A 55,565-nucleotide genomic window follows, 5' to 3' on the forward strand; every position below is an offset into this window, starting at 1 on the left:
TCTTCGGAATTGGATGACGCGCGTCAGGGCCGGAGACGCCTCCCCAGGCCTCCGGTCGCGCGAAAGGGACGGGCTAAGATAGCACAGCGCCCGCCCCGGCACAGCGGGCGGCTCGACAGGGAGGTTGCATGAGCATTCGTCACTGGCCCGCGGCAGAACGCCCGCGGGAAAAACTCCTCGAGCGCGGCGCGGCGAGCCTCAGCGACGCCGAGCTGCTGGCCATCTTCCTGCGCACCGGCGTGGTCGGCTGCAGCGCGGTGGAGCTGGCGCGGCGTCTGCTCCATGAGTTCGGCAGCCTGCGCGCGCTGCTGGAGGCGGACCAGGCCAGCTTCAGCAGCCACCTGGGCCTGGGCCGCGCCAAGTACGCCCAGCTGCAGGCGGTGCTGGAGATGGCCCGCCGCCACCTGGCCGAGCAGCTGCGCCGCGATTCCGCCCTGGAGAGCCCGCAGGCGGTGCGCGACTTCCTCAAGGCGCGGCTGCGCCACGAGGCCCACGAGGTGTTCGCCTGCCTGTTCCTCGACGGCCGCCACCGTGTCCTGGCCTTCGAGGTGCTGTTCCACGGCTCCATCGACAGCGCCAGCGTCTACCCGCGCCAGGTGGTCAAGCGCGCCCTGGCGCACAACGCCGCGGCGCTGATCCTCAGTCACAACCATCCCTCGGGCATCACCGAGCCGAGCCAGGCCGACCGCAGGCTGACGCAGCGCCTGAAGGACGCCCTGGCGCTGGTGGACGTGCGCGTGCTCGACCACTTCATCGTCGGCGACGGCGAGCCGCTGTCGATGGCGGAGATGGGTTGGGTGTGAGGCTCGCCGTGGGGCCGGTATCGCGCCGGCCCCACGTTGAACGGCGCCTCAGAGGCTGACCTTGGAGAAATCCTGGCGGCCGAACGGGTTCACGGCGTAGCCCTTGACCTCCTTGCGCAGCAGCACCGAGGCCGTGGGGTGCGCCAGCGGCAGCCACAGGGCCTGGTCGTGGATCAGCTGCTGGGCGTCGTGGTAGAGCGCGCTGCGCTTGTCCTGCTCGCTCAGCGCCTTGCCCTGGCTGATCAGGCCGTCCAGCTTCGGGTCGCAGAAGCGCGCGAAGTTCAGCCCGGACTTCACGCTGGCGCAGGAGAATTGCGGGGTAAGGAAGTTGTCCGGGTCGCCGTTGTCGCCGGCCCAGCCCATGAACAGCAGGTCGTGCTCGCCGGCCTTGGCGCGGCGGATCAGTTCGCCCCACTCGATCACGCGGATCCCGGCCTGGATGCCGACCTTGGCCAGGTCGGCCTGCAGCAGCTGCGCGCCCAGGCTCGGGTTGGGGTTGAGCAGGCTGCCGCTGGGGCGCGTCCAGATGGTGGTCTTGAAGCCGTCCTTCAGGCCGGCCTTTTCCAGCAGTGCCTTGGCCTGGGCGGGGTCGTGGGGGTAGCCGGGGATGTCCTTGGCATAGCTCCAGGTGTTCGGCGGGTAGACGCCCTCGGCGGCAGTGGCGCTGCCTTCGAACACCGACTTCAGGTAGGTCTGGCGGTCGAAGGCGAGGTTGATCGCCTGGCGCACCTCGGGCTTGTCCAGCGGCGGGTGCTGGCTGTTCAGGGCGACGAAGGCGGTCATGAACGCCGGCGTCTGCTCGATGCGCAGGGCCGGGTCCCTGGCCGCGGCCTCGATGTCCAGCGGCTTGGGCGACAGGGCGATCTGGCATTCGCCGCGCTTGAGGCGCTGCAGGCGCACGTTGGCGTCTGGGGTGATGGCGAACAGCAGGTTGTCCACCGCCGGCTTGCCGGCGAAGTAGTCCGGGTTGGCGGTGTAGCGGATCTGCGCGTCCTTCTGGAAGCGCTTGAAGACGAAGGGGCCGCTGCCGATGGGCTGGGCGTTGAGCTTCTCCGGGGTGCCGGCCTTCATCAGCTGGTCGGCGTACTCGGCGGAATAGATGGAGGCGAAGCCCATGCTGAGCATGGGCAGGAAGGTGGCGTCGGGGTGGCTCAGGGTGAAGCGCACCTGGTGCTCGTCGACCTTCTCCACGGCTTTTATCAGGGCCGGCAGCTGCAGCGACTGGGCGTGGGGGAAGCCGCTCTGCGCCACCTTGTGCCAGGGGTTGGCGGGGTCGAGCATGCGCCGGAAGCTGAACAGCACGTCGTCGGCGCCCAGTTCGCGGCTGGGGCTGAAATAGTCGGTGTGGTGGAACTTCACCCCGCCGCGCAGCTTGAAGTCGTAGGTCAGGCCGTCGGCGGAGACCGTCCAGCTCTCGGCCAGGCTCGGCACCACCTTGCCCTGCGCCGCGTCGAACTCCACCAGGCGGTTCATCAGCACGTCAGCCGAGGCGTTGGTGGTGGTCAGGGCATTGAACTGCACGACGTCGAAGCCGTCGGGGCTGGCCTCGGTGCAGACACTGAGGGTGCTGGCGCCGGCCAGGGCGGGGGCCAGCAGCAGGGCGAGTGGAAGCAGACGCATGACGGACTCCGGAAATGGTGGGAAAATGCCCGTCCCGTGGGCTGGGCGCAGTCATGCAAGGCCGTTGTCGGCCTTGAACCGGCTACCCTAGACCAAGCCGCGGCGGGCGACAACGGTGAAAGTCGACGAACGGCAAGGGCGCCGGGCCGCGGCCGCGCTGCGCCGGCATGTGGATAAGCCGCTTGCTCCCTTGCGGCACTAAGCGGCTTTCTGATATAAAGCTGCGCTCTTTTCTGGGGCCCTGCCCCGTCGACTCGGAATCGAGTGGCGGTCGGGCAGGTAAGACCCGGGTGGAAACCAAGTATCAACGAGTTCAAGCAGCCAACCCATGCCGGGTTTGGCATGTGGTTTATAGAGGGCTGAGCCATGTCGAGAGTTTGCCAAGTGACCGGTAAGGGTCCGGTTACCGGGAACAACATTTCCCACGCACACAACAAAACCCGCCGCCGTTTCCTGCCGAACCTGCAGCACCACCGTTTCTGGGTTGAGTCCGAGAAGCGCTTCGTACGCCTGCGCGTTTCCGCCAAGGGCATGCGTATCATCGACAAGCGTGGCATCGAGGCCGTCCTGAACGACCTGCGCGCCCGCGGCGAAAAATTCTAAGGAGCTGCAATCATGCGTGAACTGATCCGTCTGGTGTCCAGCGCCGGTACCGGCCACTTCTACACTACCGACAAGAACAAGCGCACCAAGCCTGAGAAGATCGAGATCAAGAAGTTCGATCCGGTCGTTCGCAAGCACGTGATCTACAAGGAAGCCAAGATCAAGTAATTGATCCCGGCCCTTGCGAAGAAACCCGCCGATTGGCGGGTTTTTTCATGTCTGCGCGGCGGGGCTGGTGGGGCCGTTCGTGCCACCGGGGCGTCCGGCGTGGCCGGCGAATCCCATCGCGGACGAAGCCCGCCTACCGCATGAGCGAGCGTGGCTTTTCGTAGGATGGCGTTGAGCGGAGCGATACCCATCAGCGCAACCGCATGGGTTTCGCAAGCTCAACCCATCCTACGAAAAACGCCTCGGCGCAGACAGTTGCTCCTACGCCCGTGCAACGCCATTGGCGTTATCCGCCCTGCAATGACAGGGCAGCCCCCAACAAAACAAAAACGCCGCTTTGGAGAAAGCGGCGTTTTTTCGTCAAACAGCTATCAAGCCTTCTGTTCGAAGATCACATAGACCTTGCGGCAAGGCTCCAGCACCTCCCAGGTGCCCTTGAAGCCGGCCGGGATGACGAAGCGGTCGCCGGTGCGCACGGTCTTGGCGCCGCCGTCGGCGTCGCGGATCACCGACACGCCCTGGAGGATCTCGCAGTATTCGTGCTCGGTGTAGTTGATGGTCCAGTGGCCGACCGCGCCTTCCCAGATGCCGACGTTGAACTGGCCGCAGGGGCTGGCGTAGTGGTTGCGCACGCTTTGCTCGGGATCGCCCTTGAGGACCTTCTCCGGCGCCGGGCGGTAGTGCTCGGCGGCGGTGCCGGCCTGGGCGAAGTCGACGATCTGCTCGATGTTCATGCTGACTCTCGTTTTATTGTGGGTTGTACGAGTGCTCCGCCACTGCGGGGGGGCCCGGACGGAGGCGGAATCGATCGAGTCTATGTTTAATAAAACGAACGTGACAAGGCGTTTTGGCGCCAAAGTGTCAAAAATATTGAAAATTCGCCCATCCCGGTTTAGGGTGGCGGACAGCGTGGCCCTCGCGCCGCCTTGCAGAATTTCTGACAGCGCGCCCATCCCCGGGGCGCCGGGACTTCGATAAGTAATTCAATAAGAGGACAAGTTGTCATGAGTACCCTCACTCGCGCCGACTGGGAAGCTCGCGCCCAGAACCTGAAGATCGAAGGCCGCGCCTTCGTCGACGGCCAGTACGTCGATGCCGCCGACGGCGCCACCTTCGACTGCATCAGCCCGGTGGATGGCCGCTTCCTGGCCAAGGTCGCCAGCTGCGACGCCGCCGACGCCGAGCGCGCCGTGCAGGTTGCCCGTGCCGCCTTCGAGTCCGGCGTGTGGTCGCGCCAGGCGCCGGCCAAGCGCAAGAAGGTCATGATCCGCTTCGCCGAGCTGATGATGCAGCACGCCGAAGAACTGGCACTGCTGGAAACCCTGGACATGGGCAAGCCGATCAGCGACGCGCTGAACATCGACGTCGCCAGCGCCGCCAACAGCATCCGCTGGAATGCCGAAGCCATCGACAAGGTCTACGACGAAGTCGCCGCCACCCCGCATGATCAGCTGGGCCTGGTCACCCGCGAAGCCGTGGGCGTGGTCGCCGCCATCGTGCCATGGAACTTCCCCCTGCTGATGTCCTGCTGGAAGCTCGGCCCGGCCCTGGCCACCGGCAACTCGGTGATCCTCAAACCGTCCGAGAAGTCGCCGCTGACCGCCATCCGCGTCGCCCAGCTGGCCGTCGAGGCCGGCATCCCGAAAGGCGTGCTGAACATCCTGCCGGGCTTCGGCCACACCGTGGGCAAGGCCCTGGCCCTGCACATGGACGTCGACACCCTGGTGTTCACCGGCTCGACCAAGATCGCCAAGCAGCTGATGGTCTACGCCGGCGAGTCGAACATGAAGCGCGTATGGCTGGAAGCCGGCGGCAAGAGCCCGAACATCGTCTTCGCCGACGCGCCTGACCTGAAGGCCGCCGCCGAATCCGCCGCCAGCGCCATCGCCTTCAACCAGGGCGAAGTGTGCACCGCCGGTTCCCGCCTGCTGGTGGAGAAATCCATCAAGGCCGAGTTCCTGCCGCTGGTGGTCGAAGCGCTGAAGGCCTGGAAGCCGGGCAACCCGCTGGACCCGGAAACCAACGTCGGCGCGCTGGTCGACACCACCCAGATGAACAACGTGCTGAGCTACATCCAGGCCGGCCACGACGACGGCGCCAAGCTGGTGGCCGGCGGCAAGCGCACCCTGGAAGAGACCGGCGGCACCTACGTCGAGCCGACCATCTTCGACGGCGTGACCAACGCCATGCGCATCGCCCGCGAGGAAATCTTCGGGCCGGTGCTGTCGGTGATCGAGTTCGAGGACGCCGAGGAAGCCGTGCGCATCGCCAACGACACCCCGTACGGCCTGGCCGCCGCGGTCTGGACCAGCAACCTGTCCAAGGCCCACCTGATCGGCAGGGCCCTGCGCGCCGGCAGCGTGTGGATCAACCAGTACGACGGCGGCGACATGACCGCGCCCTTCGGTGGCTTCAAGCAGTCGGGCAACGGCCGCGACAAGTCGCTGCACGCCTTCGACAAGTACACCGAGCTGAAGGCTACCTGGATCAAGCTGTAACAACGTTCGGCGGGGCTGCGCGTCGGCCATGCTGCGTTGTGATCGGATTCGGCCTGCTCATTTACTGGCGTAAACTGCGCGTCCGAATCCGATCACGCCTTGCCTGGCTCTAGCTCGCGCCCTCCGTGGCGAAGTCCAGAGTCAAAAGGCTTGCTAGGTCGGCCCCCTCGCCGGGGCGGCTCTGACAAAGAGCCATACCCGCGGCCGGGTTTCCCTTGGGGAGCCCGGCCGCTTTGCATTGCGCGCCGGGCTCGGCCTCTGGCTCGGAGTGCGCTCCGGATGGAACGGGAGAACGACAATGCGTTGGGGTGCCTATTTCGCTGTCTGCCTGTCGGTCATCAGCATCGGCCTGGCCCTCGGCCTGACCATGCCCCTGGTGTCCTTGCGCCTGGAAAGTTGGGGCTACGGCAGCTTCGCCATCGGCGTGATGGCCGCCACGCCGGCTGCCGGCGTGCTGCTCGGCGCGCTCATCTCCGGGCGCCTGGCCGCCCGCCTGGGCACGCCGCGGCTGATGCGCTGGTGCCTGCTCAGCGGGGCCTTTTCCGTCGGCCTGCTGGCGCTGCTGCAGAACTACCCGGTGTGGCTGGTGCTGCGCCTGCTGATCGGCGTGCAACTGACCGTGGTGTTCATCCTCGGCGAGAGCTGGATCAACCAGCTGGCCGTGGAGAAATGGCGCGGCCGCCTGGTGGCCCTGTACGGCACCGGCTATGCGCTGAGCCAACTGTCCGGCCCGGTGCTGCTGACCTTCATCGGCACCGCCGACGACCGCGGCTTCTGGCTGGGCGTCGGCCTGCTGGTGTGCGGTTCGCTGCTGCTCGTCGGTCGCGGCGGCGCGCCCAGGGTGGACCCGCACAGCGCCTCGGGGCGCGGCCTGTTCGCCTTCTGCGCCAAGCTGCCGGCCATCGCCTGGGCGGTGGTGCTGTTCGCCGGTTTCGAGGCGATGATCCTCACCCTGCTGCCGGTCTACGGCGTGCGCCAAGGCTTCACCCAGGCGGTGGCGCTGACCATGGTCACGGTGGTGGTGGTGGGCGACGCGCTGCTGCAGCTGCCCATCGGCTGGCTGGCCGACCGGGTGTCGCGGCAGACGCTGTTCAAGGGCTGCGGCATCGTCCTGCTGCTGAGCAGCCTGGGCATCCCGCCGCTGCTGCACGGGCCGGCGATCTGGCCGGTGCTGGTGCTGTTCGGCGCGAGCGCCGGGGGGCTCTTTACCCTGTCGCTGATCCTCATCGGCGAGCGCTACCGCGACGATGCGCTGGTCCGCGCCAACGCGCACATCGCCCAGCTGTGGGGCATCGGCTGCCTGATCGGACCGCTGACCACCGGCGCGGTCAGCCAGTGGGTGAGCGGCCATGCGCTGCCGCTGATGATGGCCCTGGGCGCCTTCGGTTTCGTCGTGCTGGTATGGCGCAAGGGCTTGCCGCCGGTGGAACTGGAGGGCGATGAGCTGCCGGAAGCGAGCGGGCGCTGAGGCCTGCTGCTCTTCGTAGGATGGGTTGAGCTTGCGATACCCATGCGGCCGCGGTGATGGGTATCGCTGCGCTCAACGCCATCCTACGGGGCGACTCCTGCCACGTAGCGGGACTCCGTCCGCGATGGGCCGAGCCCACGCACGGTGATCGCGGATAACGCCTATAACATTCTCTCCAGCCCGATGGCGCCGGCTATCCAGGCGTTGAAGCGGCGCCACAGGCTGCCCGGCTCGTGGTGCAGCACGTGCGGATGGCCGTCGCGCTCGTCGACCCAGGTCAGCCGCGGGCGGCTGCCGCTGCGGTCGATGCGCACCTGGTAGCTGACGCTGGGCGACATCCCGGCCAGCGCCAGCTTGCGCGTCTGCTCCGCCAGTTCCGGGCTGTCGACGATGATGCCGACCTCGGTATTCCAGATGATCGAGCGCGGGTCGAAGTTGAAGGAGCCGATGAACACCTGGCGCCGGTCGAAGACGATCGCCTTGCTGTGCAGGCTGGCGCTGCTGGAGCCGCGCACCGTCCAGGGCGCGCCGGCCAGGCGCTGGTCCGGCTGGGCGCGCAGTTCGTGGAGCTGCACGCCGTGCTCCAGCAGGGCCATGCGGTAGGGCGCATAGCCGGCGTGCACGGCGGGCACGTCGGTGGCTTCCAGGGAGTTGGTCAGCAGGCGCACGCTGACGCCGTTGTCGGCGCGGCCGGTGAGGTAGGTGACGCCGCTGTCGGTGGGCACGAAGTAGGCCGAGACCAGGATCAGTTCCTTCGACACCTGGCGGAACAGCGGTTCGAGCTGGGTGCTCAGCTGTTGCTGCGGGCGGCTCTGGCCGCCGTCCAGGACCTTCAGCGGGTCGTCCCAGATGGCGCGGCCCGGGGCCCAGACCAGGTCGTCGAGCCAGCTGTCCAGGTTCGACGAGGCGCCGCGCAGGTGCAGGCGCTGCAGGTAGGCGGAGTGGCGCACCCGGCTCTTCTCCAGGTAGCTGTCCAGGCCGCGCCGGGCGCGTTCGAGGTCGGCGCGCTCGGGCTTGCCCCACAGGTAGTCCTCGATGGGGCGGCTGATGGCGCTGTTCCAGTACTGGTCGAAGCTCTGTCCCAGCTCCTTGGCCACCGGGCCGACGCCGAGCAGGTCGAGGTCGCTGAAGTTCATTTCCGCCTTGGCGCCGAAGTACTCGTCGCCCAGGTTGCGCCCGCCGACGATGGCCACGCTGTTGTCGGCCAGCCACAGCTTGTTGTGCATGCGCCGGTGCTGCTCGGCGAGGTTGAACAGGCGCCCGAGGTTGCGCGTGATGCCGGTGCTGCGGCCCAGGTGCAGCGGGTTGAACAGGCGCACCTGGATGTTCGGGTGGGCGGCCAGCACGCCGATCTCGTAATCCCAGCCGTCGCTGCTGGTGTCGTCGATCAGCACGCGCACGCGCACGCCGCGGTCGGCGGCCTTGAGCAGCTCGTGGATGAGCGCGCGGGTGGTGAGGCCGTCGTGGACTATGTAGTACTGGATGTCCAGGCTGCGCTGGGCGGCGCGGATCAGCTCGGCGCGGGCGAGGAAGGCGTCGCTGCTGGAGGCCAGCAGGCGGAAGCCGGAGGCGCCGGGGTGCGCCGCCGCGCGCTGCTGCACGGCGTCGCCGAGGGCCGTGCCGCCCGGCGACAGGGCGTGCGAGGGCGTGGGCAGGGGAACGCTGGCGCAGCCGCCGAGCAGCAGCAGCGCCAGCCACAGGAAGCGTGGTAGCAAGCGGGAATCTCCAGGCCGCCCGCCGTAGCGGGACTGCGGAGATTCTAGCCGCTCAGCGCCTCCTTGAAGCGATACCAGGCCATGCCCAGCGCCAGCAGCGGCGAGCGCAGCAGCTTGCCGCCGGGGAAGGTGATGTGCGGGACCTTGGCGAACAGCTCGAAACCGCTGCCCTGCTGCCCGGCGATGGCCTCGGCGAGCAGCTTGCCGGCCAGGTGGGTGGCGTTCACCCCGTGGCCGGAATAGGCCTGGGCGAAGTACACGTTGGGCTGGCCGGGCAGGCGGCCGATCTGCGGCAGGCGGTTGGCGCCGATGCCGATCATGCCGCCCCACTGGTAGTCGATGCGCACGTCGGCCAGGTGCGGGAACACCTTGAGCATCTTCGGCCGCATGTAGGCGGCGATGTCCGCCGGGTCGCGCCCGGAATAGTGGCAGGCGCCGCCGAACAGCAGGCGGTTGTCGGCGGAGAGGCGGTAGTAGTCCAGGGCCACGCGCTGGTCGCACACCGCCATGTTCTGCGGCAGCAGCTCGTGGGCGAGGTCCGCCGGCAGCGGCTCGGTGGCGATGACGTAGCTGCCGGCCGGCAGCACCTTGCCGTCGAGGTAGTTGTTCAGGCCGTTCTGGTAGGCGTTGCAGCCGATCACCAGTGTCTTGGCGCGCACGCTGCCCTTGGCGGTGCGCACCCGCACTTCGGCGCCGTAGTCGATGTGGGTGACCTGCGAATCCTCGAACAGGCGCACGCCCAGGGACTGCGCCGCAGCCGCCTCGCCCAGGGCCAGGTTGAGCGGGTGCAGGTGGCCCGAGCCCATGTCCACCATGCCGCCGACGTAGCAGTCGGCGCCGACGATGCTGCGCATTTCCGCCTGCGGGACCAGGCGCAGCTCGTGGGTGTAGCCCAGGCTCTTGAGCTCCTCGTAGTCCTCGCGGAAGCCCTCGACGTCCGAGGCCTTGTTGGCCAGGTCGCAGTAGCCCCAGGTCAGGTCGCAGTCGATGCCGTACTTCTCCACGCGCTGGCGCACGATCTGCACGGCCTCAAGGCCCATCAGCTTGAGCTGGCGCACGCCGTCCTTGCCGATCACCGGCTCGAACTGCTCGACGCCATGGCCGACGCCGCGGATCAGTTGGCCGCCGTTGCGCCCGCTGGCGCCCCAGCCGATCTTGCGGGCCTCCAGCAGGACCACCGAGAAGCCGCGCTCGGCCAGTTCTATCGCGGTGTTCAGCCCGGAGAAGCCGCCGCCGATGATGCACACGTCGGCCACTTCCTCGCCGGCCAGGGGAGGGCACTGGATGCGACGGTTGAGGGTCGCGGCGTAGTAGGAAGGGGCGTGCTGGTCGGTGTGCACCGGGAGGCGAACGCGGGCGTTCATGTGCGATATCCTGATTATTGTGTTGTTAAAATTTTACGCAGGATAAACGCCGGCTTCCCGCCACGCCAAGGGGGGAAGCCGTAAAAACTCGACAAGCTGTTGCGATCAGTCGGGAATCGGCAGGGTCAGGCTCTCCTTGACCTCTTCCATCACGATGTAGCTCTTCGACTCGCGCACGTGGGGCAGCTTCAGCAGGATGTCGCCCAGCAGCTTGCGGTAGGAGGCCATTTCCGAGATGCGCGCCTTCACCAGGTAGTCGAAGTGGCCGGACACCAGGTGGCACTCCAGCACGTGGGGCAGCTTGAGCACGGCGCGGCGGAAGTCCTCGAAGGTGTCGCCGGACTTGTAGTCCAGGCTGATCTCGACGAACACCAGCAGGCTGGCCTTGAGGTACTGCGGGTTCAGCCGGGCGTTGTAGCCCATGATGATGCCTTCGCGCTCCAGGCGCCGCACCCGCTCGGTGCAGGGGGTGGTGGAGAGGCCGACGCGCTCGCCCAGCTCGGTGAAGGAAATGCGCCCTTCTTCCTGGAGGATGCGCAGGATGTTGCGGTCGATCTTGTCCAGTTCGCGGCGGCTTTGGTGCTGGGTTCTCATGGAGGCTGCTCGGGGGCGGTGCTTATGGTTGGTGATTGTCGCCAAATATAGACGTTAAGCCAGTGGATATCACTGCCCCTTGATCTTCTGCGGGCACGCCGCCAGCCTGTTCCCAGGTCCGCGCCGGATGCGCGGGCCTTCCACTTCGCCGCCGGAGCCTGGCATGCGCTCGACCCGTACCCGAATCCTGCTGTTGCTGGCGTTGCTCATCGCGCTGCTCGCCGTCTGGGCGGGGCAGGCCTGGCAGCGGCTGCTCGCGGAGCAGGGCATCGCCGGCCTGAACTGGCAGGGGCCGGGCATTTCATTGGACGGTCTGACACTGCAACGGCTGGCCGTAACGCGGGAAAAGTCCGCTTCGCGCCTGGAAATCCAGGCCGATCAGCTGCGCCTGGGCTGGCCGCGGCGCATCGACGGGCGCTGGCGCCTGGGTGGCCTGGAGCTACAGCGCTTACGCGTGGGTTCCTGGCCCGCCGCCGCGACGACGGAAGAAGAGGCGGGGGAGTGGCCGACGCCCGACCAGGTGGGCCTGTGGCTCGGCCTGCTGCCGCAGCGGGCCGTCCTGCAGCGCGCCGAGTTCGAACTGCCCTGCGCCGGGCAGCAGCGCTGCACCCTGGTCGGCAGCCTGCACTGGCAGCAGCTGCCCGGCAACGCCGCGTCCCTGGCCGCCGAACTGCAGCAGGGCGCTCAGCGCCTGGCCCTCGACGGCACCCTGCACCCGGAACAGGACGCCTGGCGGCTGGCATTGAAGGCCGATCTGGATGGCGAACGCCTGGCCGACCTCGACGCCAGCTGGGCGCCAGCCGAGCGCCACTGGCGCGGCAGCCTGGCCAGCCCTGGAGTGCCACCGCTGGACGCCGTGCGCGCCTGGCTGGCGCCCTGGTTGCCGACGCCGACCCTGCCGGTCTCCCTACCCGAGGCCGGGCGCCTGCGCCTGAGCTGGGACAGCACCCTCGGCGGCGATGGCCCCTGGCCGGACTGGCCCGCACTGCGCGACAGCCAGGGCGAACTGGAGCTGGCCATGCAATTGCCGCAGCCCTGGCCGCTACCGGGCCTGGGCACCTTGCAGGGCGACCTGCAACTGCAGGCGGCCGCGACCGCGCCGGGGCAGTGGCGGCCGCGGGTGTTGGACGGCGACCTCTACCTGGCCGACCTTTACGGCGACTGGCTGCAGGCGCTACCGGTGGGCCTGCGCCCGGCCAACCTGCGCCTGGGCCTGCAACCCGACGACAGCGCCCCCGGCGCGGTACGCCTGGACCTGCGCGGCAAGGGCGCCAGCGACCTGCGCCTGCAAGGTGTGCTGGCGCTGGTGGAGGGCGAAGCCTTGTCGCTGGCCCTGAGTCAGGCCCGCTTGCAAGCCCAGGTAGCGGACCTGCAACTGCCCGGCCTGCGCCTGGGCAAGGCGGCGCTCGACCTGCCGCTGGACGGCGAGATTGGCCAGGCCGCGGCCAGCCTGCGCCTGGGCAAGGGCGCCAAGCTGAACCTGGGCAGCCTGGCCGGGCCCCAGGGGCTGAAGGCCGCCAAGCTCGGCGCGACGGCGGACAAGGCCAGCCTGGCGCTGGGCTACGCCGCCGGCCAGCCCTTCAGCCTGGGCTTCGACGGCGCCGTGCAACTGTCGGCCGGCGAGCTGCGCCAGGCGCACCTCAAGCCGCTCGCCTGGAGCTACCAGGGCCAGCTCGGCGCCGGCCTGGCGCAGCAGCAGCTCAAGGGCCGGCTGCAGAATAGCGGTGGCCTGGCCGCCGACGTCGAGTTGCGCCACCAGGCCGACGGCAGCCTGGAGCTGACGGCGCAACTGCCGGAATTCTTCCTGCGCAGCGGCAACCCGCTGGCGGCCAGCCTGGCCGACTGGCCGGCGCTGCTCAGCCTGAACAACGGCCGCCTGCAGGCCCGCGCGCAGTGGCGCCTGCCACCGGGGCAGGGCGCCCAGCAGCTGGACCTGACGCTGAACGGCCGGGGCCTGGAAGGCGTCTACGACCGCAGCGAGATCCACGGCCTGGACGGCGAGGCGAAGCTGCAACTGCGCGGCTCGCAACTGACGCTGCAGTTGCCCGGCCTGCGCGTGGAACAGCTCAACCCCGGCGTGCTGCTCGGGCCCCTGCAGTTCCAGGGTGGCTACAGCGCCGGCCTGGACCAGCCGCTGGCCGGCCGCCTGGACTGGCGCCAGGCCGAGCTGAAGCTGTTCGGCGGCCGCGCCTGGCTGGACGCCGGCACGCTGCAACTGGCCCGCGAAAACCCCGCGCAGAGCCTGCACCTGCAAGGCGTGCTGCTGGAGGAAATCCTCAAGGCCTATCCCGCCGAGGGCCTGGCCGGCAACGGCATTCTCGACGGTGAGCTGCCGCTGCTGCTCGGCCCGGGCGGGCTGCGCATCCAGGGCGGCCAGGTCGCCGCGCGGCAGCCGGGCACCCTGCAGTTCCGCTCGGAGAAGATCCGCGCCCTCGGCCAGAGCAACCCGGCCATGCAGCTGGTGGCGACCATGCTCGACGACTTCCGCTACGAGCGCCTGGCCAGCCGCGTGGATTATGCTGAGGGCGGCCGCCTGCTCCTGGCCCTGGCCATCAGCGGCCGCAACCCGGCGCTGGAGCAGGGGCGGCCGGTGAACCTCAACGTCAACCTGGAGGAGAACATCCCGGACCTGCTGACCAGCCTGCAGCTGAGCGACCGGGTCAGCGACACCATCCGCAAGCGCGTGCAGGAACGCCTGCGCAACCAGCCACCTGCCGCGCCCTGATCGCAAGGAGAACACCGCATGCGCCCATGCGCACTCATCGCCGTCCTGGCCCTGCTCGGGCTCAGCCAGGGCTGTACGCCGACGGTACAGCTGGCGGCGCCCAAGGAGCCGATCAACATCAACCTCAACGTGAAGATCGAGCACGAGATCTACATCAAGGTCGACAAGGCCCTGGATGGCATCATCAACGAGAACAGCGGTCTGTTCTGAGGAGCTTCTAGATGACACTGCGCAGCAAACTCGGCGTCGCCCTGCTGGCCCTTTGCGTCAGCCTGCCGGCCCTGGCCATGAGCCTGGAGCAGGCCATGTCGGCCCTGGGCGGGGCCAAGGCCCAGGGCCTGGTCGGCGAGCAGCCCGACGGCTACCTCGGGGTGGTCAGCAACAGCGGCCAGGCGGCGGACATCGCCGCCCAGATCAACGCCGCGCGCCGCGCCGAGTACCAGAAGGTGGCCGGCCAGAGCGGCGCCAAGCTCGGCGACGTGGAAGCCCTGGCCGGCAAGAAGGCCATGGACCGCACCCCGTCCGGGCAATACATCCAGCTCAATGGCAAGTGGGTGCGCAAGTAAGGGGATTTCCCTGGCGCCGCCTGTCGGGCGGCGCCTGCGACCTGCCGTCGCGGCAGCGCTTATTCCTGTCGGCCCCGGCTCTGGCGGGAGTAAATCCCGCGTTCGCCGAAGCGCGCCGAATTAGTTGCTGAAAACCGCGATCCGACATGCTTGCATGGCTATGGATTTTTCAGGTGTTTTTGCTGGTTATCTGGTGGATGCGCCTCCGTGAAAGGCGTTTTCACCAAGAATTTCCTTCAATTACCGTCTGTTAAATAGTGATTATTTCTGTGGTCGAATTCCTATACTGCGCGCAACTGACGTTCAAAATAAGAAACGTCGCGTGCCCCACGCGACGTGGGAGGCAGCGATGCGCGTTCTGGTTCTCGGCAGCGGTGTGATCGGCACCGCCAGTGCTTACTATCTGGCCCGTTCCGGTTTCGAAGTGGTGGTGGTCGACCGCCAGCCCGGCCCGGCCCTGGAAACCAGCTTCGCCAACGCCGGCCAGGTTTCCCCCGGCTACGCCTCGCCCTGGGCCGCCCCGGGCATCCCGCTGAAGGCCATGAAGTGGCTGCTGGAGAAGCACGCGCCGCTGGCCATCAAGCTCACCGGCGACCCCAGCCAGTACGCCTGGATGTGGCAGATGCTGCGCAACTGCAACGCCGCCAGCTACGCGGTGAACAAGGAGCGCATGGTGCGCCTGTCCGAGTACAGCCGCGACTGCCTCGACGAACTGCGCGCCGAAACCGGCATCGCCTACGAAGGCCGCACCCTGGGCACCACCCAGCTGTTCCGCACCCAGGCCCAGCTCGACTCCGCCGCCAAGGACATCGCCGTGCTGGAAAGCTCCGGCGTGCCCTATGAAGTCCTCGACCGCGCCGGCATCGCCCGCGTCGAGCCGGCCCTGGCCAAGGTGGCCGACAAGCTGGTCGGCGCCCTGCGTCTGCCCAACGACCAGACCGGCGACTGCCAGATGTTCACCACCAAGCTGGCCGAACTGGCCCAGGGCCTGGGCGTGGAGTTCCGCTTCAACCAGAACATCCAGCGCCTGGACTTCGCCGGCGACCGCATTAATGGCGTGTGGATCGACGGCCAACTGGTCACCGCCGACCACTACGTGCTGGCCCTGGGCAGCTACTCGCCGCAGATGCTCAAGCCGCTGGGCATCAACGCCCCGGTCTACCCGCTCAAGGGCTACTCGCTGACCGTGCCGATCACCAACCCGGACATGGCGCCGACCTCGACCATCCTCGACGAGACCTACAAGGTCGCCATCACCCGCTTCGACCAGCGCATCCGCGTCGGCGGCATGGCCGAGATCGCCGGTTTCGACCTGTCGCTGAACCCGCGCCGCCGCGAAACCCTGGAAATGATCACCACCGACCTTTACCCCGAGGGCGGCGACGTCAGCCAGGCGACCTTCTGGACCGGCCTGCGCCCGGCCACCCCGGACGGCACCCCGATCGTCGGCGGCACCCGCTACCGCAACCTGTACCTGAACACCGGCCACGGTACCCTGGGCTGGACCATGGCCTGCGGCTCGGGCCGCTACCTGGCCGACCTGATGGCGAAGAAGCGCCCGCAGATCAGCACCGACGGCCTGGACATTTCCCGCTACAGCAACGCCTCGGAGGCTCAGAATGGCCATCCAGCGCCTGCACACTAATGGCCGCATGAGCCAGATCGTCGTCCACAACGGCACCGTCTACCTGGCGGGCCAGGTGGGCGACGACATGGCCGCCGGCGTCGAACAGCAGACCCGCGAAGTCCTGGCCAGCATCGAGCGCCTGCTCGAAGAGGCCGGCACCGACAAGACGCGCATCCTCTCGGTGACCATCTACCTGAAGGACATCGACGCGCACTTCGCCGGCATGAACGCCGTCTGGGACCAGTGGTTGCCGCAAGGCACCGCCCCGGCCCGCGCCACCGTGGAAGCCAGGCTCTGCGAGCCGGAGATCCTGGTGGAGATGTCGGTGGTCGCGGCCCTGCCGTAAACCCTTTGCGTGGGGCCTGGTCGGATTGCCAGGCCTTTTTTTGCTTCACGGCCTTCGTCGGCGCGGGTTCGCCCGTGGCTGCGCCGTACCCGAATAACAGAGAGTTCCCGCCATGCGTCCAGCCCGTGCCCTGATCGACCTCCAGGCCCTGCGCCACAACTACCGCCTGGCCCGCGAAGTCAGCGGCGCGCGTGCGCTGGCGGTAGTCAAGGCCGATGCCTACGGCCACGGCGCGGTGCGCTGCGCCAAGGCCCTGGAGGCGGAAGCCGACGGCTTCGCCGTGGCCTGCATCGAAGAGGCTCTGGAGCTGCGCGAAGCCGGCATCCGCGCGCCCATCCTGCTGCTGGAAGGCTTCTTCGAGGCCAGCGAGCTGGAGCTGATCGAGCGCCATGACTTCTGGTGCGTGGTGCACTCGGCCTGGCAACTGGAGGCCATCGAGCGCGCCCGCCCGGCCAAGCCGCTGACGCTGTGGCTGAAGATGGACTCGGGCATGCACCGCGTCGGCTTCTTCCCGCAGGACTACGCCGCCGCCCTGGCGCGCCTGCAGGCCCTGCCGCACGTGGCCAAGGTGGTGCTGATGAGCCACTTCGCCCGCGCCGACGAGCTGGACTGCGCACGCACCGAGGAGCAGGTCGCCGCCTTCGAGGCCGTGCGCGCCGGCCTGGGCCAGCCCTACGAGGTCAGCCTGCGCAACTCCCCCGGCATCCTCGGCTGGCCGAGCGTGCCCAGCGACTGGGTGCGCCCGGGCATCATGCTCTACGGCGCCACCCCCTTCGAACAGGCCCAGCCGCTGGCCGACCAGTTGCGCCCGGTGATGACCCTGGAGTCGAAGATCATCGGCGTGCGCGAACTGCCGGCCGGCGAGCCGGTAGGCTACGGCGCGCGCTACGTCGCCGAGCGCCCGGTGCGCGTCGGCGTGGTCGCCATGGGTTACGCCGACGGCTACCCGCGCCACGCGCCGGACGGCACCCCGGTGTTCATCGACGGCCAGGCCAGCCGCATCATCGGCCGGGTGTCCATGGACATGCTCACCGTCGACCTCACCGACCTGCCCGGCGCCGGCCTGGGCAGCCGCGTCGAGCTGTGGGGGCCGAACGTCCCGGCCAGCCAGCTCGCCAGCCTGTGCGGCAGCATCCCCTATCAATTGTTCTGCAACCTCAAGCGCGTACCGCGGGTCTACAGCGGCGACTGAGCGACGAACTGCGTAAAGTTTGCGCAGTATCCGAGGCCGATCTGTTGTAAATACTGAACGGTGTTGCCATGATACGGGCACTTCGGAACCCGCTCGCCGCAAGGCGCAGGCGGGTTCCGCCCGTTAGAGCCTGGCAGAACAAGAAATAAGATAAGGAGGACCCCACCCTTGGACGTTGGCGCTCGCCTGCAAGCCATCCGTAAACTCAAAGGGCTGTCCCAGCGTGAACTCGCCAAGCGCGCGGGCGTCACCAACAGCACCATCTCGATGATCGAGAAGAACAGCGTGAGTCCGTCGATCAGCTCCCTGAAGAAGGTGCTGGGCGGCATCCCCATGTCCCTGGTGGAGTTCTTCTCCCTGGACATCGAGCAGGACAGCAACACCCAGGTGGTCTACAAGGCAGACGAACTCAGCGACCTGTCCGACGGCGACATCATCATGAAGCTGATCGGCAAGGCCTATCCCAGCCGCGCCATCACGCTGCTCGACGAGACCTACCCGCCAGGCGCCGACACCGGCGACGACATGTACTCCCACGAAGGCGAGGAGACCGGCGTGCTGGTCGAAGGCCGCCTGGAGCTGACCGTCGGCGACGAGGTGTACGTCCTCGAAAGCGGCGACAGCTACTATTTCGACAGCACCCGCCCGCATCGCTTCCGCAACCCCTTCGATGCGCCGGCGAGGCTCATAAGCGCGACGACTCCGGCAAATTTTTAGAGGCGGCGGAGCCGCCTGCGACCGTATGACGCAAGGCCCTCGCGGGCCCTGCAATTGTTTCAGACGCGCGCTCTTCCGTTATACTTGCGGCCGCCCGCGCTACCTAGACTGCGATGGAAACCGTGCCCGGGCGTACAAGCCACGATGAGGGTAAAAGGGTGAACCTGATAAAGAAAATCCTGGTGGCCCAGGCCGCCGTATTGGCCCTGATGGCCGCTGGCGCCCAAGCCACGACCAATGACGACATCGCCAAGCGCCTGGAACCGGTGGGCAAGGTCTGCGTCCAGGGCAAGGAGTGCGAAGGCGTCGGCGCTGTCGCTTCCGCCGGAGGTGGCGGTGCGCCGCGTTCGGGCGAAGAGATCGTCGGCAAGGTCTGCACCACCTGCCACGGCACCGGCCTGCTGGGCGCGCCCAAGGTTGGCGACAAGGGCGAGTGGGGTAAGCGCGCCAAGGAGCAGGGCGGCCTCGATGGCCTGCTGGCCAAGGCCATTTCCGGCATCAATGCCATGCCGCCGAAAGGTACCTGCGCCGATTGCTCGGACGACGAGCTGAAGGCAGCCATCAAGCACATGTCCGGCCTCTGAGCCACGGGCTGGCAGGAAAAGCCGATTACGGGCCGATGCTGTCCGCTCAAGAAAGAATGCCGTTTCTCTGGTTGGGGAAACGGCATTTTTCATAGGGGGGTGGGGCTGGGGCTTGGCTTGCAGAGTGGGGCCTTGGCTCCGCGCGTCGATCCCCATCCCTCATGCTCGCGAACAGACTCCGCTGCGGGGCTCATTCGCTAGCAAGCTCGCTCCTACGCCACCCCACCCACGCCATTCCCCTGTAGGAGCGCGCCCTGCGCGCGAATCGCGGGCAGGGCCCGCTACGGTTCCAGGAAGCACGGCTTTTCGTAGGATGGCGTTGAGCGAAGCGATACCCATCAGCGCAACCGCATGGGTTTCGCAAGCTCAACCCATCCTACGAAAAGCACCTCGACGCAAACAGTTGCTCCTACGGTTCCAGGAAGCACGGCTTATCGTAGGATGGTGTTGAGCGCAGCGATACCCATCAGCGCAACCGCATGGGTTTCGCAAGCTCAACCCATCCTACGAAAAGCACCTCGACGCAGACAGTTGCTCCTACGGTTACAGGAAGCGCGACTTTTCGTAGGATGGCGTTGAGCGAAGCGATACCCATCAGCGCAACCGCATGGGTTTCGCAAGCTCAACCCATCCTACGAAGAGCACCTCGACGCAGACAGTTGCTCCTACGGTTACAGGAAGCGCGGGCGGAGCGGACTTTGTCCGCGATTGGATTTACCGGCCACGCCGGACGCCCCGGTTGCACGAACGGCCCCCTCCGCTGAACCACCGCGCCACTTGAATGAAAAGACGCCGGAGCCTCCCCGCCGGTTTCCGGTCCAAACTTGGACAGGCAACCACGGAGGATCGCACCTTGGCGCACCACTGCACCCTCGACGAAGCCGTCGACCACCTGCTGGCCGGGCTCGATGGCCCGATTCGCCTGGGCCTGCCGTTGGGCCTGGGCAAGCCCAATCACCTGGTCAACCTTCTCTACCGGCGCCTGGGCGAGCAGCCGGCGCGCCAGCTGACGCTCTACACCGCGCTGTCGCTGGGCCGCCCCCAGGCCGGCAGCGAGCTGCAGCGGCGCTTCCTCGAACCCTTCGTCGAACGCCTGTACGGCGACTACCCGGAACTCGACTACCTGCGCGACCTGCGCCAGGGCAGCCTGCCGCCGAACGTGCGCGTCGAGGAATTCTACCTGCAGCCGGGCAGTCTGCTGGACAGCGCGCCGGCGCAGCAGAACTACATCAGCTGCAACTACAGCCACGTCGCCCGCGATCTCGACGCCAAGGGCATCAACGCCGTGGCCCAACTGGTCGCCCGCGATCCGGCGCGGCCCGGGAGGCTGAGCCTGGCGTGCAACCCGGACATCACCCTCGACCTGCTGCCCATGCTGCGCCGCCGCCGCGCGGCCGGCGAGCGCATCCTCTGCATCGGCGTGGTGCACCGCGACCTGCCGTACATGCCGGGCGACGCCGAGGTCGACGAAGATATCTTCGACCTGCTGGTGGAACAGCCGGCGGATACCAGCACGCTGTTCTCCTCGCCCTACATGCCGGTGGGCTGGCAGGACCACTGCATCGGCCTGCACGCCAGCGCCCTGGTGCGCGACGGTGGCACCCTGCAGGTCGGCATCGGCGCCATGGGCGATGCGGTGACCTCGGCGCTGCTGCTGCGCCAGCGTGACAACACCGCATACCGCGCGCTGCTCGCCGAACTGGAGATCGCCGAGCGCCACGCCGGGCTGATCGACCGCGAAGGCGGCTTGGGCGCCTTCACTCAGGGCCTCTACGGTTGCAGCGAGATGTTCGTGCCGGGCCTGCTGGACCTGGCCGAGGCCGGCGTGCTCAAGCGGCAGGTTTATCCACAGGTGGAACAGCAGTGCACGGACGCCGACGGCGTCTGGCTGCACGCTGGCTTCTTCCTCGGCCCGCAGGCCTTCTACCAGCGCCTGCGCGAACTGCCGGCCGAGCGCCTGGCCGGCATCGCCATGACCGGCATCGGCTTCGTCAACAACCTCTACCGCGATGAGGAACTCAAGCGCCTGCAGCGCCGCGACGCGCGCTTCATCAACAGCGCCTTCACCGTCACCCTGCTCGGCGCCGGGGTGGCCGACCAACTGGAGGACGGCCGGGTGATCAGCGGTGTCGGCGGCCAGTACAACTTCGTCGCCCAGGCCCACGAACTGCACGGCGGGCGCTCCATCCTGCTGCTGCGCAGCTGGCGTGAGAGCGGCGGCGAGGTCAGCTCGAACATCGTCTGGAGCTATGGCCACACCACCATCCCGCGGCACCTGCGCGACATGGTGGTGACCGAGTACGGCATCGCCGACCTGCGCGGGAAGAACGATGCCGAGGTGATCGAAGCGCTGCTGGCCATCGCCGATTCACGCTTCCAGGACGGCCTCATCGCCGAGGCCAAGGCGGCGGGCAAGCTGCCGGCAGATTTCGAGCTGGACCGGCGCCACCGCGACAACCTTCCCGAACGCCTGCAGACGCTGTGCGCACAACACCGCGAGGCCTTGCCGGAATACCCGCTGGGTTGCGATTTCACCCCGGAAGAGCGCGACCTGCTGCGGGCGCTGACCTGGCTGAAAAGCAAGCTCCGGCTCAGCGAGATTCTCGAGCTGGGCAAGGCCACCCTGGACGCGCCGGAGCCGGAGGCTTTCCCGGCGCACCTGCAGCGCATGGGCCTGGAACAGCCGGATGGCCTGCGCGAAGAGCTCTACCAGCGGCTGATCCTGGCCGGCCTGCACGCCACCCGGGACGGCTTTATGTAGGCGCGAACGAAGGGCATGAAAAAGGCGGGAACCCTTGCCGGGCGCCCGCCTTTTTCACCGCGCAGCCTGGATCAGTCGAGGAACTCGACCTCGCCGCCGGCCAGGGACTTCACCCGGGCCAGGGATTCGACGCGGTAGCCTTCGCTTTCCAGCAGCTTGCGGCCGTCCTGGAAGGACTTCTCGATGACGATGCCCAGGCCGGCGATGCTCGCCCCGGCCTGCTGGATCAGGTCGATCAGCGCCTTGGCGGCGTGGCCGTTGGCGAGGAAGTCGTCGATCACCAGCACGTGGTCGGCGGCGGTCAGGTGCCGCGCGGAGATGGCGATGGTGCTCTCGGTCTGCTTGGTGAAGGAGAACACCTTGGAGATCAGCAGGTCGTTCTTCAGCGTCAGCGACTGGAACTTGCGGGCGAAGATCACCGGGATGCCCAGCTCCAGGCCGGCCATGACCGCCGGGGCGATGCCCGAGGCCTCGATGGTGACGATCTTGGTGATGCCCTGGCCCTTGAAGCGTTCGGCGAACTCGTGGCCGATCTGCTTCATCAGCAGCGGGTCGATCTGGTGGTTGAGGAAGGCGTCTACCTTGAGGACCTGGTCGGAGAGGACGACGCCTTCGCTGCGGATTTTGTCTTTGAGGGTGTTCAATTGAGGGCTTCCTGGCGGAGCTGAGGCCGCTGATGAAGCGCGCAATTCTACCTCGTAAGCGCCGGCCTGCGCGACCTTCCGACAAAAGAAGAAGCTGATCGGATGGACAGCTTCCGCTGGCCGTCGCCGTGGCATTCCATTGTAGGAGCGCGCCCTGCGCGCGAATCGCGGGCAGGGCCCGCTTACAGGTTGGTGGCGCATTTCCCGTCCGTGCCAGCATCGTAGGATGGGTTGAGCGAAGCGATACCCATCGCCACGACCGCATGGGTTTCGCAAGCTCAACCCATCCTACGAAGAGCGCTTCGGCGCGCAGGCTCAGCGCTTGAGCAGCGCGCGGATGTCCGCCAGGGCCGCGTTGCCCTTGGCCGCCTTGACCTCCACCGGGGCGTCTTCCTGGCCTTCCCAGACCAGGTCTTCCGGCGGCAGCTCGTCGAGGAAGCGGCTCGGCGAGCAGTCGATGATCTCGCCGTACTGCTTGCGCTTGGCGGCGAAGGTCATGGCCAGGTTCTTCTTCGCCCGGGTGATGCCGACGTAGGCCAGGCGCCGTTCTTCCTCGATGCTGTCGGCCTCGATGCTGGAGCGGTGGGGGAGGATTTCCTCCTCCACGCCGAGGATGAACACGTAGGGGAATTCCAGGCCCTTGGAGGCGTGCAGGGTCATCATCTGCACGCCGTCGGCGCCTTCCTCTTCCTCCTGCTGGCGTTCGAGCATGTCGCGCAGCACCAGCTTGGCGATGGCCTGCTCGATGGTCATGTCGCCGTCCTCGTCGCGCTCCAGGGTGTTCTTCAGCGCCTCGATGAGGAACCAGACGTTGCCCATGCGGAAGTCGGCGACCTTGTCGCTGGAGGCGTTCTGCCGCAGCCAGTTCTCGTAGTCGATGTCCATCACCATGCTGCGCAGCGCGCCGATCGGGTCGGAGCCCGCGCACTGCTCGCGGACCTTGTCGATGAAGCGCTTGAAGCGCTGCAGGCGCTCGACGAAGCGTGCGTCCAGGTGCTCGGCCAGGCCCAGCTCGCCGCTGGCGGCGAACATCGAGCAGCCGCGCTCGGTGGCGTAGTTGCCGAGCTTCTCCAGGGTCGCCGAGCCGATCTCGCGGCGCGGCACGTTGATCACCCGCAGGAAGGCGTTGTCGTCGTCCGGGTTCACCAGCAGGCGGAAGTAGGACATCAGGTCCTTCACTTCCTGGCGGGCGAAGAAGCTGGTGCCGCCGGACAGGCGATAGGGAATCTGGTGGTGCTGCAGCTTCAGCTCGATCAGCTTGGCCTGGTAGTTGCCGCGGTAGAGGATGGCGAATTCGCTGTAGGGCCGCTGGGTCTTCAGGTGGATGGTGAGGATTTCCATGGCCACCCGCTCGGCCTCGGCTTCCTCGTTGCGGCAGCGGATCACCCGGATCGGGTCGCCTTCGCCCATCTCGCTCCACAGCTGCTTCTCGAACACGTGGGGGTTGTTGGCGATGAGCACGTTGGCGCACTTGAGGATGCGGCTGGTGGAGCGGTAGTTCTGCTCCAGCATCACCACCTTCAGCGAGGGGAAGTCGTCCTTCAGTTGCATCAGGTTTTCCGGGCGCGCGCCGCGCCAGGCGTAGATCGACTGGTCGTCGTCGCCGACCACGGTGAAGTGCGCGCGCTGCTGCACCAGCAGCTTCACCAGCAGGTACTGGCTGGCGTTGGTGTCCTGGTACTCGTCCACCAGCATGTAGCGCACGCGGTTGCGCCACTTCTCGAGGATGTCCGGGTTGTCCTGGAACAGCTTCACCGGCTGCAGGATCAGGTCGTCGAAGTCCACCGCGTTGTACGCGCGCAGGGTGCGCTGGTAGTGCAGGTAGACCATGGCGGCGGTCTTTTCCTTGGGGTTGCGCGCCTGGGCCAGGGCCTCCTCGGGCAGGATCAGGTCGTTCTTCCAGCCGCCGATCAGGTTCTTGATCTCGTCCAGGCCGTCGTCGCCGGAATACTCCTTCTGCATGATGTCCGTCATCAGCGCCTTCACGTCGCTCTCGTCGAAGATCGAGAAGCCGGGCTTGTAGCCCAGGGCGGCGTATTCCTTGCGGATGATGTTCAGGCCCAGGTTGTGGAAGGTGGAGACGGTCAGGCCCTTGCCTTCGCCGGGGCGCAGCAGGGTGCTGACGCGTTCCTTCATCTCGCGCGCGGCCTTGTTGGTGAAGGTGACGGCGACGATGTACTGGGCGCGGATGCCGCACTGCTGGACCAGGTAGGCGATCTTGCGGGTGATCACGCTGGTCTTGCCGGAGCCGGCGCCGGCCAGCACCAGCAGGGGGCCGCCGACGTAGTTCACGGCCTCTTGCTGCCGGGGGTTGAGTCGGGACATGGTTCGGGAAGGGTATCGATGGCGAAGCGGGCGGCCATTCTACCAGCCTCGCCCGGGGCTGCGGAAAAACGGCGATCTGTGACGCCGTCGCGCTTCGCCGTTTTGGATAAATTCATACTTGTATTAGGCTTGTGGCTGCATTAGTTGAAGAAAACTCTGAAGAGTTTCTTGGTTCTGCGCCGACAGACGGCCTCGTCCGGGCGCTGGAACGCCAATCCGGATGGCCGGGGCATGGGATGGCGCCCGGGGCATTCCTTTTCTTTTCATGGGGGTCGCTTGGCTGCGTCGGTCGAGTCCACGCGCCTGCTCCTGCTGGCTGAAACGCCGCAGTGGGCCCAGCTGCTGCGCGAGCATCTCGCCGCGCTGGGCAACGCTTATTCGCTGATCACCGCGCCTTCCTGGGAGTCCGCCCGCAGCCTGTTCGACGAGGACGAGGTCGGCCTGGTGCTGGCGACCCCCGGCAAGCTGCCCTCGCGGGACAACTGCCGGCTGCCGATCATCCTGCTGCTGGAGCGCGAGCCCGCGCAGACGCCCGCCGGCGTGGCCGACTGGCTGACGCCGCAACTGAGCAGCGAGGTGCTGCGCCGTTCCCTGCGCTACGCCCGCGAGCGCAGCGGCCTGGAGGCCACTTTGCAGCGCCTGGCCGAACAGGACCCGCTGACCGGCATCGCCAACCGCCAGGGCTTCCAGACCTTGCTGGCCGCGCAGCTGGACGAGTTCCAGGGCCGCGGCCTGGCCCTCGGCCACCTCGACTTGGACAACTTCCGCCACGTCAACGACGCCCTCGGCCACCAGGCCGGCGACCGCCTGATCCTGCAGGTGGTGGCGCGCCTGCGCTCGCACCTGGAGCACGGCGACCGCCTGGCCCGCCTGGGCAGCGACGAGTTCGCCCTGCTGCTGGACACCCGCCGCGACCCACGGCGCGCCGAACGCCTGGCCGAGCGCATCGTCGAAGTGCTGGGCGAGCCCTACTGGGTGGAAGGCGAGAGCCTGCTGCTGGGCTGCAGCCTTGGCCTGGCCCATGCCCGTTCCGGCGACAGCGCCGACGCCCTGATGTGGCACGCGCACATCGCCATGCAGCAGGCCAAGATGCGCCAGGGCTGCACCTTCCATCTCTTCGACGAGCGCATCAACCGCGGCGCGCGCAGTCTGGCCGAGCTGGAGAGCGAGCTGCGCCGGGCCCTGCGCCGCGACGAACTGGAACTGCACTACCAGCCGCGCCTGGACCTGGAGAGCGACACCATCGTCGGCCTCGAGGCCCTGGTGCGCTGGCGCCACCCCAGCCGCGGGCTGCTCACCCCGGGGGATTTCGTGCCCCTGGCCGAGGAGAGCGGGTTGATCGTGCCGCTGGGCTACTGGGTGATCGCCCGCGCCCTGCGCGACATGCAGTGGCTGCTCGGGCGCGGCCTGCCGCCGCTGCACATGGCCATCAACCTGTCGTTCCGCCAGTTCCAGGACAGCCAGCTGCTGCCCACGCTGCAACGGCTGATCGCCGAGCGCGGCGTGGATGCGCGCTGGCTGGAATTCGAACTCACCGAAACCGCCGTGATGCGCCGCAGCGAACAGGTCCTGCAGACCATGCAGACGCTGGGGCAACTGGGCGTGCGCTTCTCCCTGGACGACTTCGGCACCGGCTTCTCCTCCTTCGTCCACCTCAACAGCCTGCCGATCACCCTGCTGAAGATCGACAAGAGCTTCGTCGGCGGCATGTCCGAGCGCGCGGAGAACCGCCAACTGGTGCGGGCCATGATCAACCTGGCGCACAACCTCAACCTGGAGGTGGTCGCCGAGGGCGTGGAAAGCGCCGACCAGCGCCAGCTGCTGCGCCAGTTCGGCTGCGACCAGGTGCAGGGCTACTGGATCAGCCGCCCGCTGCCGTTGCCCGAGCTGGCGCGCTTCCTGGTGTTCGGCGCCGGACGCGCGCTCAGGCAGCAGGACCCGGTCGGCAACTGAAGCCCGGTTCCGCCATCGGCTGCAGCAGCCGCGCGGTGCGTGCCTCGAAGGCCAGGCACAGGCCCAGCGCGGTGCACGCCAGCCCCGCCGCCAACCCCCACCAGACGCCGTGCGGGCCCCAGCCGAAGGGGAAGGCCAGCAGCCAGGCCAGCGGCACGCCCGCCAGCCAGTAGCCGGCCAGGCCCACCAGGAAGGTGGTGCGGGCATCCTTGAGGCCGCGGATGGCGCCCATGGCGATGCTCTGCAGGCCGTCGAACAGCTCGAACCAGGCGGCGATCGCCAGCAGGCTCACGGCCAGTTGCACCACCGCCTGATTGGCCGGTTGCTCGAGATCGAGGAACAGGCCGATGACCTGGCGCGGTGCCAGCCAGAACAACAGGGCGAAGGCGAACATGCACAGCGCGCCGAAGCCGATGCCCACCCGCCCGGCGCGGCGCGCCTCGAGCAGGCGGCCGGCGCCGTAGTGCTGGCCGATGCGGAAGGTCACCGCGTAGGAAATCCCCACCGGCACCATGAAGGCCAGGTACACCGACTGGATGGCGATCTGGTGCGCGGCCAGCGCGGTGGCGCCGATCGCCCCCATGCACAGGGTGGCCACGGTGAACATGCCCGACTCCACCGCATAGGTACCGCCGATCGGCAGGCCCAGGCGCAGCGTCTCGGCGATCTCCCGGCGCTGTGGCCGGCCCAGGCCGCGCAGCAGTGGGTAGCCGGCGTAGGCCGGGTGCCAGCGCAGGTACAGCGCGAGGATCAGCGGCAGCAGGTTCATGACGATGGCGGTGACCAGGCCGATGCCGGCCAGGCCCAGGCGCGGCAGGCCGAACCAGCCGTCGAGGAAGGCGTAGTTCAGGCCCAGGTTGGCCAGCGCGCCGAGCGCGCTGATGGCCATCACCGGGCCGGGCCGCTCGATGGCGCTGGTGAAACCGCGCAGCACCATGAAGGCCAGGTAGCCGGGCAGGGCGAAGAGAATGCTGTGCAGAAAACTCATGGTGCCATGCACCGTCTCCGGCGCCTGGCCGAGCGCCAGCAGCAGCGCCTCCAGGTGCCACAGCAGGGCGCCGGCGAGCAGCGCCAGGCCCAGGCCGACCCACAGCCCCGCCTGGGTGGCGGCGGCCGCGCTGGCGCTGTCGCGCGCGCCATGGCGGATCGCCACCAGGTTGCCGGTGGCCGCCACCACGCCGCTGCACACGGTGGAGACGAACGCATAGGTGGAGGCGCCCAGGCCCCCGGCGGCCAGGGCGTCGGGGCCGAGCTTGCCCATCATCAGGGTGTCGGTGAAGACCATGGCGACATAGGCCAGCTGGGCGGCGATCAGCGGCCCGGCCAGGCGCAGGATGGCCTGCAGTTCGGTGCGGTAGGGGGTGGGCATGGCATGAGTCTGGTTTGGGCGGCGCCTGGCGCCTCCCGGGTTCATCGATTCGCCCATTCTGGTGGGCCGCCAGGCCTTCCCACAAAAGGAAAAAAGCGATGCAATGCATGAGTCAGACTCATGCCTGAAGGCCCGCCATGCCCCGTCGCCTGCCCCCGCTCTATGCCCTGCGCGCCTTCGAGGCGGCCGCCCGGCACGCCTCCTTCACCCGCGCCGCCGAGGAACTGGCCATCACCCAGAGCGCGGTGAGCCGCCACGTGCGCACCCTGGAGGAGCACTTCGACTGCCAGTTGTTCCAGCGCCAGGGCCGCCAACTGCGCCTGACCGAGCCGGCGCGCCTGCTGCTGCCGGGCCTGCGCGATGGCTTCGACGCCCTGGAGCGCGCCTGCGCCAGCCTGCACAGCGACGAGGACGTGCTGCGCCTGAAGGCGCCCTCGACCCTGACCATGCGCTGGCTGCTGCCGCGCCTGAGCATCTTCCGCATGGCCAACAGCGATATCGAGGTGCAGCTGACCAGCGCCTGGATGGACGTCGACGAGGTGGACTTCGCCCGCGAGCCCTTCGACTGCGCGGTGCTGCTCGGCGCCGGGCGCTTCCCGGCGGAATGGGAGAGCTGCCTGCTGTTCCCCGAGTGGCTGATCCCGGTCGGCGCCCCGCAACTGCTGGACGATGGCCCCTGGGACGTCGAGCGGCTGGCCGCCGCGGAACTGCTGCACCCCACGCCGGACCGCCGCGACTGGCGCCGCTGGCTGCAGCGCGTGGGCCTGGAGGAGCAGGTGTCGCTCAAGGGCGGCCAGGTCTTCGACACCCTGGAGCTGGGCATAGTCGCGGCCACCCGCGGCTACGGCCTGTCCATCGGCGACCTGGTGATGGTCGCCGAGGACGCCGCCGCCGGCCGTCTGGCCCTGCCCTGGCCCTGTGCGGTGGCCAGCGGCGAGAGCTACTACCTGGTCTGGCCCAAGGCGCGGCGGCAGCAGGAGCGCCTGCGTCGTCTGAGGGATTTTCTTCTGGCCGAAGTCAGCGCAATGCGACTGCCGCAGGTTGAAATGCTGGAGTAGGTTGTAGGGCGTTTCCGCGGCCCCTGCGACTGGAGCGCGCATGCGACGCCCGACCGTCTGTCTGGCCCTTTGCCCCCTTGCTACGGTCGTGGCGGAGGGGAAACGCCCGGCCGTCAACGATGGGCCAAAGCCCGTGTCGCCGCGCCTTCCCCGCCATTCGCAACCGGGGGAACATTCGATGAAAACCTATGGACTACTGTTCGGCATCCTGCTGCTCGGCGGCCTGGCCAACGACGCCGTGGCCGCCACCGAGCTCAAGCACTGGCCGGAGCCCGCGGCGAAGCAGCTCGACGCGCTGATCGCGGCCAACGCCAACAAGGGCGCCTACGCCGTCTTCGACATGGACAACACCAGCTACCGCTACGACGTCGCCGAGGCGTTGCTGCCGTACCTGGAGAACGAGGGCGTGCTGACCCGCGACAAGCTCGACCCTTCGCTGAAGCTGATCCCCTTCAAGGACCTCAAGGGCAAGAAGGAGAGCCTCAACAGCTACTACACGCGGCTCTGCGAATTCGACCACCGCGTCTGCTACCCCTGGGCCGCACAGGCGCTTTCCGGCCTGACCCTGCGCGAACTCAAGGGCCACCTCGACGCCATGATGGCGAGCGGCAAGCCGGTCAAGAGCGACTACTACGACGGCGACACCCTGCGCACCGTCGAGGTGCAGCCGCCGCAGCTGTTCACCGGCCAGCAGGAACTGTTCAAGCGGATGATGGAGAACGGCATCGAGGTGTACATCCTCACTGCCTCCCACGAGGAACTGGTGCGCATGGTCGCCAGCGATCCGAAGTACGGCTACAACGTCAAGCCGGAGAACGTCATCGGCGTCAGCACCCTGCTCAAGGACCGCAAGACCGGCGCAGTGACCACCGCGCGCCGGCAGATCAGCGAGGGCAAGTACGATCCCGAGGCCAACCTGGACCTCGAATTCACCCCCTACCTGTGGACCCCGGGCACCTGGATGGCCGGCAAGACGGCGGCCATCCAGACCTACATCGACCCGTGGAAGAAACCCATCCTGGTCGGCGGCGACTCGCCCAGCAATGACGGCCACATGCTGTTCCACAGCACGGCGGACGACGGCATGCGCCTGTGGGTGAACCGCAAGGCCAAGTACATGGACCAGCTCGAAGGCATGATCAAGAAGAACGCCGAGGCCCAGGCCAAGCTGGGGCAGCCGGTGCGCGCCGACAAGAACTGGCTGGTGGTCACGCCCGAGGAGATTCTCTGAGCCAGCGGCGGGCGGCGCCCCCTGCGCTGCCCGCCGCTTCCAGGCATGCCCTGTCGCTCCTGGCCAAGTCCTGGCGCGCAGGCAACGCCCGAGGTCGCGTTCATCGCAGGACTGCAACACGGCTTTGCTAGGGTGAATGCTGGACTAGTCCAGGGAACGGCCCGCGCCGGGTCCTTCCACCCACAAGACCACCTCGGGGGAAACCAGATGAAACCCATGCGCACCCTGCTCGCCGCGCTGCTGCTCGGCGGCCTGGCCAGCAGCGTCTTCGCCGCCACCGAACTCAAGCACTGGCCGGAACCGGCCGCCAAGCAGCTGGACGCCCTGATCGCGGCCAACGCCAACAAGGGCGCCTTCGCCGTCTTCGACATGGACAACACCAGCTACCGCTACGACCTGGAAGAGTCGCTGCTGCCCTTCCTGGAAATGAAAGGCGTGCTGACCCGCGAGAAACTGGACCCGTCGCTGAAGCTGATCCCCTTCAAGGACGTGGGCGGCCACAAGGAAAGCCTGAACAGCTACTACTACCGCCTCTGCGAGGTCGACGACCTGGTCTGCTACCCCTGGGTCGCCCAGGTGTTCTCCGGCTTCACCCTCAAGGAACTCAAGGGCTACGTCGACGAACTGATGGCCTACGGCAAGCCGATCCCCAGCACCTACTACGAGGGTGACGCGGTCAAGACCATCGAGATCAACCCGCCGAAGGTCTTCACCGGCCAGCAGGAGCTGTACAACAAGCTGATGGAGAACGGCATCGAGGTCTACGTGATGACCGCAGCCCACGAGGAACTGGTGCGCATGGTCGCCAGCGATCCGAAGTACGGCTACAACGTGAAGCCGCAGAACGTCATCGGCGTCACCACCCTGCTCAAGGACCGCAAGACCGGCGCGCTGACCACCGCGCGCAAGCAGATCGGCGAGGGCAAGTACGATCCCAAGGCCAATATGGACCTGGAGATCACCCCCTATCTGTGGACCCCGGCGACCTGGATGGCCGGCAAGCAGGCCGCCATCCTCACCTACATCGACCAGTGGAAGCGGCCCATCCTGGTCGGCGGCGACACCCCCAGCAGCGACGGCTACATGCTGTTCAACGGCACCGCCGAGAACGGCGTCCACCTGTGGATAAACCGCAAGGCCAAGTACATGGACCAGCTCGACGGCATGATCAAGAAGAACGCCGAGGCCCAGGCCAAGCTGGGGCAGCCGGTCACCGCGGACAAGAACTGGGTGATAGTGACGCCGGAGCAGATCCAGTAGCGCGGGTTCGGCCGGCCCCGGCTCAGCGCCGGGGCTCGGCCAACTGCTGCAGGCCGTGCTCCAGGCTGGCGGCGGACAGCTCGCCCATGTGACTGTGGCGCAGGCGGCCGTCGGCAGCGTAGAAGAAGGTGGTCGGCATGCCGTAGGCGCCGGTGGCCTGGCCGAGCTGGTTGCCGAGGTCGAGCAGGACTTCCCTGGGCTTCAGGTTCTGGCTGGCGAGGAAGCTGGTGATGGCTTCAGCCGGTTCGCCCTGGTTGACCAGCACGAAGCGCACGTCCGGGCGCGCCTGCTGGGCGGCTTCCAGCACCGGCATCTCGCGGCGGCAGGGCGGGCACCAGGTGGCCCAGAGGTTGACCACCAGCGGGCGGCCGTCCAGTTGGCCGAGGCTCACCGGGCGGCCTTGCAGGTCGCTCAGCGCCAGGGCAGGCAGTTGCTGGCCGCGGTCCAGGGCGGAGACCACCGCCTTGCCGCCACCCCAGACGCAGAGGCCGCTCACCAGGGCGATGGCCAGCGGCCGGCGCAGGCTGTTGCGGCGCCAGACCAGCCAGGCGCCGAGCAGGGCCGCGGCGAGGGCGCCCGGCCAGGCGAGGAAGCCGCCGTCGCGGATGTCCAGCATGCTCCAGGGGGCCGCTGCGTATTGCCCGGCGTAGCGCGCGACGAAGGCCAGGCGCGCCACCAGCAGGCCGGCCAGGAGCATGGCGAAGAGCGCGCCCTCGGGGTTGCCGCCGCGCCTGCGTCCGGCCAGCCAGCCGCCCAGCAGCGCGGCGAGGAAGCCCAGGTAGAGCAGGGCCTGGGGCATGGGAATGGCGAGCGGGCCGAGGATCAGGCTGGTCATGACGGTCTCCGGAAGGCAGGCCGCGAGTATCGCAGCCCCGTGCCGGTGGGCGGGAGCTGTGCTGTGGATAAATGTTTCGATTGTGCCTTGTCGCCCGGCACGGTATTTCCCTATAGGAGCGCGCCCTGCGCGCGAATCGCGGGCAGGGCCCGCTTACCCCCGCCGGCAAAGCACCCCGTAGGATGGTGTTGAGCGAAGCGATACCCATCACCGCGGCCGCATGGGTTTCGCAGGCTCAACCCATCCGTTGAGGCGCACCTTGGTGCAGCCGGCAAGACAGCCACCCCTACGACCGTGCCTCCCCAACACCGTCGCCCAGGCGCTATGCCCCTTCACGCCAGGACGACATCCTCCCCGGCCTCGGCGTGCAGTTCCTCCACCAGCCGTGTGGCGCAGGCGCCGACCTTGCGCACGGCTTCTTCGATGCGCGGCAGGTCGCGGTTGGAGTAGTTCATGCGCAGGCAATTGCGGTACTTGCCGGCGGCCGAGAAGATGCTGCCGGCCGCCACCTGCACGCGCTCGGCCTGCAGTTCGCGGTTCAGCCGCACGCTGTCGAACTGCGGGTGCAGTTCCACCCAGAGCATGAAGCCGCCCTGTGGCCGGGTGGCGCGGGTGCCTTCGGGGAAGTAGCGGGCGATCCAGTCGGTCATCAGGTCGCGGTGGCGCTGGTACTGGGCGCGCATGCGGCGGATGTGCGGCTCGTAGTGGCCGCCGCCGACGAATTCGGCCAGGGCCATCTGCGGCTGCGGCGCGCAGGTGCCGCTGGCGATGTACTTGAGGTGGAGGATGCGGTCCAGGTAGCGCCCCGGCACCACCCAGCCGGTGCGCAGGCCCGGCGCCACGGTCTTGGAGAAGGAGCTGGCCAGCAGCACGCGGTCGTCGCTGTCGAAGGACTTGATGCTGCGCGGCCGCGGGTAGGCATAGGCCAGCTCGCCGTAGACGTCGTCTTCCAGGATGGGCACGTCGTAGCGCTGGGCCAGGCTGAGCAGGGCGCGCTTGCGCGCGTCGGGCATGATGTAGCCCAGCGGGTTGTTGCAGTTGGGGGTGAGCAGGATCAGCTTCACCGGCCATTGCTCCATGGCCAGTTCCAGGGCCTCCAGGCTCACCCCGTTGGTCGGGTCGGTGGGGATTTCCAGGGCCTTCAGGCCTTGGGCCTTGAGCGTCTGCATGGCGCCGTGGAAGCTCGGCGAATCGATGGCGACGATGTCGCCCGGCTGGCAGATAGCGCGCAGGGTGATGGCCAGCGCCTCCTGGCAGCCGGTGGTGATGATCGTTTCGCTGGGCGGCACCTGGCAGCCGGAGTCCAGCATCAGCCGGGAAATCTGTTCGCGCAGCGCCAGCGAGCCCTGCAGGCCTTCGTAGCCCAGTGCCTGCAGGTCGGTGCGCCGCGCGGCGTTGGCCATGGCGCGCTGCAGTGGCTTGAGCGAAGGACTGGCGATGTCCGGGGTGCCGCGGCCGAGCTGGACGAAGTCGCCGCCGGGGGCGTGGCGCACCTGCTCCAGCACCTGGTCCCACTGCGATACGTCCACCGGCCGTTGCGCCGGCCGGGTCATCGCCGGCATGGCCGGCTGCGGGCGCCGTTCGGGGACGAAGAAGCCGGACTTGGGCCTCGGCTCGACCAGCCCGGCATCCTCCAGCACCCGGTAGGCCTGCTGCACGGTGCTGATGCTGACGCCGTGCTCCTCGCTCAGTGAGCGCACCGAGGGCAGGCGGTCGCCGGGGCGGTACAGCCCCTGCTCGATGCGCTCGCCGAGGGTGGCGGCCAATTGTGCGTAGCGTTTCATGACAGATGCCCCGTGCCGCATCGTGGCGGAAAAGACCAGTACAGATCGGGCAAAAGTACGCCATTCAGTTGGTTTTTTCCGCTGTCTGTATGGAAAAAATTCAATTTCTTTGAATCTGTAATGCAGGCTGCCCTTTCGCCACTCTATCCACAGGCTCGGAGGAGGAGTGACGACATGAACGGCATGACAGACGTGCGCTTGACCTTGTATCAGCGCGAACTGCTCGGCATCGACGACGGCAGCCTGGCGCCGCGCGGCCCGGCGGAAAGCCGCTGGCGCCAGTTCTGGCGGCGGGTGCGCACGCGCAGGCAACTGCTGGAGCTCAGCGACGAGCAGCTGTGTGACATCGGCATTTCCCGCGAGCAGGCGCGCATCGAGGCGCTGCGGCCGTTCTGGCGCTGCTGAGGCTCAGTGCCCGGCGCGGTATTGCAGGGCCTCGGCCAGGTGCGAGCGGGCGATGCGTTCGGCGCCTTCCAGGTCGGCCAGGGTGCGGGCGACCTTGAGGATGCGGTGCAGGGCGCGCAGGGACAGGTCCAGGCGCTCGCCGGCGGTTTCCAGCCAGGCCTGGTCCTGATCGTCCAGTGCACAATTATGGTGCATCGACTTGAGGTCGAGAACGGCGTTCGCGCAACCCTGTCGCGCCAGCTGTCGTTCGCGGGCGCTGGCCACCTGCGCGGCGACCTCGGCGCTGCCCAGGCTGCCATTCTGAGGGACGAGACGCGTGGTCTCGCGGCCAACGGTCAGGTGCAGGTCGATGCGGTCCAGCAGCGGGCCGGAGAGCTTGGCGCGGTAGCGCTGGATCTGCTCCGGGGTGCAACGGCAGCGGCCGCAGGGGTCGCCCAGGTAGCCGCAGGGGCAGGGGTTCATCGCCGCCACCAGTTGGAAGCGCGCCGGGAAGCGCACCCGGCCGTTGGCCCGGGCGATCACGATTTCTCCCCCTTCCAGGGGCTCGCGAAGCACTTCCAGGACCTTGCGATCGAACTCCGGCAGCTCGTCGAGAAATAGCACGCCTTCGTGGGCCAGGGTGATCTCCCCGGGTTGCGGCCGGCTGCCACCGCCCACCAGCGCGGCAGCCGAGGCGCTGTGGTGCGGCTGGCGGAACGGGCGCTGCGGCCAGTGCGTCAGCGGCCCGCGCCCGGACACGGAGTGGATGGCCGCCACCTGCAGCGCCTCGTCTTCGCTCAGCGGCGGTAGCAACCCCGGCAGGCGGCTGGCCAGCAGCGTCTTACCGGTGCCCGGCGGGCCGCTCAGCAGCAGGTTGTGCGACCCGGCCGCGGCCACCAGCAGGGCGCGCTTGGCCGCGGCCTGGCCCTGGACCTCGGCGAGGTCGGGGTAGGGCGGGGTCTCCCGCAGCAGGCCGCGGGCCTGGTAGGGCGCCAGGGGTGTCTGGCCGGTCAGGTGCGCGGCCAGTTCCAGCAGGTGGCCGACGGCGTAGACGGTCAGGCCGCTGGCCAGGCTTGCTTCCTCGGCATTCTCCTTCGGCACCACCAGGGCGCGGCCGGCCGCGCGCGCCGCCAGGGCCGCCGGTAGCACGCCCTGCACCGGGCGCAGGGCGCCGGACAGGGCCAGTTCACCGAGGCATTCGAGGCCGTCCAGGCTGGCGCCGGCCAACTGGCCGTTGGCGGCGAGCAGGCCCAGGGCGATGGCCAGGTCGAAGCGTCCGCCGTCCTTGGGCAGGTCGGCCGGGGCGAGGTTGAGGGTGATGCGTCGGGCGGGGAATTCGAAGCCGGAGTTGAGGATGGCGCTGCGCACGCGATCCTTGCTTTCCTTGACCGCGGTTTCCGGCAGGCCGACCAGGGTCAGCGACGGCAGGCCGTTGGCCAGGTGCGCCTCGACGGTGACGCCGGGAGCCTCGACGCCGACCTGGGCGCGGCTGTGGACGATGGCCAGGGACATGGATGGGGGCAGCCTCTTCCCTCACAAACCGCCAGTCTAGGGGGTCAGGGAAGCCGGGACCATGCTCGGAGTCGCTGTAATGCTGCCGATGTCCTGTGGGAAGTTTCTTGTTGGCCCGGGTTGGTGAACACGAACGGGAAGAAAAGCGGGAGAGGAATCGCTCTCTCCTTTCCCAACCCCTGCGGCTTATTCGGCCTCGGCGGGCGGCGTGAGTCTGGCTTCCAGTTCGGCGACCTTGGCCTCCAGCGCCTCCAGGCGGGCGCGGGTGCGGGCGAGCACCACCATCTGGCTGTCGAACTCGTCGCGGCTGACCAGGTCGAGCTTGCCGAAGGCGCTCTGCAGCAGGACCTTGAACTGCGCCTCCAGCTCGGCGCGGGGCAGCGGCGATTCACCGCCGAAGAGGCGGCTGGCCTGTTGGCCGAGGGCGTCGAGGAAGGCTTTGGGCGGCAGCATGGCGAGGGTTTCCGGTTGGGACTGGGTGGGGAGTCTATCACGCTGCCCGGTGCCGCTGGCGCGGACCGGGCAGCCGCCGCAGGTTCTGCGCGTTAGCGCGGGGGATCGGCCTGGGCCGTGGACAGGTCCGCGAAAACCTCGGCGAACATGGGCGCCAGGAGCCGGCTGCCCGCCGCGTTGAGGTGGTTGTCGTCGGCGTAGTAGGCCTGTCCTTCCCGGCCGCCGTAGCATTGCCTTTCGTCGCACAGGTAGGGAAGCGGATCGAGAATGTTCACGCCGCAGGCTTCCCGGGCGCGGTCCTGCACGCTCCAGACGAAGCCGTTGCGCGCCTCGTAGTCGGCCCGGCTGAGGGTGACTTGCGGCGCCTTCCCCTGGAGCATCTTCCGGCTCATCACATCCGGTACGTCGACGCGCATTTCCGGTATCGGCCGCACCAGGTAGACCGGACGCTGCCGCGCCAGGGCGCAGGCGTGGTCGATGTAGAGCCGGGCGAACGCTTCGAGCCATTCGCTGCTGGGCTCGTCCACGGGCGAGCTGATGTAGGCCTGCGGCCGGTTCTTGCGGTTCTGGTCGATGCCGTTGTAGCCCAGCGGGTAGACGGAAGTGCGGGTGACGATGATCAGCGGCACCCGGCCGGGCGCGTCGTCGAGTTCGGCCGGCAGTTGCCGGCGCAGGCGGTTGCAGGTGTCTTCCGGGTTGTCGCGCGGGTGTTCGCGGATGTGCAGCCCGGGGACCGGCAGGCAGGCTGGCGCGGCCCGCAGGTAGATGCCCTGGCCGGCGTCGGGCAGCGCGAGTTGCGCGGCGGTGACCACGGAGGCGGCATGGCTGTCGCCGATGAGCATGGCCTGGATGTCCGGCCCCCCATACACGCAGCCCGCGCCCTTGCTCAGGCACTCCTCGTTGCGCGGCGTGCCCTGCAGGGCCTGTTCGCGCATCGCCAGGATGTCCGCGGGCATCCGTTGCGGGAAGCCTTTCGCCCTGACCACCACCTGCGCCAGGTAGCCGGCGAGGATCATCAGGCCGGCCAGTCCGGCCACGGCGAACGCCCGCCTGCCCGTGCCCAGCCAGCGCCGCGTCGGTCGTTCCACCAGCCGGTAGGAAAGCTCGCCCAGTATCAGCGTCAGCAACAGGGCTGCGGCGATCCACAGGGGCGTTTGCCGGTGGCCGGCATGGAACAGCCAGGCCACCAGCGGCCAGTGCCACAGGTACAGGGAGTAGGAGCGCGTGCCCAGCCACTGGACGGCGCCATGGGTGCACCACGGCGAGGTTTCCCGCCGGGCCGCCAGCACCATGGCGGTTCCCAGGGTTGGCAGCAGCGCCAGTGCGCCGGGCCAGGCGGCGGATTCGTCGAGCAGGAACACCGACGCCCCTATCAGCGCCAGGCCGCCGGCTTCCAGCAGGCGCCGCGCCGTCGCCGGGAGCCCGAGGTTCGAGCAGAGCAGGAAGCACAACCCGCCCAGGAGCATTTCCCAGGCGCGGGCGGGCAGGAGGTAGAAAGCCTTTTGCGGATGGCTGGCGGTCAGCGCGATGCACAGCGCCAGCGAGCAGGAGAACAGCGCCAGGTGCACGCCCACGAGCGTGCCGCGCCGGGGCAACAGCTTCCAGGCGAGGGCGAGGATGAGCGGCAACGCCAGGTAGAACTGCCATTCGACGGACAGCGACCAGGTGTGCAGCAGCCATTTCGCCTGGCTGGCGCTGTCGAAGTAGCCGGCTTCCTTCAGATACAGGTGATTGGACAGGAAGGCCAGGGACTGTCGGGCGTGCCGGCCGAGGGTCTTGTAGTCGTTCGGCGCCAGCAGCAGCCAGCCGATGGCCAGCACGACCGCGCAGACCAACAGCAACGCCGGAAGGATGCGCCTGGCTCGGGCCCAGTAGAACGCCAGGACGGAGAAGTCGCCACGCTGCAGGCCGGTGCCGATGATCCCCGCCATGAGGTAGCCGGAGAGCACGAAGAACACGTCCACGCCGGCGAATCCGCCGGCCAGTCCGCCGACGTCGAAGTGATAGAGGATGACCGCGACCACCGCCAGGGCGCGCAGGCCGTTGATGTCCTGCCTGAAGTGGTTGGCGGGCGTGGGGGTCGCCTGGCCGGGCCAGGCGCGGCGGCTGGGGAGAAGGCTCATCGCTGGTTGTCCGCAAATCGGCGAAAGATAGGTCTTTCGACTCCTGCGGCGACGCCCGCTCGGATACTGAGGAACTTGCCTTCAGGCTTTCGGAAAATCCCTTCGGATAGATGGCCCTGGTCCAGCGCTGGTCGAGCCTCTTCCCTATGGCGCAGTCCGGATGGCCCTGGTCGGCCCCCGCGTTGGCCGGAAAAAGCAGGGCGCTGCACGATTTTTGCGCAGGCATGGCGGCAGGACTGCCCGCTTCTGGTGCGCGACATGGCACCCGGCCATCGCCCGGCGCGCGGTGTTTTTCGCTAAGCGGCTGAATCGCCGGGCTTTTCGCCGAGCTGGCAAGCTTCCTGCTTTGGGGCTGGCATAGCGTGCACCGATGCAGGTCCGGTGCGGCTGGCGGAGCTGACGAGCGCTTCGCGGGAAGCGGCTGGAGGAGTCGGAGTGCTGAGGTAGGGCGGCCGGCGCGTTACAAAGCCAGACACTGCGCTTAGACTTGTCCCCGGGTTCGTTTTCCTGGGGCGAGTCCACCAAAACACGGGAGAGAGTTTCATGAAGCTAGTCACAGCCATCATCAAGCCGTTCAAGCTCGACGACGTGCGCGAGTCGCTGTCCGAGATCGGCGTGCAGGGCATCACTGTGACCGAAGTCAAGGGCTTCGGCCGGCAGAAGGGGCACACCGAGCTGTACCGTGGTGCGGAGTACGTCGTCGACTTCCTGCCCAAGGTGAAGATCGACGTGGCCATCGCCGACGACCAGCTGGACCGCGTCATCGAAGCCATCACCAAGGCCGCCAACACCGGCAAGATCGGCGACGGCAAGATTTTCGTCGTGAATCTGGAACAGGCGATCCGCATCCGTACCGGCGAGACCGGTACCGACGCCATCTAAGCCAACCGAACCCCACCGCCCCAGGAGAAACAACAATGACTCTGCGCAAGTTCGCAGGGCTAGGAGCCCTTTTGTCCCTCGCAATGCCTGGCCTGGCCATGGCGGACGAAGCTGCGGCCCCGGTCCTGAACAGTGGCGACACCGCCTGGATGCTGATTTCCAGCGCCCTGGTGCTGATGATGACCATCCCCGGCCTGGCCCTGTTCTACGGCGGCATGGTGCGCGCCAAGAACGTCCTGTCGATCATGATGCAGTGCTTCGCCATCACCGCGCTGATCAGCATCCTGTGGGTCGTCTACGGCTACAGCCTGGCCTTCGACACCGTCGGCATGGAGAAGGGCGTGATCAACTTCGCCTCCTTCGTCGGCGGCTTCGACAAGGCCTTCCTCAGCGGCCTGACCAGCACCGGCCTGACCTCCGCCGCCGCGCTGTTCCCGGAAAGCGTCTTCGTGATGTTCCAGATGACCTTCGCGATCATCACCCCGGCGCTGATCGTCGGCGCCTTCGCCGAGCGCATGAAGTTCTCCGCGCTGCTGATCTTCACCGGCCTGTGGTTCACCCTGGTCTACGCCCCCATCGCGCACATGGTCTGGAGCGGCGACGGCGGCCTGCTGTGGGACTGGGGCGTGCTGGACTTCGCCGGCGGCACCGTGGTGCACATCAACGCCGGTGTGGCCGGTCTGGTGGCCTGCCTGGTGATGGGCAAGCGCAAGGGCTACCCGACCGCCGCCATGGCCCCGCACAACCTGGGCTACACCCTGGTCGGCGCGGCCCTGCTGTGGATCGGCTGGTTCGGCTTCAACGCCGGTTCCGCCGCCGCCGCCAACGGCACCGCCGGCATGGCCATGCTGGTGACCCAGATCGCCACCGCCGCCGCGGCCCTGGGCTGGATGTTCGCCGAGTGGATCACCCACGGCAAGCCGAGCGCCCTGGGCATCGCTTCGGGCGTGGTCGCCGGCCTCGTGGCCGTCACCCCGGCCGCCGGCACCTGCGGCCCGATGGGCGCCATCATCCTCGGCCTGGCCGCCGGCGTGATCTGCTTCTTCGCCGCCACCACCCTCAAGCGCGCCATCGGCTACGACGACTCCCTGGACGCCTTTGGCGTGCATGCCGTCGGCGGCATCGTCGGCGCCCTGCTGACCGGCGTGTTCGCCGCGCCCGCCCTGGGTGGCTTCGGCACCGTCACCGACATCGGCGCCCAGTTGTTCATCCAGTTCAAGGGCGTGGCCTTCACCATCGTCTACACCGGGATCGTCAGCTTCGTGATCCTCAAGGTGCTGGACCTGGTCATCGGCCTGCGCGTCACCGAAGAAGAAGAAACCGTGGGCCTGGACCTGGCCCTGCACAACGAGCGCGGCTACAACCTGTAAGGTTCACGCGAGTTCGACGAAGGGCGCCTACGGGCGCCCTTTGTTTTTTTCTGCGCTTCGCTAGAATGCGCCCGCATCGGTAGCCAATCGGAGGCCTCGCCATGTGGCAGCAGACCCTGATCACCCTGCGCCCGCGGTCGCGCGGTTTCCACCTGGTCACCGACGAGGTGCTGGCGGCATTGCCGGACCTGGCGCGCTGCCGGGTCGGCCTGCTGCACCTGCTGTTGCAGCACACCTCGGCGTCATTGACGCTGAACGAGAATGCCGACCCCTCGGTACGGCGGGACTTCGAGCGATTCTTCAATCGCCTGGTGCCGCAGGACGAGGGTGGCTACGAGCACGATTACGAAGGGCCGGACGACTTGCCCGCGCACTTCAAGGCCAGCCTGCTGGGCTGCCAGCTGACCCTGCCGGTCAGTGCCGGGCGCCTGGCGCTGGGCACCTGGCAGGGCATCTACCTGGGCGAACACCGCGATCACGGCGGGCCGCGCAAGGTGCTGGCGACCCTGCAGGGCGAAGCTCTGTGAATTTTTTCCGGCAGCGTTCGTCAAAGCGCGCGGCTGGGCTATAACTAACCTGCTTTGCAGCACCACGAGGTTGAGCGATGAGCGACGAAGAACTTGAACAAGACGAGCTGGAAGGTGCCGACGAGGACGACGGCGAAGAGCTGGCCGCGGCTGACGATGGCGACGCCGATGGCGAAGCCGACGAGGCCCCGGTTTCCTCTGGTGGCGGCAAGAAAGCCAAGGCAGCCGTAGAGGAAGAGGAACTGCCCTCGGTGGAGGCCAAGCAGAAGGAGCGCGACGCCCTGGCCAGGGCCATGGAAGAGTTCCTCTCCCGTGGCGGCAAGGTCCAGGAGATCGAGCCCAACGTGGTCGCCGATCCGCCGAAGAAGCCGGACAGCAAATACGGCAGCCGCCCCATCTAAGGGCGACGTCGTGAAAAGGCCCGCCCTCCCCGGAAGGGGAGCGGCGGGCTTTTTCTTTGTGACGGCCCGTGGGCGCAGTGCTCTTCGTAGGATGGGTTGAGCCTTGCGAAACCCATGCGGTCGGGGTGATGGGTATCGCTTCGCTCAACGCCATCCTACGGGTCTTGTGTTTGTCGGAGGGCGTAGGAGCGGATCTCATCCGCGATCCGCGCCGATACCTCCGGCTATCGCGGACAAGGTCCGCTCCTACGCTGCCCCAGCCGCGCCGCTCCCCTGTAGGAGCGCGCCCTGCGCGCGAATCGCGGGCAGGGCCCGCAGTTGGGAAATCGCGGTGTTCCCCCCTGTAGGACTCCGTCCGCGATGCGGCGGATAACGCCGTAGGCGTTATGCGCCCTACGATTAACCATCGGCGCTCCCACGAGGAGCATTTCGATTACAGCCGCGCCAGCACCCCGGGCAGCTCCGCGAGGCTGTGGATGATCGCGCTGGGCGCTTCCTCGCCCTCCCAGGCCTTGCGCGCCGGGTTGAACCAGATGGCCTGCAGGCCGGCGCGACGGGCGCCGGCGATATCGTCGCTGGGGTGGTCTCCGATGTGCACCGCCTGCTGCGGCTCAACGCCGGCGCGCTTGAGCGCTTCCCGGAAGGGCTTCGGATCGGGCTTGCCGATGCCCAGCTCCTCGGCGCACAGGGCGAACTGGAAGTAGTCGGCCAGCCCCAGGCGGCGCACGTCGGCGTTGCCGTTGGTGAGCACGCCGAGGATGAAGCGGTTGGCCAGGGCCTCCAGGGTCGGGTGCACCTCGGGGAACAGGCTGACCTGGTGGCGCGCATGGAGGAAGACCTGGAAACCGGCCTCGGCCAGGTCCGCCGCTTCCGCCTGTGGATAACCGGCGTCGAGCAGGGCGTGCAGGAGGATGCGCCGGCGCAGCTCGCTCAGGCGGTGCCTGAGCATTGGGTCCTGCTGCATCAGCCGCGCGCGGATCGCCCACAGGTGCTCGATGGGCACCGGGCCCAGTTGCGCGGCGTTCGCCGCCAGCCATTCGCGCAGGGTGGCCTCGGCGCTGTTCATCACCGGGGCGACGTCCCAGAGGGTGTCGTCGAGGTCGAAGGTGACCAGCCGGATGCTCATTCCTCGGCTCCTGTATCGGTATCGCGTTTGACGCGCCTGGCCCGCGGGTGGGCATTGTCGTAGACCTTGGAAAGGTGCTGGAAGTCCAGGTGGGTGTAGATCTGCGTGGTGGCGATGTCGGCGTGGCCGAGCAGTTCCTGCACCGCGCGCAGGTCCTGGGAGGATTCCAGGATATGGCTGGCGAAGGAATGCCGCAGCATGTGCGGGTGCAGGTGCTGGCCCAGCTCGCGCACACCGGCCTGGCGCACCCGCAGCTGCACGGCGCGTGGCGTCAGGCGCTTGCCGCTGTGGCCGACGAACAGCGCGCGGTCGGCCGGGCGGACCATCTCGCGCAGCGGCAGCCAGTCCTCGATGGCCTTGCGCGCGGCGCGCCCCACCGGCAGTTCGCGGACCTTGTTGCCCTTGCCGAGTACCCGCACCAGGCCGGCGGACAGGTCCAGGCCGTCGAGGTCCAGGCCGACCAGCTCGGACAGGCGCAGGCCGGAGGAATAGAACAGCTCCAGCATGGCCTGGTCGCGGCGGGCGATGAAGTCGTCCTCCAGGGCGCCGTCGAGCAGTTGCCCGGCGCGGTCGGCGTCGAGGGTGCGCGGCAGCTTGCGCGCGGCCTTGGGCGCGGCCAGGCCGTCGGCGGGGTTGTGCCGGCAGCGGCCCTCGCGGATCAGGTACTGGTAGAGCCCGCGCACCGCCGAGAGCAGCCGCGCCAGGCTGCGGCTGGCCAGGCCCTGGGCGTGCAGGCGGGCGACCTGCGCGCGCAGCTCGCGCACCTGCAGGTCGGCCCAATCGGCGATGCCGTTGTTCTCGCACAGCGCGACGACCTTGAGCAGGTCGCGCCGGTAGCCGGCGAGGGTATGCGCGGACACCTGGCGCTCGCTGCGCAGGTGTTCGAGGAAGGCATCGAGGTCAGCTACAAGCTTCAAGCTTCAAGCTCCAAGTGAAAAGCCCGGCTTCCACCGCGTTGCCTTGCTTGCGGCTTGCAACTCGAGGCTTGCCGCTGCCTGGCTAGCGTACCGACCGCAGCGGCGTGGAGAAGCGCGGCAGGACGCGGGCCAGGACCTCGGCCACGTAGCCGAGGAACAGGGTGCCGAGGGAGCTCTTGTAGTGCTGCGGATCCGGGCTGCCGATGGCGAGCACGCCGTGCAGGCCCTGGAAGGTCAGCGAGACCACTGCCGCCGAGCCGACGCCGTCGCGTTCGGTTTCGCCGAACAGGAAGGCCAGCTCATGGGGGCGCAGCACGCCGCATACGGTCTTGCCGCCGGAAAGCAGCCCGCCGATGGCCTGGTGCGCCTCGGCGCTGCTCACCGAGCGGCCCACCGGCAGGTTGTTGTCGCTGAACAGGATCAGGCTGACGTAGGGCACCTGGAACTCGTGGCGCAGGCTGTCTTCCACGGTGCTGACCACGTCCTCCAGGCTGGTGGCGTCGAGCAGATCGAGCACCAGGCGGCGGGTCTTGTCGAACAGCCGGTCGTTGTCGCGGGCCACGTCCATCAGCTGCGCCAGGCGATGGCGCATCTCGATGTTGCGCTCGCGCAGCAGGCGCACCTGGCGTTCCACCAGCGAGACGGCGTTGCCACTCTCGTGGGGGATGCGCATCTCCGGGATCAGCTCGTCGTGCTCGACGAAGAATTCGGGATGCTCGCGCAGGTACTCGGCGACCTGTTCGGCATCCAGCGGCGGGCGGTGTTCCGGGCTGTTCTCGGTCATGGGCGTCTCGGCTTGGCGTCTCGGGTTACAGGCGGACCTGGCCTTCGTACACCCGCACGGCGGGCCCGGTCATCATAACCGGCTGGCCGGGGCCTGCCCACTCGATGTTCAGGCGGCCGCCCGGCAGGTCGATCTGCACCGGCGAGCGCAGCCAGCCCTGGCGGATGCCGGCCACCGCGGCGGCGCAGGCGCCGGTGCCGCAGGCCAGGGTCTCGCCGACGCCGCGCTCCCACACGCGCAGGCGCGCATGGTTGGCGTCGAGCACCTGGAGGAAGCCGATGTTGGCCTTGGCCGGGAAGCGCGGGTGCACTTCCAGTTTCGGGCCGAGGGTGCGCACCGGGGCGCTGTCGACGTCGTCCACCCGCAGCACGCCATGGGGGTTGCCCATGGAGACGGCGGCCAGCTCGACGGTCTGCCCGTCGACTTCCACGGCGTAGCTGGTGGCTTCGGCGTCGGCGACGAAGGGCACCTGTTCCGGCGCCAGGCGCGGCGCGCCCATGTCCACGGTGACCTGGCCGTCGTTGGCGACGCTGAGCTCGATGATGCCGCCCTTGGTCTCGACGCGGATGGTCTTCTTCATGGTCAGGCGCTTGTCCAGCACGAAGCGGGCGAAGCAGCGCGCGCCGTTGCCGCACTGTTCCACTTCGCTGCCGTCGGCGTTGAAGATGCGGTAGCGGAAGTCGACCTCGGGGCTGCCCGGCGGCTCGACGATCAGCAACTGGTCGAAGCCGACGCCGGTGTTGCGGTCGCCCCAGCTCTTGACGTGGCGGGGCAGCACGTGGGCGTGCTGGCTGACCAGGTCGAGGACCATGAAGTCATTGCCCAGCCCGTGCATCTTGGTGAAGCGCAGTAGCATGGTTTCGGCCTCACTCCGGCAGCAGGCTTTCGCCGGCGTAAAGCTCCTGGACGGTCTCGCGGCGGCGCACCTCGAAGGCCCGCTCGCCATCCACCAGCACCTCGGCGGCGCGGCCGCGGGTGTTGTAGTTGGAACTCATGACGAAACCATAGGCGCCGGCCGAGCGGATCGCCAGCAGGTCGCCTTCTTCCAGGGCCAGCTCGCGGCCCTTGGCGAGGAAGTCGCCGGTCTCGCAGATGGGGCCGACCAGGTCGTAGGTACGTTTCTGGCCCGCGCGCGCGACGACCGGGGTGACCTCCATCCAGGCCTGGTACAGCGCCGGGCGGATCAGGTCGTTCATCGCCGCGTCGATGATGGCGAAGTCCTTGTGCGCGGTGTGCTTGAGGTACTCCACGCAGGTCAGCAGCAGGCCGGCGTTGGCCACGATGTAGCGGCCCGGCTCGAACACCAGGGTCAGCTGGCGGCTGCCCAGGCGCTCGCGGATGGCGCGGATGTAGTCGCTGGCCGGCGGCGGGGTTTCGTCGCGGTAGCGCACGCCGAGGCCGCCGCCCAGGTCCAGGTGGCGGATCAGGATGCCGCGCGCGGCCAGGCGGTCGACCAGCGCCAGCAGGCGGTCGAGGGCATCGAGGAAGGGCTCCAGCTGGGTCAGCTGCGAGCCGATGTGGCAGTCCACGCCTTTCACTTCCAGGTTCGGCAGCTCGGCGGCGCGGGCGTAGATGGCCTCGGCCTCGTCGATGTCGATGCCGAACTTGTTCTCTTTCAGCCCGGTGGAGATGTAGGGGTGGGTCTGGGCGTCCACGTCCGGGTTCACCCGCAGCGACACCGGCGCCTTCACACCCAGTTCCGCGGCCACTTCCTGCAGGCGTTCCAGCTCCACGGCGGATTCGACGTTGAAGCAGTGCACGCCCACTTGCAGGGCGCGGCGCATGTCGTCGCGGCTCTTGCCGACGCCGGAGAACACCACCTTGGCCGGGTCGCCGCCGGCGGCCAGCACACGTTCCAGCTCGCCGCGCGAGACGATGTCGAAGCCCGAGCCCAGGCGCGCCAGGACGTTCAGCACGGCCAGGTTGGAGTTGGCCTTGACCGCGAAGCAGACCAGGTGCGGCAGGCCTTGCAGGGCGTCGGTATAGGAACGGAACTGCTGCTCGATGTGAGCGCGCGAGTAGACGTAGGTGGGCGTGCCGAAGCGCTCGGCCAGCGCCGACAACGCCACGCCTTCCGCGAACAGTTGCCCGTCACGGACGTTGAATGCCTCCATGTGCTGCTCCCTTACAGACCGTAGCGGTCCTTGCTGTGCTTGCTTTGGGCTTGCTGGTCGTCCGGCAGGTACAGCGGGCCTTTCTGGCCGCAGCCGGCGAGCGCGGCGCTGAGCACGGCGAGCGCGACGAAGGGAAGAAGCAGTCGCTTCATGGCGGAATCCTTGTGATCAAAGCGTAATTGGACCGGAGTATACCGGCCCCCCGGCGCCTTGCCTATGCAAGCGGACTCCCGCCCGGCGGGGCTTCCAAAGGGGCTGGCGGGGGCCGCTCGCAGCAACGCGGTTTGCGATCAGCCCCCGCCAGCCCCTAGGATCTGACAGAAAAAACGGAGGATCCATGCAAGCCCCCGTCCCACTCGCCGGTTCCATTTCCATCGCCTACGTGCAGGGCCTGGTGGACCACCTCGAGCGTCGCGGCGTCGCGCCGCAGCGGCTGCTGGCCGGCGTCCAGCTCGAGCCGTCGATCCTCGACCAGCGCGAGGCGCGCATCGCCGCCAGCGTCTATGTCGACCTGCTGGAGCTGGGCCTGGCGCTGAGCGGCGACGCCGACCTCGGCCTGCACCTGGGCGAGGCCGTGCGCCCCGGCCACTTCGGCGTGCTCGGCTACCTGCTGATGAGCTGCGCGACCCTCGGCGACGCCCTGCACCGCCAGGCGCGCTACGCCGAGCTGGTGGGCAGCCTGGGCCGCGTCGAGCTGGCCGACGAGCCGCCGCGCGCCGGCCACGAGCCGCTGGTGCGGCACAGCTGGGAGCCTTTGCTGCCACGCCAGCAGCGCCAACTGGCGGAAGAGACCCTGGCCTGCTGGCTACGCTTCGGCCACTGGATCAGCGGCCTGGAGCAGGCGCCGGTGGAAGTGCGCTTCCGCCACCCGGCGCCGGCCGACACCACCGAGCACCGGCGCATCTTCCGCTGCCCGGTGCTGTTCGGCCAGGCGGACAACGCCCTGGTCTTCCCCCGGCGCCTGCTGGCGCTGCCCCTGGGCCAGGCCGACAGCCAGATCCAGCGCACCCTCGACGCCTACGCCGGGCGCCTGCTGGAGAGCATCCGCCGCGGCGAGGGCGTGCTCGAACGGGCCCGCCAGTGCCTGGCCGAGCGCCTGCCGGAGCAGGCCGTGGACCTGGAGGCCCTGGCTGGCGAGCTGGCCCTGAGCCCGCGCACCCTGCAGCGCCGCCTGCGCGACAGCGGCCTGTCGTTCAGCCGCCTGGTGGACGAGACGCGCCAGCAACTGGTGCTGCACCACCTGCGCGACCCGGCGCTGGAGCTGGCCGACGTCGCCAGCCTGGTCGGCTTCAGCGAGACCGGCTCGCTGGCGCGGGCCTTCCGCCGCTGGACGGGGCAGAGTCTCGGGCAATACCGGCGTACACTGCAGCCTTTGGCAGATTCCTGAGGACAATGCATGAGCAGCATGAGCGAAGCCCGTTTCCACGACCTCGTCGACGAGGTGCAGACCACGGTGGAAGACGCCTTCGATGACAGTGACCTGGATGTGGACCTGGAGAATTCCGGCGGCGTGCTGACCGTGCGCTTCGAGAACGGCAGCCAGCTGATCCTCAGCCGCCAGCCGGCGCTGCGCCAGCTGTGGGTGGCGGCGCGCTCCGGCGGTTTCCACTTCGACTACGACGAGTCCGGCAGCCTGTGGTTGAGCGACAGCACCCGCGAGCCGCTGGGCGCGCTGCTCAACCGGGCGACCCTCGAGCAGGCGGGCGAGGATGTCGAGTTCCCCGGCCTCTGAAGCGCCGGTCCCCTCGCCCTGCTGCCGGCGCTGCTGCCTGGACGAGGGTGACGTCTGCCTGGGCTGCGGGCGCAGCCTGGCGGAGATTCTCGAATGGAACGAGGCCGACGGCGCGCGCCGGCGGCAGATAGTCGAGGCCGCCCTGGCACGCCGCAAGCCGCTGTGGCCGGGCCCCTGACCGGGTGGTCTTGCTTATTCGCGGTACTGTGTTAGTGTCCGCTGAAAACCCCGCCTTGGGCGGGGTTTTTCTTTTTTCGATCCACTGCCAAGGAGTCTGCCGGCCATCATGACCACCGCACCGTCCATCACCGTTACCCGTCTCGACCTGCAACGTCTGGAGCGCTTGCTCGACAGCCTGGAAGAGTACGGCCCCGCCGCCGAAGCGCTGGAAGCCGAGCTGTCCCGCGCCAACGTGGTCGGCCACGACGAGGTGCCGCCGGGCGTGGTGACCATGAACTCCACCGTGCGCTGCCGCGAGGAAAGCAGCGGCAAGGAGTACCTGCTGACCCTGGTCTACCCGGAGGACGCCGGCGGCGAAGGCAAGGTGTCCATCCTCGCGCCGGTGGGCACCGCGCTGCTGGGCCTGACCGTCGGCCAGAGCATCGACTGGCCGGCCCCGGGCGGCAAGACCCTCAAGCTGAGCCTGCTGGACATCACTTATCAGCCAGAAGCCGCCGGCGACTACAACCGCTGAACGCCCGTCACGATCTGCTGCGCACCGTCCGGACCGGGTTCAGGCCTCGGCCAGGGCCTGGTTCAGCGCGCTCTCCAGGCGCTGCTTGTAGCGCAGGTAATGGATGCTCTGCAGCGCCGATTCGGCGGCCACCGCCGACAGGTCCAGGTCGGTGATGTAGCAGGGATAGCGCTCCTGCCCACGGCGCTGGGCGAGGATGTGCCGGGCCACGGCCTGGAACAGCCCGGCGCCGTACTCCAGTTCGGAAAACTCGCGGTGGTTGCAGTACAGGGTGATGCGCGAACGCTGCCCGGCCCCCGGCTCGACGATCGCCTGGACGTTGTAGTAGGGGCGCTCCTGCGCACTCGGCGGCACGCTGCGGCGTTCCACCCGGCGGGCCCGTCCGCGGCCGGCCGGTAGCAATTCGTAATAAATGATTTCCTGTACCGGCTGCGCCTCGCCCAGCGGCAGCTGCGCGCTGCGCCGGTAGAGCATGGCCTGGAGGAAACGCTGCAGCGGCACCAGCAGCGTCTGCTCGTCGTCGCAGGCCTGGCGGCCGTGCCACAGGGAGTTGCGTTCGTCCAGCAGGTAGAGCGTGGCCTGGCCTTCGTCCAGGCGGTAGAACACCTGCAGGCAGCCGGGGCGGCCGAGCGGCAGCAGCAGCGCCAGGTCCTCGCCTTCCAGGGCGTGGCGGTCCAGGTGTAGCGGGCTGTAGGCGCCCTGGCGTTCGCCCAGGTGTTCGAGCAGGGCCGGCAGGTCGGCCAGGCTCTGGTGGCTGACCTGGCCCGGCTGCAGGCGCAGCAGGTGGTACTGCTGGCGGATCTGCAGCAGGTAGCGCCCGCCGTTGCCGCTGGCCAGTTGGGCGTAGGCGTCCTGGAACAGTTCCTCGACGCGCTGGGCGATGGCCGCCGCGCGGTTGCGGCAGAAGCAGCGCACCAGCAGGCGCGGCGGCGCGGCGTCGGCGGGCAGGGCGTTGAGGTAGTCGCGCAGGCAGTCGAGCAGCGCGCTGGGGCCGGCGTAGCGGCTGACCAGCAGTTCGTTCCAGCTGTTCAGGGTGACCTGGTCGAGGCTCAGCACCAGGTTGTCGCGCATGCCGGAGTAGCCCAGCGAATCGGTGCGCCCGCTGGTCATGTGCAGGTTGGCCTGGCTGTGCTGGCGCAGCGGGTCGAGGCCGACGTTCACCAGGATCAGCACGCTGGCCGGGGCGCTGGGGCGCAGCAGGGCGCTTTCGGCCACTTCCTCCAGGGGCATGGGCATGGCCTGCTGCAGGCCGAGCAGCAGGTTGCCCAGCTCGTGTTCGCTCAGGTCGCTGTCGCCGGGCTGCAGCGACAACCGGGTGCCGCCATCGATCACGCCGTTGCGGTGGCTCCAGGCCAGCAGCTCGATCAGCTCGCGGGCGCGCTTGAGCGGCGCGTAGTCGGCCAGCTCGGCGCCGGTCAGGTTGCCCGGGAACAGCGCCCAGGAACCGCCCTCGGCGGCGTTGCCGGCGGGCAGGCGGGCGAGGGTGAGGAGGTCTTCGCCCAGGTCCGGGGCGATGCCCGGGTTGATGTGCTCGACCTTGCCGGCCTTGCGTTCGAAGGCGGCGTACAGGCGCCGGCCGAGCACGCCCAGGTCGCGCGGGTCGATGTCGCTGGCGGCCTGCTGCTGGCGGGCGAAGCGCGAGAGGAAGCGGTAGCTGTAGGTCAGCTCGTTGACCAGGGCGCGGCGCTCCAGGGTGACCTGGCGCACCTTCCACTGGCTGCGCGAGTCGAGCAGGCCGAGCACGCGCCCGTCCCAGCCCCAGGCGCCGGTCAGGCGCTCCATCAGCAGGCGCTGCCAGCTCTTGCGGCCCTGCTGCGGGCGGCGGCTGAGTTTCTTGCCGACCTTCAGGTACAGGCAGCGGCGCACCAGCTCCAGGCGCTCCTGCTCGCCGCGCGCGATCAGGTATTGCTCCAGGCGCCGGTAAAGCAGGATGTACGGGTCCAGCTCGTCCAGTTCCAGGCGCCCGGCGTAGACCTCGGCCTTGAAGCGCAGGGCCAGGCAGGCGACCTGCGGGTGCTCGCTGGCGTAGACCTCGCTGAGCAGCAGCTTGAGCACCGCCTTGTAGGGCGAGGTGATGCCCTTGAACAACTGCCACATGCCCGAGCCGACGAACTCGCCGGGCGGGATGTGCGCCAGGTGGCCGAGGTCGAGGACTTCCTCGTGGCGGATGAAGCGCTTGCTCAGCAGTTGCTCGACGTAGTCGCGATAGCGGCCTTCCTCGTATTCCGGCACCAGCCACCACAGCGGCGTGCGCCCGCCGAGCCAGATGGCGGTGCGGTAGAACTCGTCGAGCAGCAGGTAGTGCTGGCTGGTGCCGCAGTCGTCGGAGGTCAGCCGGGCGTTGCGCGCGCCGCTGACGAAGCCGCGCGGGTCGATGAGGAAGCAGTGCACCTCGGCGCCCTGGCTCGCGGCCCAGTGCTCCAGCAGCTCGCACTTGCGCTGCAGCTCGGCCACCGCGCCGGGCGCGAGCCCCGGGGCGTGGCAGACCCACAGGTCGAGGTCGCTCCGCTCCTCCTGGGCCACCGTGCCCAGGCTGCCCATCAGGAACAGCCCGTGGATCGGCAGGTCGACCTCGCCGCGGCGCGGCTTGTAGCTGAACGAGCGGGTCAGGCGCTGGGCCTCGGCCAGCAGCTCGTCGTCGGGAACGAAGCCGCACAGCCCCGCCGGGGTGGCGCCGGAGACGTAGCCGGGGAGCAGCGGGTGGTTGACGTCCAGCAGCAGCGGCAGCAGGCGTAGCACCAGTTGCTGGCGGCTCGACAGCGCGGCCGTGGCGCGCTCCAGGCGCCCCTGGTTGATCGCCAGGAAGCGCTTGCGCAGGCGCGCCAGGACCTTGCGGTCGATGCCGTCGTCGATGTCCGGACGAATCTCGTGGGTGAAGGTCATGGCCTGCCGCGGTCAGCTATCGGGCGGTCATGGCTGAGTGCCATTACCGCATGGACTGCACTGTATATCGACCGCGGCGGGGCTGTCCTTAAGGAAATGGGGCGGGCCGCCGATGGATGGCGGCCGCGGGGTTCAGGGCTTGAGGATGTTCAGCAGCACCTGGGCGTGTTCGGCGGCGTCCAGCCCCAGGCTGGTCAGGTAGCCGCCGTCGGGCTGGTCGATCAGGCCCTTGGCGTGCAACCGCCCGGCCGCTGCGACGGCCGTCGGGGCCGCGTCATGGTGGATCTTCAGGCCTGCCTGGGTGTTCTCGAGATCGAACAGGGCAAGCAATTCCAGTTCCGCTACCAGCTCTTGGGTGAAGGCCATGGCGACTCCTCGGTGGCGATGTGGCCCCAGTTTAGCCACAGCCACCCCGCGCTCGGCAAGCTCATTCCTCGCCGGGCAGCTGCGGCAATGCGCGCAGGGCCTGCTCGTACCAGGCGCCATCGAAGGCGCGGTCCTCGGCGAGCATCGCCTGGATCTCGTGGGCCAGCACCATGGCCATCATTTCCAGGGCCTCCTCGCGCTCGTAGCCGACCAGGGTCAGCTTGTTGAGCACTGCGCGGGCCGCCGCCGGCTCGCCGCTTTCGATCTGGTTCTCGATGGCCTGGATCAGGGTTTCTGCCGCGAAGGATTCTTCGCCGTCGTCGATGTCGCTCATGCCGGGTGGCTCCGTGCGGGCTTGTGCAGCCGGGGGAAGTTGTCCAACCTGCGCAGACCTGGATGGCCGCAGAAGGACGCGGATGCGACATGATCACCTATTACACCCTCGACGGCGACCGCTTGCAGCGCCACACCGGCGAAGTCGGCGCGGCCATGCCGGCGGGCACGCTGTGGATCGACCTGCTGCACCCCACGGAAGAGGAGGAGCGCCTGCTGGAGTCCTTCATCGAAGTGGACGTGCCGACCCGCGAGGAAATGGCCGAGATCGAGGATTCCTCGCGCTTCTACGAGAGCAAGGGCGCGCTGTACATGACCACCTCGGTGGTCAGCGGCATCCGCGAGCACCGGCCGAACACCGCCGAGGTCACCTGCGTGCTCACCCCGCAGTGGCTGGTGACGGTGCGCTACGCCGACGTGCTGTCGTTCCGCACCTTCGAGACGCGGGTGCAGCGCAGCGGCTGCAAGGGCGCCAGCGACCTGCTGTTCGTCAACCTGATGGACGCGGTGGTGGACCGCATCGCCGACGTGCTGGAGTCGGTGCAGGGCCAGTTGGACACGCTGTCGCGGGACATCTTCACCGACCACGGCGAGCTGCCCCGCTCCCGCGTGCCCAAGACCGACCTGCAGCAGATCGTCAAGCAGTTGGGGCGCACCAACTCGCTGCTGTCCAAGCTCAATGAAAGCCTGCTCAGCGTCAGCCGGCCGCTGGCCTATTTCCGCCAGAGCGGCAATGGCAACGCCTGGATCAGCGAGGAAGCGCGCCTGGGCATGAAGTCGGTGGAGCGCGACGTGCGTTCGCTGGGCGAGTACCAGTCGAAGATGTCCGGCGAGATCACCTTCCTGCTCGATGCCACCCTGGGCCTGATCAACATCGAGCAGAACAGCATCATCAAGGTGTTCTCCATCGCCGCCGTGCTGTTCCTGCCGCCGACCCTGGTGGGCACCGTGTACGGCATGAACTTCCAGCACATGCCGGAACTGGCCTGGGCCAGCGGCTACCCGCTGGCGCTGGTGGCCATGGTGGTCTCGGCGATCATCCCCTACCTCTGGTTCAAGTTCCGCGGCTGGCTGTAGCGCCGCCGGGGCGCGCGGCCTTGATATCGATCAAGATCGCCGCACCCGGCGGCTAGCAGAGTGGGGGAATCGCTCGCCCGAGCCCCCATGTCTCACAGGAGGAGACCATGCCGCAGCCCGATGCCAAGAACCCGCCCGTCCTCGCGGCCCTGGAGGCCCCGACGCCGACCCGCGGCGGCGAGGAAATCCGCGCCCAAAGCCACGGCCCGGTCGCCCTGACCGTGGCCATGGCGCCGCGCGGCAGCAACGAGGATTCCGGCTCCGCCGGCCTGCCTTCGTCCTACCCCTACCGCAAACGCCTGCAGCGCAAGGAATACGAGGCGCTCAAGGCGCAGCTGCAGGTGGAGCTGCTGAAGGTGCAGAGCTGGGTGAAGGAAACCGGGCAGCGCATCGTGGTGCTCTTCGAGGGTCGCGACGCCGCCGGCAAGGGCGGCACCATCAAGCGCTTCATGGAGCACCTGAACCCGCGTGGCGCGCGAGTGGTCGCCCTGGAGAAGCCCAGCGACGCGGAAAGCGGCCAGTGGTACTTCCAGCGCTACGTCCAGCACCTGCCCACCGCGGGCGAAATGGTCTTCTTCGACCGCTCTTGGTACAACCGCGCCGGCGTCGAACGGGTGATGGGTTTCTGCACGCCGCGCCAGTACCTGGAGTTCATGCAGCAGACCCCGGAACTGGAGCGCATGCTGGTGCGCAACGGCATCCAGCTGTTCAAGTACTGGTTCTCGGTCAGCCGCGAGGAGCAGCTGCGGCGCTTCGTGTCGCGCCGCGACGACCCGCTCAAGCACTGGAAGCTGTCGCCCATCGACATCCAGTCGCTGGACCGCTGGGACGACTACACCCAGGCCAAGGAGGCGATGTTCTTCCACACCGACACCGCCGACGCGCCCTGGGTGGTGGTCAAGTCCGACGACAAGAAGCGCGCGCGGCTGAACTGCCTGCGCCACTTCCTGCACACGCTGGACTACCCCGGCAAGGACCTGGCCATCGCCCACGCCCCCGACCCGCTGCTGGTGGGGCGGGCGGACCAGCTGGACCGCGACGAGCTGGCGCGCCCGCATGCCACGCCGCCGCTGCCGCGCCAGGTCGAGGCCAGCGAGAGCGCACCGGCGGCCTGAGGGGCCGCCGGGCCCGCCTCACTGCGCCTGGCTGAGCTGCATGAGCTGGCCGGCCAGCTCGCGGGCGTGGCGTTCGACGATGATCGGCGCCCAGGGCCGGCCGGAGGCGCTGACCAGCGCGTTGCTCTTGCTGTTCATGTCGCCCAGGGCGGTTTCCAGGTAGTTCCAGCGCATCTGCAGCTTGCCGCTCGCCGCGCCCGGCGGCAGGCGCGAGAGGCTGCGGCTGATCAGCGGCAGCAGCGTCTTCTCGTCCTGGCCGAGGTAGCTCTGCGGCGCCTCGCGGGCGATCTCCAGCACGCCCAGGTAGGAACGCGCCAGGTACTGCACGGAAAGGTATTCGATGCGTACCGGCACCTGCCACAGCGGCAGCTCGTCGGCCGCGGACGGCGGCACGAAGCGCTCGACCTGGCCGAGGAAGTCGCGCAGGGCGCGGCTCAGGTCCGGCAGGTAGGTCCAGGGCAGGTCCTCTTCCTTGGGGCCGTAGGTGGTGCCGGCCTGGATCTGCGCGAGCAGCGCCTGGTGGGCCTTGCGCAGGCCGTCGTCGGCCTTGGCGTAGCTTTTGACCGCCGCGTCCAGGGCGGCCAGGTCGGCCTTCAACTGGTTGGCGTGGTTCTCCTGGAAGCCTTCGCCGCGCAACAGCATCAGGCTGCCCAGGGCCCGGCAGGCGTCGACCTGCATGGCCTGCAGCTGTTGCTCGTCGCTGGGCAGGTTGGCCCGGGCGGGCAGGGCGAGGAGGGTGAGAATACAGACGAACAGGTACTGCAGGAGGTATTTGCGGTTCATGGCGGGAGTTTCCCTGTTGTTCTTGTTGGCCGCCTGGCCACGCCTTGGCGGGCGTGGGTGGTTTCGCGAACGGCGCCGGCCTTGCCTGGCCGGCCGGTTACCTGCGAGGGGTCACCGTACCGGGGCGCGCTCCCCCTGGCGCCCCGCCCGATGCTCCGGGCCAGCAAAGGCTAGCGCCT

General features: G+C 68.3%; 51 protein-coding genes and 1 pseudogene. 29 read left to right on the forward strand and 23 right to left on the reverse strand.

Annotated elements, in window-relative coordinates; genetic code table 11:
* Positions 1-128 precede the first annotated feature (128 nt).
* The gene (radC, locus tag QSJ95_RS21325; protein ID WP_009614120.1) at positions 129-803 is read left to right on the forward strand and encodes a RadC family protein; all 675 of its coding nucleotides are present in this window, start codon (positions 129-131) and stop codon (positions 801-803) included.
* Positions 804-851: 48 nt separating this feature from the next.
* On the opposite strand, the gene QSJ95_RS21330 is transcribed toward radC, so the two are convergent.
* On the reverse strand, positions 852-2,423 hold the full coding sequence (locus QSJ95_RS21330; protein WP_285645141.1) for an ABC transporter substrate-binding protein: 1,572 nt from the start codon (positions 2,421-2,423) through the stop codon (positions 852-854).
* Between the two features lie 366 nt (positions 2,424-2,789).
* On the opposite strand from QSJ95_RS21330, the gene rpmB reads away from it, so the two are divergent.
* Together rpmB and rpmG are read left to right on the forward strand one after the other, a co-directional pair.
* Positions 2,790-3,026, forward strand: coding sequence for a 50S ribosomal protein L28 (rpmB, locus tag QSJ95_RS21335; protein ID WP_009614118.1), 237 nt, complete (start codon positions 2,790-2,792; stop codon positions 3,024-3,026).
* 12 nt (positions 3,027-3,038) lie between these two features.
* Positions 3,039-3,194, forward strand: coding sequence for a 50S ribosomal protein L33 (rpmG, locus tag QSJ95_RS21340; protein WP_009614117.1), 156 nt, complete (start codon positions 3,039-3,041; stop codon positions 3,192-3,194).
* Positions 3,195-3,565: 371 nt separating this feature from the next.
* Here rpmG and QSJ95_RS21345 read toward each other — a convergent pair whose 3' ends face one another.
* The gene (locus tag QSJ95_RS21345; RefSeq protein WP_009614116.1) at positions 3,566-3,928 is read right to left on the reverse strand and encodes a cupin domain-containing protein; all 363 of its coding nucleotides are present in this window, start codon (positions 3,926-3,928) and stop codon (positions 3,566-3,568) included.
* Positions 3,929-4,198: 270 nt separating this feature from the next.
* On the opposite strand from QSJ95_RS21345, the gene QSJ95_RS21350 reads away from it, so the two are divergent.
* Positions 4,199-5,692 carry an aldehyde dehydrogenase gene (locus QSJ95_RS21350; protein WP_009614115.1) on the forward strand — a complete coding sequence of 498 codons (1,494 nt, stop codon included), beginning with the start codon at positions 4,199-4,201 and terminating at the stop codon, positions 5,690-5,692.
* Between the two features lie 298 nt (positions 5,693-5,990).
* On the forward strand, positions 5,991-7,160 hold the full coding sequence (locus tag QSJ95_RS21355) for an MFS transporter (protein ID WP_009614113.1): 1,170 nt from the start codon (positions 5,991-5,993) through the stop codon (positions 7,158-7,160).
* A 161-nt stretch (positions 7,161-7,321) separates the two neighbouring features.
* On the opposite strand, the gene QSJ95_RS21360 is transcribed toward QSJ95_RS21355, so the two are convergent.
* The 3 genes from QSJ95_RS21360 to dadR form a co-directional block, all read right to left on the reverse strand.
* Positions 7,322-8,875, reverse strand: a complete 1,554-nt coding sequence (locus QSJ95_RS21360; RefSeq protein WP_285645155.1) for a phospholipase D family protein — start codon at positions 8,873-8,875, stop codon at positions 7,322-7,324.
* Positions 8,876-8,919: 44 nt separating this feature from the next.
* Positions 8,920-10,239: an NAD(P)/FAD-dependent oxidoreductase gene (locus QSJ95_RS21365; protein ID WP_061563102.1), complete on the reverse strand. Its 1,320-nt coding sequence runs from the start codon at positions 10,237-10,239 to the stop codon at positions 8,920-8,922.
* Between the two features lie 105 nt (positions 10,240-10,344).
* The gene (gene dadR / locus QSJ95_RS21370; protein WP_009614106.1) at positions 10,345-10,833 is read right to left on the reverse strand and encodes a transcriptional regulator DadR; all 489 of its coding nucleotides are present in this window, start codon (positions 10,831-10,833) and stop codon (positions 10,345-10,347) included.
* A gap of 163 nt (positions 10,834-10,996) precedes the next feature.
* On the opposite strand from dadR, the gene QSJ95_RS21375 reads away from it, so the two are divergent.
* The 9 genes from QSJ95_RS21375 to QSJ95_RS21415 all read left to right on the forward strand — a co-directional run bounded on the left by QSJ95_RS21375 (position 10,997) and on the right by QSJ95_RS21415 (position 21,351).
* A complete protein-coding gene (locus QSJ95_RS21375) occupies positions 10,997-13,558 on the forward strand; it encodes an intermembrane phospholipid transport YdbH family protein (protein ID WP_285645159.1) in 2,562 nt (853 codons plus the stop codon).
* An 18-nt stretch (positions 13,559-13,576) separates the two neighbouring features.
* Positions 13,577-13,768 carry a YnbE family lipoprotein gene (locus QSJ95_RS21380; protein ID WP_009614103.1) on the forward strand — a complete coding sequence of 64 codons (192 nt, stop codon included), beginning with the start codon at positions 13,577-13,579 and terminating at the stop codon, positions 13,766-13,768.
* Between the two features lie 11 nt (positions 13,769-13,779).
* Entirely contained in the window at positions 13,780-14,124 is a 345-nt protein-coding gene (locus tag QSJ95_RS21385) for a YdbL family probable chaperone protein (RefSeq protein ID WP_009614101.1), read from the forward strand.
* 349 nt (positions 14,125-14,473) lie between these two features.
* Complete coding sequence (dadA, locus tag QSJ95_RS21390; RefSeq protein ID WP_043268135.1) at positions 14,474-15,769, forward strand: D-amino acid dehydrogenase; 1,296 nt, start codon at positions 14,474-14,476, stop codon at positions 15,767-15,769.
* Positions 15,744-16,097, forward strand: a complete 354-nt coding sequence (locus tag QSJ95_RS21395; RefSeq protein WP_043268137.1) for a RidA family protein — start codon at positions 15,744-15,746, stop codon at positions 16,095-16,097. The genes dadA and QSJ95_RS21395 overlap by 26 nt, the downstream gene beginning before the upstream one ends.
* 112 nt (positions 16,098-16,209) lie before the next feature.
* A complete protein-coding gene (alr, locus tag QSJ95_RS21400; RefSeq protein WP_043315016.1) occupies positions 16,210-17,289 on the forward strand; it encodes an alanine racemase in 1,080 nt (359 codons plus the stop codon).
* A gap of 168 nt (positions 17,290-17,457) precedes the next feature.
* On the forward strand, positions 17,458-18,006 hold the full coding sequence (locus QSJ95_RS21405; RefSeq protein WP_009614094.1) for a cupin domain-containing protein: 549 nt from the start codon (positions 17,458-17,460) through the stop codon (positions 18,004-18,006).
* 158 nt (positions 18,007-18,164) lie between these two features.
* Positions 18,165-18,590 (forward strand): c-type cytochrome, encoded by a 426-nt coding sequence (locus QSJ95_RS21410; protein ID WP_009614092.1) that lies wholly within the window; start codon positions 18,165-18,167, stop codon positions 18,588-18,590.
* A gap of 922 nt (positions 18,591-19,512) precedes the next feature.
* Complete coding sequence (locus QSJ95_RS21415; protein ID WP_285645300.1) at positions 19,513-21,351, forward strand: acetyl-CoA hydrolase/transferase C-terminal domain-containing protein; 1,839 nt, start codon at positions 19,513-19,515, stop codon at positions 21,349-21,351.
* Between the two features lie 71 nt (positions 21,352-21,422).
* Here the strand turns inward: QSJ95_RS21415 and QSJ95_RS21420 are convergent, their stop codons facing one another.
* Together QSJ95_RS21420 and rep are read right to left on the reverse strand one after the other, a co-directional pair.
* On the reverse strand, positions 21,423-21,995 hold the full coding sequence (locus tag QSJ95_RS21420) for a xanthine phosphoribosyltransferase (RefSeq protein WP_009614088.1): 573 nt from the start codon (positions 21,993-21,995) through the stop codon (positions 21,423-21,425).
* A gap of 315 nt (positions 21,996-22,310) precedes the next feature.
* Positions 22,311-24,320 (reverse strand): DNA helicase Rep, encoded by a 2,010-nt coding sequence (gene rep / locus QSJ95_RS21425; protein WP_285645165.1) that lies wholly within the window; start codon positions 24,318-24,320, stop codon positions 22,311-22,313.
* Between the two features lie 231 nt (positions 24,321-24,551).
* Here rep and QSJ95_RS21430 point away from each other — a divergent pair, with 231 nt between their 5' ends.
* Complete coding sequence (locus QSJ95_RS21430) at positions 24,552-26,273, forward strand: putative bifunctional diguanylate cyclase/phosphodiesterase (protein ID WP_009614084.1); 1,722 nt, start codon at positions 24,552-24,554, stop codon at positions 26,271-26,273.
* Here QSJ95_RS21430 and QSJ95_RS21435 read toward each other — a convergent pair.
* Positions 26,174-27,642 (reverse strand): annotated as a pseudogene (locus QSJ95_RS21435) (NorM family multidrug efflux MATE transporter). The gene QSJ95_RS21430 and the pseudogene QSJ95_RS21435 sit on opposite strands and share 100 nt — an antisense overlap.
* A gap of 137 nt (positions 27,643-27,779) precedes the next feature.
* Between QSJ95_RS21435 and QSJ95_RS21440 the strand changes: the two are divergent.
* The 3 genes from QSJ95_RS21440 to QSJ95_RS21450 all read left to right on the forward strand — a co-directional run bounded on the left by QSJ95_RS21440 (position 27,780) and on the right by QSJ95_RS21450 (position 31,191).
* Positions 27,780-28,700, forward strand: a complete 921-nt coding sequence (locus QSJ95_RS21440) for a LysR substrate-binding domain-containing protein (RefSeq protein WP_043315021.1) — start codon at positions 27,780-27,782, stop codon at positions 28,698-28,700.
* Positions 28,701-28,878: 178 nt separating this feature from the next.
* The gene (locus QSJ95_RS21445) at positions 28,879-29,931 is read left to right on the forward strand and encodes an HAD family hydrolase (RefSeq protein ID WP_285645172.1); all 1,053 of its coding nucleotides are present in this window, start codon (positions 28,879-28,881) and stop codon (positions 29,929-29,931) included.
* Between the two features lie 207 nt (positions 29,932-30,138).
* Entirely contained in the window at positions 30,139-31,191 is a 1,053-nt protein-coding gene (locus tag QSJ95_RS21450; RefSeq protein WP_058488046.1) for a hypothetical protein, read from the forward strand.
* Between the two features lie 22 nt (positions 31,192-31,213).
* Here the strand turns inward: QSJ95_RS21450 and QSJ95_RS21455 are convergent, their stop codons facing one another.
* Positions 31,214-32,026, reverse strand: a complete 813-nt coding sequence (locus tag QSJ95_RS21455) for a TlpA disulfide reductase family protein (RefSeq protein ID WP_285645174.1) — start codon at positions 32,024-32,026, stop codon at positions 31,214-31,216.
* 332 nt (positions 32,027-32,358) lie between these two features.
* On the reverse strand, positions 32,359-33,810 hold the full coding sequence (locus QSJ95_RS21460) for an aminotransferase-like domain-containing protein (protein WP_043268158.1): 1,452 nt from the start codon (positions 33,808-33,810) through the stop codon (positions 32,359-32,361).
* 174 nt (positions 33,811-33,984) lie between these two features.
* On the opposite strand from QSJ95_RS21460, the gene QSJ95_RS21465 reads away from it, so the two are divergent.
* On the forward strand, positions 33,985-34,215 hold the full coding sequence (locus tag QSJ95_RS21465; RefSeq protein ID WP_276213670.1) for a DUF1127 domain-containing protein: 231 nt from the start codon (positions 33,985-33,987) through the stop codon (positions 34,213-34,215).
* Between the two features lie 3 nt (positions 34,216-34,218).
* On the opposite strand, the gene QSJ95_RS21470 is transcribed toward QSJ95_RS21465, so the two are convergent.
* The 3 genes from QSJ95_RS21470 to QSJ95_RS21480 form a co-directional block, all read right to left on the reverse strand.
* Complete coding sequence (locus QSJ95_RS21470) at positions 34,219-35,706, reverse strand: YifB family Mg chelatase-like AAA ATPase (RefSeq protein WP_285645176.1); 1,488 nt, start codon at positions 35,704-35,706, stop codon at positions 34,219-34,221.
* A gap of 186 nt (positions 35,707-35,892) precedes the next feature.
* Positions 35,893-36,159 carry an accessory factor UbiK family protein gene (locus QSJ95_RS21475; protein WP_009614069.1) on the reverse strand — a complete coding sequence of 89 codons (267 nt, stop codon included), beginning with the start codon at positions 36,157-36,159 and terminating at the stop codon, positions 35,893-35,895.
* A 92-nt stretch (positions 36,160-36,251) separates the two neighbouring features.
* The gene (locus QSJ95_RS21480; RefSeq protein ID WP_285645178.1) at positions 36,252-38,282 is read right to left on the reverse strand and encodes an acyltransferase family protein; all 2,031 of its coding nucleotides are present in this window, start codon (positions 38,280-38,282) and stop codon (positions 36,252-36,254) included.
* Positions 38,283-38,825: 543 nt separating this feature from the next.
* Between QSJ95_RS21480 and glnK the strand changes: the two genes are divergently transcribed.
* The 4 genes from glnK to sutA all read left to right on the forward strand — a co-directional run bounded on the left by glnK (position 38,826) and on the right by sutA (position 41,462).
* Entirely contained in the window at positions 38,826-39,164 is a 339-nt protein-coding gene (gene glnK / locus QSJ95_RS21485; RefSeq protein WP_003457590.1) for a P-II family nitrogen regulator, read from the forward strand.
* A gap of 35 nt (positions 39,165-39,199) precedes the next feature.
* Complete coding sequence (locus QSJ95_RS21490) at positions 39,200-40,534, forward strand: ammonium transporter (protein WP_009614064.1); 1,335 nt, start codon at positions 39,200-39,202, stop codon at positions 40,532-40,534.
* 101 nt (positions 40,535-40,635) lie between these two features.
* On the forward strand, positions 40,636-41,061 hold the full coding sequence (locus QSJ95_RS21495; RefSeq protein WP_043268164.1) for a secondary thiamine-phosphate synthase enzyme YjbQ: 426 nt from the start codon (positions 40,636-40,638) through the stop codon (positions 41,059-41,061).
* A 77-nt stretch (positions 41,062-41,138) separates the two neighbouring features.
* Positions 41,139-41,462 carry a transcriptional regulator SutA gene (sutA, locus tag QSJ95_RS21500; RefSeq protein WP_061563090.1) on the forward strand — a complete coding sequence of 108 codons (324 nt, stop codon included), beginning with the start codon at positions 41,139-41,141 and terminating at the stop codon, positions 41,460-41,462.
* 433 nt (positions 41,463-41,895) lie between these two features.
* Here the strand turns inward: sutA and QSJ95_RS21505 are convergent, their stop codons facing one another.
* From QSJ95_RS21505 to lptM, 6 genes are all read right to left on the reverse strand, one after another.
* Positions 41,896-42,588: an HAD family hydrolase gene (locus tag QSJ95_RS21505; RefSeq protein WP_009614061.1), complete on the reverse strand. Its 693-nt coding sequence runs from the start codon at positions 42,586-42,588 to the stop codon at positions 41,896-41,898.
* Positions 42,585-43,505 (reverse strand): tyrosine recombinase XerC, encoded by a 921-nt coding sequence (xerC, locus tag QSJ95_RS21510; RefSeq protein WP_285645192.1) that lies wholly within the window; start codon positions 43,503-43,505, stop codon positions 42,585-42,587. The genes QSJ95_RS21505 and xerC overlap by 4 nt, the downstream gene beginning before the upstream one ends.
* A gap of 82 nt (positions 43,506-43,587) precedes the next feature.
* Entirely contained in the window at positions 43,588-44,289 is a 702-nt protein-coding gene (locus QSJ95_RS21515) for a DUF484 family protein (RefSeq protein ID WP_009614058.1), read from the reverse strand.
* Between the two features lie 25 nt (positions 44,290-44,314).
* Positions 44,315-45,145 (reverse strand): diaminopimelate epimerase, encoded by an 831-nt coding sequence (gene dapF / locus QSJ95_RS21520; RefSeq protein WP_061563087.1) that lies wholly within the window; start codon positions 45,143-45,145, stop codon positions 44,315-44,317.
* Positions 45,146-45,155: 10 nt separating this feature from the next.
* A complete protein-coding gene (lysA, locus tag QSJ95_RS21525; protein WP_285645195.1) occupies positions 45,156-46,403 on the reverse strand; it encodes a diaminopimelate decarboxylase in 1,248 nt (415 codons plus the stop codon).
* Positions 46,404-46,414: 11 nt separating this feature from the next.
* A complete protein-coding gene (gene lptM / locus QSJ95_RS21530; protein WP_009614052.1) occupies positions 46,415-46,555 on the reverse strand; it encodes an LPS translocon maturation chaperone LptM in 141 nt (46 codons plus the stop codon).
* Positions 46,556-46,740: 185 nt separating this feature from the next.
* On the opposite strand from lptM, the gene QSJ95_RS21535 reads away from it, so the two are divergent.
* From QSJ95_RS21535 to rnk, 4 genes are all read left to right on the forward strand, one after another.
* On the forward strand, positions 46,741-47,790 hold the full coding sequence (locus QSJ95_RS21535) for an AraC family transcriptional regulator (protein ID WP_009614050.1): 1,050 nt from the start codon (positions 46,741-46,743) through the stop codon (positions 47,788-47,790).
* Between the two features lie 9 nt (positions 47,791-47,799).
* The gene (cyaY, locus tag QSJ95_RS21540) at positions 47,800-48,135 is read left to right on the forward strand and encodes an iron donor protein CyaY (protein ID WP_009614048.1); all 336 of its coding nucleotides are present in this window, start codon (positions 47,800-47,802) and stop codon (positions 48,133-48,135) included.
* Positions 48,113-48,313 carry a DUF1289 domain-containing protein gene (locus QSJ95_RS21545; RefSeq protein ID WP_009614046.1) on the forward strand — a complete coding sequence of 67 codons (201 nt, stop codon included), beginning with the start codon at positions 48,113-48,115 and terminating at the stop codon, positions 48,311-48,313. Before cyaY ends, QSJ95_RS21545 begins: the two co-directional genes overlap by 23 nt.
* 108 nt (positions 48,314-48,421) lie before the next feature.
* Complete coding sequence (rnk, locus tag QSJ95_RS21550) at positions 48,422-48,829, forward strand: nucleoside diphosphate kinase regulator (protein ID WP_009614044.1); 408 nt, start codon at positions 48,422-48,424, stop codon at positions 48,827-48,829.
* A gap of 39 nt (positions 48,830-48,868) precedes the next feature.
* Here the strand turns inward: rnk and QSJ95_RS21555 are convergent, their stop codons facing one another.
* From QSJ95_RS21555 to QSJ95_RS21565, 3 genes are all read right to left on the reverse strand, one after another.
* Positions 48,869-51,712, reverse strand: coding sequence for a class I adenylate cyclase (locus QSJ95_RS21555; RefSeq protein WP_285645200.1), 2,844 nt, complete (start codon positions 51,710-51,712; stop codon positions 48,869-48,871).
* 132 nt (positions 51,713-51,844) lie between these two features.
* Positions 51,845-52,078, reverse strand: a complete 234-nt coding sequence (locus tag QSJ95_RS21560; protein ID WP_043268180.1) for a TIGR02647 family protein — start codon at positions 52,076-52,078, stop codon at positions 51,845-51,847.
* Between the two features lie 61 nt (positions 52,079-52,139).
* The gene (locus QSJ95_RS21565; protein WP_009614038.1) at positions 52,140-52,412 is read right to left on the reverse strand and encodes a hypothetical protein; all 273 of its coding nucleotides are present in this window, start codon (positions 52,410-52,412) and stop codon (positions 52,140-52,142) included.
* Between the two features lie 89 nt (positions 52,413-52,501).
* Between QSJ95_RS21565 and QSJ95_RS21570 the strand changes: the two genes are divergently transcribed.
* Both QSJ95_RS21570 and ppk2 read left to right on the forward strand, forming a co-directional pair.
* Positions 52,502-53,488: a magnesium transporter CorA family protein gene (locus QSJ95_RS21570; protein ID WP_043315036.1), complete on the forward strand. Its 987-nt coding sequence runs from the start codon at positions 52,502-52,504 to the stop codon at positions 53,486-53,488.
* A gap of 227 nt (positions 53,489-53,715) precedes the next feature.
* Complete coding sequence (gene ppk2, locus QSJ95_RS21575; RefSeq protein ID WP_232244603.1) at positions 53,716-54,603, forward strand: polyphosphate kinase 2; 888 nt, start codon at positions 53,716-53,718, stop codon at positions 54,601-54,603.
* 18 nt (positions 54,604-54,621) lie between these two features.
* On the opposite strand, the gene QSJ95_RS21580 is transcribed toward ppk2, so the two are convergent.
* Positions 54,622-55,386, reverse strand: a complete 765-nt coding sequence (locus tag QSJ95_RS21580) for a hypothetical protein (RefSeq protein ID WP_043315038.1) — start codon at positions 55,384-55,386, stop codon at positions 54,622-54,624.
* Positions 55,387-55,565: the final 179 nt, after the last annotated feature.

It is taken from the genome of Pseudomonas sp. NBRC 100443, assembly GCF_030268185.1.
GTDB classification, from domain to species: domain Bacteria; phylum Pseudomonadota; class Gammaproteobacteria; order Pseudomonadales; family Pseudomonadaceae; genus Pseudomonas; species Pseudomonas citronellolis.

Excerpts from the sequence above, each read along its gene's own strand:
- QSJ95_RS21350 (WP_009614115.1), top strand. The coding sequence starts at position 4,199 with ATGAGTACCCTCACTCGCGCCGACTGGGAAGCTCGCGCCCAGAACCTG.
- QSJ95_RS21490 (WP_009614064.1), top strand. The coding sequence starts at position 39,200 with ATGACTCTGCGCAAGTTCGCAGGGCTAGGAGCCCTTTTGTCCCTCGCA.
- radC (WP_009614120.1), top strand. The coding sequence starts at position 129 with ATGAGCATTCGTCACTGGCCCGCGGCAGAACGCCCGCGGGAAAAACTC.
- dadR (WP_009614106.1), bottom strand. The coding sequence starts at position 10,833 with ATGAGAACCCAGCACCAAAGCCGCCGCGAACTGGACAAGATCGACCGC.
- QSJ95_RS21560 (WP_043268180.1), bottom strand. The coding sequence starts at position 52,078 with ATGGCCTTCACCCAAGAGCTGGTAGCGGAACTGGAATTGCTTGCCCTG.
- dapF (WP_061563087.1), bottom strand. The coding sequence starts at position 45,145 with ATGCTACTGCGCTTCACCAAGATGCACGGGCTGGGCAATGACTTCATG.
- QSJ95_RS21480 (WP_285645178.1), bottom strand. The coding sequence starts at position 38,282 with ATGAGCCTTCTCCCCAGCCGCCGCGCCTGGCCCGGCCAGGCGACCCCC.
- QSJ95_RS21580 (WP_043315038.1), bottom strand. The coding sequence starts at position 55,386 with ATGAACCGCAAATACCTCCTGCAGTACCTGTTCGTCTGTATTCTCACC.
- QSJ95_RS21515 (WP_009614058.1), bottom strand. The coding sequence starts at position 44,289 with ATGACCGAGAACAGCCCGGAACACCGCCCGCCGCTGGATGCCGAACAG.
- QSJ95_RS21555 (WP_285645200.1), bottom strand. The coding sequence starts at position 51,712 with ATGACCTTCACCCACGAGATTCGTCCGGACATCGACGACGGCATCGAC.
- QSJ95_RS21395 (WP_043268137.1), top strand. The coding sequence starts at position 15,744 with ATGGCCATCCAGCGCCTGCACACTAATGGCCGCATGAGCCAGATCGTC.
- QSJ95_RS21440 (WP_043315021.1), top strand. The coding sequence starts at position 27,780 with ATGCCCCGTCGCCTGCCCCCGCTCTATGCCCTGCGCGCCTTCGAGGCG.
- alr (WP_043315016.1), top strand. The coding sequence starts at position 16,210 with ATGCGTCCAGCCCGTGCCCTGATCGACCTCCAGGCCCTGCGCCACAAC.
- QSJ95_RS21380 (WP_009614103.1), top strand. The coding sequence starts at position 13,577 with ATGCGCCCATGCGCACTCATCGCCGTCCTGGCCCTGCTCGGGCTCAGC.
- QSJ95_RS21505 (WP_009614061.1), bottom strand. The coding sequence starts at position 42,588 with ATGAGCATCCGGCTGGTCACCTTCGACCTCGACGACACCCTCTGGGAC.
- lptM (WP_009614052.1), bottom strand. The coding sequence starts at position 46,555 with ATGAAGCGACTGCTTCTTCCCTTCGTCGCGCTCGCCGTGCTCAGCGCC.
- QSJ95_RS21495 (WP_043268164.1), top strand. The coding sequence starts at position 40,636 with ATGTGGCAGCAGACCCTGATCACCCTGCGCCCGCGGTCGCGCGGTTTC.
- QSJ95_RS21570 (WP_043315036.1), top strand. The coding sequence starts at position 52,502 with ATGATCACCTATTACACCCTCGACGGCGACCGCTTGCAGCGCCACACC.
- QSJ95_RS21465 (WP_276213670.1), top strand. The coding sequence starts at position 33,985 with ATGAACGGCATGACAGACGTGCGCTTGACCTTGTATCAGCGCGAACTG.
- QSJ95_RS21470 (WP_285645176.1), bottom strand. The coding sequence starts at position 35,706 with ATGTCCCTGGCCATCGTCCACAGCCGCGCCCAGGTCGGCGTCGAGGCT.
- QSJ95_RS21355 (WP_009614113.1), top strand. The coding sequence starts at position 5,991 with ATGCGTTGGGGTGCCTATTTCGCTGTCTGCCTGTCGGTCATCAGCATC.
- QSJ95_RS21535 (WP_009614050.1), top strand. The coding sequence starts at position 46,741 with ATGCAAGCCCCCGTCCCACTCGCCGGTTCCATTTCCATCGCCTACGTG.
- rpmG (WP_009614117.1), top strand. The coding sequence starts at position 3,039 with ATGCGTGAACTGATCCGTCTGGTGTCCAGCGCCGGTACCGGCCACTTC.
- rpmB (WP_009614118.1), top strand. The coding sequence starts at position 2,790 with ATGTCGAGAGTTTGCCAAGTGACCGGTAAGGGTCCGGTTACCGGGAAC.
- QSJ95_RS21330 (WP_285645141.1), bottom strand. The coding sequence starts at position 2,423 with ATGCGTCTGCTTCCACTCGCCCTGCTGCTGGCCCCCGCCCTGGCCGGC.
- lysA (WP_285645195.1), bottom strand. The coding sequence starts at position 46,403 with ATGGAGGCATTCAACGTCCGTGACGGGCAACTGTTCGCGGAAGGCGTG.
- QSJ95_RS21450 (WP_058488046.1), top strand. The coding sequence starts at position 30,139 with ATGAAACCCATGCGCACCCTGCTCGCCGCGCTGCTGCTCGGCGGCCTG.
- QSJ95_RS21345 (WP_009614116.1), bottom strand. The coding sequence starts at position 3,928 with ATGAACATCGAGCAGATCGTCGACTTCGCCCAGGCCGGCACCGCCGCC.
- rep (WP_285645165.1), bottom strand. The coding sequence starts at position 24,320 with ATGTCCCGACTCAACCCCCGGCAGCAAGAGGCCGTGAACTACGTCGGC.
- QSJ95_RS21475 (WP_009614069.1), bottom strand. The coding sequence starts at position 36,159 with ATGCTGCCGCCCAAAGCCTTCCTCGACGCCCTCGGCCAACAGGCCAGC.
- QSJ95_RS21365 (WP_061563102.1), bottom strand. The coding sequence starts at position 10,239 with ATGAACGCCCGCGTTCGCCTCCCGGTGCACACCGACCAGCACGCCCCT.
- cyaY (WP_009614048.1), top strand. The coding sequence starts at position 47,800 with ATGAGCAGCATGAGCGAAGCCCGTTTCCACGACCTCGTCGACGAGGTG.
- ppk2 (WP_232244603.1), top strand. The coding sequence starts at position 53,716 with ATGGCGCCGCGCGGCAGCAACGAGGATTCCGGCTCCGCCGGCCTGCCT.
- rnk (WP_009614044.1), top strand. The coding sequence starts at position 48,422 with ATGACCACCGCACCGTCCATCACCGTTACCCGTCTCGACCTGCAACGT.
- QSJ95_RS21375 (WP_285645159.1), top strand. The coding sequence starts at position 10,997 with ATGCGCTCGACCCGTACCCGAATCCTGCTGTTGCTGGCGTTGCTCATC.
- QSJ95_RS21545 (WP_009614046.1), top strand. The coding sequence starts at position 48,113 with ATGTCGAGTTCCCCGGCCTCTGAAGCGCCGGTCCCCTCGCCCTGCTGC.
- sutA (WP_061563090.1), top strand. The coding sequence starts at position 41,139 with ATGAGCGACGAAGAACTTGAACAAGACGAGCTGGAAGGTGCCGACGAG.
- QSJ95_RS21455 (WP_285645174.1), bottom strand. The coding sequence starts at position 32,026 with ATGACCAGCCTGATCCTCGGCCCGCTCGCCATTCCCATGCCCCAGGCC.
- glnK (WP_003457590.1), top strand. The coding sequence starts at position 38,826 with ATGAAGCTAGTCACAGCCATCATCAAGCCGTTCAAGCTCGACGACGTG.
- QSJ95_RS21385 (WP_009614101.1), top strand. The coding sequence starts at position 13,780 with ATGACACTGCGCAGCAAACTCGGCGTCGCCCTGCTGGCCCTTTGCGTC.
- QSJ95_RS21460 (WP_043268158.1), bottom strand. The coding sequence starts at position 33,810 with ATGAAACGCTACGCACAATTGGCCGCCACCCTCGGCGAGCGCATCGAG.
- QSJ95_RS21430 (WP_009614084.1), top strand. The coding sequence starts at position 24,552 with ATGGGATGGCGCCCGGGGCATTCCTTTTCTTTTCATGGGGGTCGCTTG.
- dadA (WP_043268135.1), top strand. The coding sequence starts at position 14,474 with ATGCGCGTTCTGGTTCTCGGCAGCGGTGTGATCGGCACCGCCAGTGCT.
- QSJ95_RS21445 (WP_285645172.1), top strand. The coding sequence starts at position 28,879 with ATGAAAACCTATGGACTACTGTTCGGCATCCTGCTGCTCGGCGGCCTG.
- QSJ95_RS21565 (WP_009614038.1), bottom strand. The coding sequence starts at position 52,412 with ATGAGCGACATCGACGACGGCGAAGAATCCTTCGCGGCAGAAACCCTG.